Annotated in this window: 50 protein-coding genes and 2 pseudogenes (1 of these 52 running past the window's edge); 48 read left to right on the top strand and 4 right to left on the bottom strand. The window is 42.0% G+C overall.

What is annotated here, in order from left to right:
* The 37 genes and pseudogenes from BVE84_RS05610 to BVE84_RS05435 form a co-directional block, all read left to right on the top strand.
* Positions 1–1,076 carry the 3' portion of a DEAD/DEAH box helicase gene (locus BVE84_RS05610; RefSeq protein WP_076996084.1) on the top strand. Its footprint begins 508 nt before the window's first position, so only the last 1,076 of its 1,584 coding nucleotides appear in the window; the start codon falls outside the window, past its left edge; it ends in the stop codon at positions 1,074–1,076.
* 8 nt (positions 1,077–1,084) lie between these two features.
* Positions 1,085–3,370, top strand: coding sequence for an AAA family ATPase (locus BVE84_RS05605; RefSeq protein WP_076996083.1), 2,286 nt, complete (start codon positions 1,085–1,087; stop codon positions 3,368–3,370).
* 318 nt (positions 3,371–3,688) lie between these two features.
* The gene (locus tag BVE84_RS05600) at positions 3,689–3,922 is read left to right on the top strand and encodes a hypothetical protein (protein WP_076996082.1); all 234 of its coding nucleotides are present in this window, start codon (positions 3,689–3,691) and stop codon (positions 3,920–3,922) included.
* The gene (locus tag BVE84_RS05595) at positions 3,912–4,313 is read left to right on the top strand and encodes a RusA family crossover junction endodeoxyribonuclease (protein WP_076996081.1); all 402 of its coding nucleotides are present in this window, start codon (positions 3,912–3,914) and stop codon (positions 4,311–4,313) included. Before BVE84_RS05600 ends, BVE84_RS05595 begins: the two co-directional genes overlap by 11 nt.
* Positions 4,310–4,528, top strand: a complete 219-nt coding sequence (locus tag BVE84_RS05590; RefSeq protein WP_076996080.1) for a hypothetical protein — start codon at positions 4,310–4,312, stop codon at positions 4,526–4,528. Before BVE84_RS05595 ends, BVE84_RS05590 begins: the two co-directional genes overlap by 4 nt.
* Positions 4,515–4,746 (top strand): annotated as a pseudogene (locus BVE84_RS05585) (DUF3310 domain-containing protein). Before BVE84_RS05590 ends, BVE84_RS05585 begins: the two are co-directional and overlap by 14 nt.
* A complete protein-coding gene (locus tag BVE84_RS05580) occupies positions 4,743–5,657 on the top strand; it encodes an N-6 DNA methylase (RefSeq protein WP_076996079.1) in 915 nt (304 codons plus the stop codon). Before BVE84_RS05585 ends, BVE84_RS05580 begins: the two are co-directional and overlap by 4 nt.
* 31 nt (positions 5,658–5,688) lie before the next feature.
* Positions 5,689–5,907, top strand: a complete 219-nt coding sequence (locus tag BVE84_RS05575) for a hypothetical protein (protein WP_076996078.1) — start codon at positions 5,689–5,691, stop codon at positions 5,905–5,907.
* 2 nt (positions 5,908–5,909) lie between these two features.
* Positions 5,910–6,359 carry a hypothetical protein gene (locus tag BVE84_RS05570; RefSeq protein ID WP_076996077.1) on the top strand — a complete coding sequence of 150 codons (450 nt, stop codon included), beginning with the start codon at positions 5,910–5,912 and terminating at the stop codon, positions 6,357–6,359.
* Positions 6,360–6,365: 6 nt separating this feature from the next.
* Positions 6,366–6,812, top strand: a pseudogene (locus BVE84_RS05565) (class I SAM-dependent methyltransferase); the annotation flags it as partial.
* 237 nt (positions 6,813–7,049) lie between these two features.
* Positions 7,050–7,844, top strand: a complete 795-nt coding sequence (locus BVE84_RS05560; RefSeq protein ID WP_076996076.1) for a prohibitin family protein — start codon at positions 7,050–7,052, stop codon at positions 7,842–7,844.
* Between the two features lie 81 nt (positions 7,845–7,925).
* A complete protein-coding gene (locus tag BVE84_RS05555; RefSeq protein WP_076996075.1) occupies positions 7,926–8,348 on the top strand; it encodes an ArpU family phage packaging/lysis transcriptional regulator in 423 nt (140 codons plus the stop codon).
* A 183-nt stretch (positions 8,349–8,531) separates the two neighbouring features.
* Complete coding sequence (locus tag BVE84_RS05550; RefSeq protein WP_228062196.1) at positions 8,532–9,125, top strand: terminase small subunit; 594 nt, start codon at positions 8,532–8,534, stop codon at positions 9,123–9,125.
* Complete coding sequence (locus BVE84_RS05545) at positions 9,115–10,362, top strand: PBSX family phage terminase large subunit (protein ID WP_076996074.1); 1,248 nt, start codon at positions 9,115–9,117, stop codon at positions 10,360–10,362. The genes BVE84_RS05550 and BVE84_RS05545 overlap by 11 nt, the downstream gene beginning before the upstream one ends.
* Positions 10,363–10,374: 12 nt before the next feature.
* Positions 10,375–11,880, top strand: coding sequence for a phage portal protein (locus BVE84_RS05540; protein WP_076996073.1), 1,506 nt, complete (start codon positions 10,375–10,377; stop codon positions 11,878–11,880).
* The gene (locus tag BVE84_RS05535) at positions 11,870–13,303 is read left to right on the top strand and encodes a minor capsid protein (RefSeq protein WP_076996072.1); all 1,434 of its coding nucleotides are present in this window, start codon (positions 11,870–11,872) and stop codon (positions 13,301–13,303) included. The genes BVE84_RS05540 and BVE84_RS05535 overlap by 11 nt, the downstream gene beginning before the upstream one ends.
* A 91-nt stretch (positions 13,304–13,394) precedes the next feature.
* Positions 13,395–13,640, top strand: a complete 246-nt coding sequence (locus tag BVE84_RS05530) for a hypothetical protein (RefSeq protein ID WP_076996071.1) — start codon at positions 13,395–13,397, stop codon at positions 13,638–13,640.
* A gap of 149 nt (positions 13,641–13,789) precedes the next feature.
* Entirely contained in the window at positions 13,790–14,362 is a 573-nt protein-coding gene (locus BVE84_RS05525; protein WP_076996070.1) for a DUF4355 domain-containing protein, read from the top strand.
* 10 nt (positions 14,363–14,372) lie between these two features.
* Positions 14,373–14,738: a hypothetical protein gene (locus BVE84_RS05520; RefSeq protein WP_076996069.1), complete on the top strand. Its 366-nt coding sequence runs from the start codon at positions 14,373–14,375 to the stop codon at positions 14,736–14,738.
* Between the two features lie 3 nt (positions 14,739–14,741).
* Complete coding sequence (locus tag BVE84_RS05515) at positions 14,742–15,791, top strand: major capsid protein (protein ID WP_076996068.1); 1,050 nt, start codon at positions 14,742–14,744, stop codon at positions 15,789–15,791.
* Positions 15,792–15,801: 10 nt separating this feature from the next.
* A complete protein-coding gene (locus BVE84_RS05510) occupies positions 15,802–16,038 on the top strand; it encodes a HeH/LEM domain-containing protein (RefSeq protein ID WP_076996067.1) in 237 nt (78 codons plus the stop codon).
* 10 nt (positions 16,039–16,048) lie between these two features.
* A complete protein-coding gene (locus BVE84_RS05505) occupies positions 16,049–16,402 on the top strand; it encodes a phage head-tail connector protein (RefSeq protein ID WP_076996066.1) in 354 nt (117 codons plus the stop codon).
* Positions 16,399–16,707 carry a hypothetical protein gene (locus BVE84_RS05500; RefSeq protein ID WP_076996065.1) on the top strand — a complete coding sequence of 103 codons (309 nt, stop codon included), beginning with the start codon at positions 16,399–16,401 and terminating at the stop codon, positions 16,705–16,707. Before BVE84_RS05505 ends, BVE84_RS05500 begins: the two co-directional genes overlap by 4 nt.
* Complete coding sequence (locus tag BVE84_RS05495; protein WP_076996064.1) at positions 16,700–17,053, top strand: HK97-gp10 family putative phage morphogenesis protein; 354 nt, start codon at positions 16,700–16,702, stop codon at positions 17,051–17,053. The genes BVE84_RS05500 and BVE84_RS05495 overlap by 8 nt, the downstream gene beginning before the upstream one ends.
* The gene (locus BVE84_RS05490; protein WP_076996063.1) at positions 17,043–17,432 is read left to right on the top strand and encodes a gp17 family tail completion protein; all 390 of its coding nucleotides are present in this window, start codon (positions 17,043–17,045) and stop codon (positions 17,430–17,432) included. The genes BVE84_RS05495 and BVE84_RS05490 overlap by 11 nt, the downstream gene beginning before the upstream one ends.
* Positions 17,433–17,446: 14 nt before the next feature.
* Complete coding sequence (locus tag BVE84_RS05485; protein ID WP_076996062.1) at positions 17,447–17,929, top strand: phage major tail protein, TP901-1 family; 483 nt, start codon at positions 17,447–17,449, stop codon at positions 17,927–17,929.
* Between the two features lie 49 nt (positions 17,930–17,978).
* Positions 17,979–18,338 carry a tail assembly chaperone gene (locus BVE84_RS05480; protein ID WP_076996061.1) on the top strand — a complete coding sequence of 120 codons (360 nt, stop codon included), beginning with the start codon at positions 17,979–17,981 and terminating at the stop codon, positions 18,336–18,338.
* A gap of 140 nt (positions 18,339–18,478) precedes the next feature.
* Entirely contained in the window at positions 18,479–18,712 is a 234-nt protein-coding gene (locus BVE84_RS05475) for a hypothetical protein (protein ID WP_228062195.1), read from the top strand.
* Positions 18,712–22,527 carry a phage tail family protein gene (locus tag BVE84_RS05470; RefSeq protein WP_076996060.1) on the top strand — a complete coding sequence of 1,272 codons (3,816 nt, stop codon included), beginning with the start codon at positions 18,712–18,714 and terminating at the stop codon, positions 22,525–22,527. The genes BVE84_RS05475 and BVE84_RS05470 overlap by 1 nt, the downstream gene beginning before the upstream one ends.
* A complete protein-coding gene (locus BVE84_RS05465; protein WP_076996059.1) occupies positions 22,520–24,055 on the top strand; it encodes a distal tail protein Dit in 1,536 nt (511 codons plus the stop codon). The genes BVE84_RS05470 and BVE84_RS05465 overlap by 8 nt, the downstream gene beginning before the upstream one ends.
* Before the next feature lie 3 nt (positions 24,056–24,058).
* Positions 24,059–26,269, top strand: coding sequence for a phage tail spike protein (locus tag BVE84_RS05460; RefSeq protein WP_076996058.1), 2,211 nt, complete (start codon positions 24,059–24,061; stop codon positions 26,267–26,269).
* Positions 26,270–26,284: 15 nt separating this feature from the next.
* On the top strand, positions 26,285–28,276 hold the full coding sequence (locus tag BVE84_RS05455; protein WP_076996057.1) for a DUF859 domain-containing protein: 1,992 nt from the start codon (positions 26,285–26,287) through the stop codon (positions 28,274–28,276).
* Positions 28,277–28,339: 63 nt separating this feature from the next.
* Positions 28,340–28,606, top strand: a complete 267-nt coding sequence (locus BVE84_RS05450) for a hypothetical protein (protein WP_076996056.1) — start codon at positions 28,340–28,342, stop codon at positions 28,604–28,606.
* Between the two features lie 8 nt (positions 28,607–28,614).
* Positions 28,615–29,073, top strand: a complete 459-nt coding sequence (locus BVE84_RS05445) for a phage holin family protein (RefSeq protein WP_076996055.1) — start codon at positions 28,615–28,617, stop codon at positions 29,071–29,073.
* Between the two features lie 3 nt (positions 29,074–29,076).
* On the top strand, positions 29,077–29,199 hold the full coding sequence (locus BVE84_RS11250) for a hypothetical protein (protein ID WP_256765657.1): 123 nt from the start codon (positions 29,077–29,079) through the stop codon (positions 29,197–29,199).
* Positions 29,183–29,911 carry a PlySs2 family phage lysin gene (locus BVE84_RS05440; RefSeq protein WP_076996054.1) on the top strand — a complete coding sequence of 243 codons (729 nt, stop codon included), beginning with the start codon at positions 29,183–29,185 and terminating at the stop codon, positions 29,909–29,911. Before BVE84_RS11250 ends, BVE84_RS05440 begins: the two co-directional genes overlap by 17 nt.
* A 127-nt stretch (positions 29,912–30,038) precedes the next feature.
* The gene (locus BVE84_RS05435; RefSeq protein ID WP_076996053.1) at positions 30,039–31,241 is read left to right on the top strand and encodes a hypothetical protein; all 1,203 of its coding nucleotides are present in this window, start codon (positions 30,039–30,041) and stop codon (positions 31,239–31,241) included.
* A gap of 522 nt (positions 31,242–31,763) precedes the next feature.
* Here BVE84_RS05435 and metF read toward each other — a convergent pair.
* Both metF and metE read right to left on the bottom strand, forming a co-directional pair.
* Positions 31,764–32,624 carry a methylenetetrahydrofolate reductase [NAD(P)H] gene (gene metF / locus BVE84_RS05425; protein ID WP_076996051.1) on the bottom strand — a complete coding sequence of 287 codons (861 nt, stop codon included), beginning with the start codon at positions 32,622–32,624 and terminating at the stop codon, positions 31,764–31,766.
* A 303-nt stretch (positions 32,625–32,927) separates the two neighbouring features.
* A complete protein-coding gene (gene metE, locus BVE84_RS05420) occupies positions 32,928–35,180 on the bottom strand; it encodes a 5-methyltetrahydropteroyltriglutamate--homocysteine S-methyltransferase (protein ID WP_076996050.1) in 2,253 nt (750 codons plus the stop codon).
* A gap of 557 nt (positions 35,181–35,737) precedes the next feature.
* Here metE and BVE84_RS05415 point away from each other — a divergent pair.
* Entirely contained in the window at positions 35,738–36,427 is a 690-nt protein-coding gene (locus BVE84_RS05415; protein WP_076996049.1) for a gamma-glutamyl-gamma-aminobutyrate hydrolase family protein, read from the top strand.
* Positions 36,428–37,175: 748 nt separating this feature from the next.
* Here BVE84_RS05415 and BVE84_RS05410 read toward each other — a convergent pair.
* Positions 37,176–38,492, bottom strand: a complete 1,317-nt coding sequence (locus BVE84_RS05410) for an FAD-containing oxidoreductase (protein ID WP_076996048.1) — start codon at positions 38,490–38,492, stop codon at positions 37,176–37,178.
* A 640-nt stretch (positions 38,493–39,132) separates the two neighbouring features.
* On the opposite strand from BVE84_RS05410, the gene BVE84_RS05405 reads away from it, so the two are divergent.
* On the top strand, positions 39,133–42,201 hold the full coding sequence (locus BVE84_RS05405; protein ID WP_076996047.1) for an Ig-like domain-containing protein: 3,069 nt from the start codon (positions 39,133–39,135) through the stop codon (positions 42,199–42,201).
* 446 nt (positions 42,202–42,647) lie between these two features.
* On the opposite strand, the gene BVE84_RS05400 is transcribed toward BVE84_RS05405, so the two are convergent.
* Positions 42,648–43,478: an AraC family transcriptional regulator gene (locus tag BVE84_RS05400; protein ID WP_076996046.1), complete on the bottom strand. Its 831-nt coding sequence runs from the start codon at positions 43,476–43,478 to the stop codon at positions 42,648–42,650.
* 94 nt (positions 43,479–43,572) lie between these two features.
* On the opposite strand from BVE84_RS05400, the gene BVE84_RS05395 reads away from it, so the two are divergent.
* From BVE84_RS05395 to BVE84_RS05345, 9 genes are all read left to right on the top strand, one after another.
* Entirely contained in the window at positions 43,573–45,756 is a 2,184-nt protein-coding gene (locus tag BVE84_RS05395) for an alpha-galactosidase (RefSeq protein ID WP_076996045.1), read from the top strand.
* A gap of 14 nt (positions 45,757–45,770) precedes the next feature.
* On the top strand, positions 45,771–47,006 hold the full coding sequence (locus BVE84_RS05390) for an extracellular solute-binding protein (RefSeq protein ID WP_076996044.1): 1,236 nt from the start codon (positions 45,771–45,773) through the stop codon (positions 47,004–47,006).
* Between the two features lie 245 nt (positions 47,007–47,251).
* Positions 47,252–48,124, top strand: coding sequence for a carbohydrate ABC transporter permease (locus tag BVE84_RS05385; RefSeq protein ID WP_076996043.1), 873 nt, complete (start codon positions 47,252–47,254; stop codon positions 48,122–48,124).
* A gap of 11 nt (positions 48,125–48,135) precedes the next feature.
* Positions 48,136–48,966 carry a carbohydrate ABC transporter permease gene (locus tag BVE84_RS05380; protein ID WP_076996042.1) on the top strand — a complete coding sequence of 277 codons (831 nt, stop codon included), beginning with the start codon at positions 48,136–48,138 and terminating at the stop codon, positions 48,964–48,966.
* A gap of 972 nt (positions 48,967–49,938) precedes the next feature.
* Complete coding sequence (gene gtfA / locus BVE84_RS05375) at positions 49,939–51,387, top strand: sucrose phosphorylase (protein WP_076996041.1); 1,449 nt, start codon at positions 49,939–49,941, stop codon at positions 51,385–51,387.
* 599 nt (positions 51,388–51,986) lie between these two features.
* A complete protein-coding gene (locus BVE84_RS05365) occupies positions 51,987–52,835 on the top strand; it encodes a MetQ/NlpA family ABC transporter substrate-binding protein (RefSeq protein ID WP_076996039.1) in 849 nt (282 codons plus the stop codon).
* 493 nt (positions 52,836–53,328) lie between these two features.
* Positions 53,329–54,696, top strand: coding sequence for a M20/M25/M40 family metallo-hydrolase (locus BVE84_RS05355; protein WP_076996037.1), 1,368 nt, complete (start codon positions 53,329–53,331; stop codon positions 54,694–54,696).
* Complete coding sequence (locus BVE84_RS05350; protein ID WP_076996036.1) at positions 54,689–55,753, top strand: methionine ABC transporter ATP-binding protein; 1,065 nt, start codon at positions 54,689–54,691, stop codon at positions 55,751–55,753. Before BVE84_RS05355 ends, BVE84_RS05350 begins: the two co-directional genes overlap by 8 nt.
* 1 nt (position 55,754) lies before the next feature.
* The gene (locus BVE84_RS05345; protein ID WP_076996035.1) at positions 55,755–56,456 is read left to right on the top strand and encodes a methionine ABC transporter permease; all 702 of its coding nucleotides are present in this window, start codon (positions 55,755–55,757) and stop codon (positions 56,454–56,456) included.
* The last annotated feature ends 1,215 nt before the right edge of the window (positions 56,457–57,671 follow it).

The following is a 57,671-nucleotide window of genomic DNA, read 5'->3' as shown; positions in this document are numbered from 1 at the left end:
ATTCCTTGGTGCAGGCTATCAAGTCTGGCTATTTGTCCAAGATTTCAGCAGTAACAATCCCTTTGACCTTAGACTTGTCAAGTATATCTATGCAGTCGGGCGATTTTAAGGCGAGTGATTTAGGCACTGCACTAGATCCGTATCTTGAACAGATTGCTGATGAAATGGTCAAACAATGTGCAGACCGTAAAACGGTAGTATTTTTGCCCTTGGTTAAGACGTCACAAAAATTCAGAGATATTCTAAATGCTAAAGGATTCAAAGCAGCAGAAGTCAACGGAGAATCCAAAGACCGTGCCGAGGTTTTGGAAGACTTTGACAAAGACAAGTACAATGTCCTTTGCAATTCCATGCTTTTAACAGAAGGCTGGGATTGCCCGTCAGTTGATTGTGTGGTGGTACTTAGACCCACTAAGGTACGAGCTTTGTATAGCCAGATGGTGGGTCGTGGTACCCGCTTATTCCCAGGGAAAGAAAATCTGTTATTGCTAGACTTCTTATGGCATACAGAACGTCATGAACTGTGCCGGCCTGCTCATCTTATCGCAGGAACGGAAGAAGTAGCACAAAAGATGGTTGAGAATATGGAAGAGGAAGCCGGCTCTTTGTTTGATATTGAGGAATTGGAAGTTAAGTCAGCAGAAGATGTTGTTTCTCAACGTGAGGAGGCACTGGCTAAGCAACTGGAGGAAATGCGGAAACGCAAACGGAAATTAGTTGATCCATTGCAATTTGAAATGTCTATCCATGCCGAAGATTTAGTAGACTATGTGCCAGACTTTGGTTGGGAAATGTCCCCGGTATCAGATAAGCAAAAACAGGCTCTCGAGAAATTTGGTATCTTTACAGATGAAATAGGGAATGCTGGGAAGGCTGCAAAGCTACTGGATAGATTGGCTAAGCGTCGTGATGAAGGTTTAACTACACCAAAACAGATTAGATTGTTAGAGCGCTATGGTTTCCGCAATGTCGGTATTTGGCAATTTGACCAAGCGAGGTCAATGATTGACAGGATTGCAGCTGCAGGCTGGAGATGCCCTGCTGGTATCAGTCCACGAGAATATCAACCAGAATAGGAGAATAGATGACAGAACGAGAATTTGACCTCATCCCATTGCTTGATTACATTAATCCGACCACTCTGTCATATCAAGACTGGATTAATGTAGGGATGGCTCTTAAGCAGGAGGGTTATACAGCAATGGATTGGGATATGTGGTCTCAGAAAGACCCTAGTAGATACAAGCGCGGGGAATGTTTTAAGAAGTGGGATACATTTCAAGGTGGCAGTCTTGGAGCAGTGACTGGTGCTACCATCACTCAAATGGCTAAGGATAGTGGCTGGGTGTCCGAATACACAGGTAGTGGAGAATTTCGTGAGCTTGATTGGAACGATACTATTGATAAGGACTATCGAATCATTGACAAACATTGGGTAGAGTCTAAGGATATCTGTGAACCAAGCAATGATAAGTGGTCGCCAGTTGCTGAAATCATCACTTATCTACAGACTATTTTTGAAAGTACAGATAAGGTCGGATATGTGACAGAAACCTATACTATTCCTGGCAAGGAAGGGGAGACTATCTACAAACCAACACAAGGAGCGTATGCCCGGACGGCAGGAGAACTGATTGAGTTACTTCAAAAATGCAATGGAGACATCGGTGCAGTATTTGGAGATTACAAGGAAGAGGCTGGAGCTTGGATTCGTTTCAATCCACTGGACGGCAAAGGTGTTAAGAATGACAACGTGACTGACTTCCGCTATGCTCTGGTCGAATCCGACAGCATGGAACTAGGCAAGCAATACGCTTTATTTAAAGAACTAGAATTGCCGATTGCTGCTTTGGTCCACAGCGGGAAGAAATCCTTGCATGCTATCGTCAAGGTAGATGCCAGAGATTACCAAGAATACCGTAAGCGTGTGGACTACATCTACCAAATCTGCAAGAAGAACGGACTTGATATTGATACTCAAAATCGCAATCCTAGCCGATTATCACGGATGCCAGGTATTATGCGAAATGGTAAAAAGCAGTTTCTGATTGACACCAACATTGGTAAGGCCAACTATGAAGAGTGGTATCAATGGATTGAGGATTTGAATGATGATTTGCCAGATCCGGAAGGCTTATCAGAATCATGGAATGATATGCCAGACTTAGCTCCCGAGTTAATCAGTGGTTTACTTCGTCAAGGTCACAAGTTACTCATGGCTGGACCGTCCAAGGCTGGCAAATCCTTTGCTTTGATTGAGTTAGCAATCGCAATCGCAGAAGGAATCAAATGGCTTGCTTGGCAATGTGAGCAGGGACGTGTGCTATATGTCAATCTTGAGTTGGATAGACCGTCGGCCTTACATCGTTTTAAGGATGTCTATACTGCCATGGGTGTGCCAGCTAACAATATCCAAAACATTGATATCTGGAACTTGCGTGGTAAGACCGTTCCAATGGACAAGTTAGCTCCCAAGCTCATCCGTAGGGCCTTGAAAAAGGACTACATTGCAGTGATTATTGACCCAATTTATAAGGTATTGACCGGTGACGAAAACAGCGCTGACCAAATGGCTCACTTTACCAATCAATTCGATAAGGTAGCGACAGAGCTTGGTTGTAGTGTAATTTACTGTCACCACCATTCAAAAGGAGCACAGGGTGGTAAGAAGTCCATGGACCGTGCAAGTGGTTCTGGAGTATTTGCCCGTGACCCGGACGCTTTGATTGACCTAGTAGAACTTGAACTTAACGATGACTTGATTAAGATGCGGTCTGACAAAGCGAGCTGTGCTATTTATCAAAAAGCCTTGCAGGAGCGCGCCCTGAACTACTACCAACAATATGTCAGCTTAGATGATTTGGAAAGTAGGACACAGATGCGTAACCACTTTGAGAAGGCTATCAAGGATGTATTGATTCGTAAGATCTATACAGACGAAATTGACAAAGTCGTGCATGCGGTAAAAATTTCAACTGCTTGGCGTGTAGAAGGAACGTTACGGGAGTTTGCCAAATTTAAACCGGTTGATATGTGGTTTAGCTATCCAGTGCATATAGTAGATGAGTCGGGGGTGCTGGCAGATATTCAACTTGAAGAGACTAACTCCAAAAATTCTCCGTGGAAGAAGAATTTTGAAAAGAAAAAGGATAAACCTAAGAAGTCAAAAGATGAATTGCTAGAGACTGCTATACAAATATTAAAAGCTAATGCTGACGGTGATCAACCTGTCACTATAGCAGATGTTGCGGAATACTATTCTAAATCTGAAAAAACAATCCGCAGGTGGATAGACAACCATGAAAAATTTGAAATAGATAACGGCATAATCGTCGAGGGACAAAAAGACAAAAGGGACATTCTCGAATAGGTCAAAAAGGGTCAAAATCGATTAAATGTCCTTGGATGTCTATGGACAAAAGGGTCAAAAAATCGAAAATGTCAAAATGACCCTAAAGAGACAAAAGGACGGACAAATTCGATAAATAATCGAAAATGTCCGAGAGACAAACTGAGGGACAGAAATTATACCTTTTAGGTAATAATTTTAGAGAAATGTCCCTAGAGGTCCAGAAGAACAGGTACAGGTACAAGGGGGCTATGCATCCGCCCCTTGTAACCCTGTAACCCTGTCCTTCACTCTGGACTTAAAGCGAAAAATTAAAAAATATGGAGAGTTCAAATAAATATGGTTAGAAAAAAGAAAAAGTATTCTGTCAATTTAGATGCAGGGAAAAATATGCCACCGCTCTATCACACATTGCCTGGTCAAGAATTTGATTATAAAAAATCAGAAGTTCTTAATTGGATTGGTCAACAGTCTGAAATGCTAAATTTTGTCAGAGAGCAATTAAAATCAGCAGGATACATCACCTATGATCCCGAAACTAGAAAGTGGACCGGGGTGGATTATGACAATTAGATTTTTCCTGCCAATGAAAAAAATACCTACCGTGACACACCAACAGAAACAGGTTCGAGTGATCAATGGTAAACCGCAATTTTATGAGCCTGAAAAGTTGGCAGATGCCAGAGCTAAGTACGAGGAGCTGCTGGCAAAGCACGTTCCTCCAGACAAGTTTCAAGGTCCGATTCGCTTGACAGTCAAGTGGCTATTTCCTCGGACGAAAAATTCTAAGCATGGCCAGTACAAGACGACGAAACCAGATACGGACAATCTGCAGAAGTTGCTAAAGGATTGCATGACCAAAGTTGGATTTTGGGAGGATGATGCACAAGTGGCCAGCGAGATTGTGGAAAAATTTTGGTCGGATATTGTTGGAATATACATTCGAGTTGAGGTGCTGGAATGAATTATATTGAATTTTTTGAAAAAGAAGTTCCTGCATGGATGCGAGCTAGCAATCAAAAGATGCAAGAGGTAGGCTTTGCGACAGATGCTTATTGGAAATGGTGTGTGCAGTCAATGGCAGAAATTAGTAAGAAGTACAATGATGACAGACTGGTCTTGAACCAATTTGGCATGATATTTGAATGGTTGGAGGAAAAAGCAAATGGCACAATTTGACACTATCACAAAACCGAAACACTACCAAGGTAAACATGGCCTTGAAGCTATGGCAGTTGTCGATAATTTTATCGGCAACTTAGCAGGGAAAGCAGCTTACTGCTGGGGCAATGTTATTAAGTATCTGCTACGCTTTCAAATGAAAAATGGAGGCGAGGACTTGAAAAAAGGCCCGTCAGCACTTGGATTGGTTGATAGAGGAGATGGAGAATAATTGAGTTTCAAAGAATTTAACAATCGTCAAATAGCCAATAAGCATGCTGAATATATTACAAGTCCTGTCTTGCGTCAGTATCTAGCGGATAAGGTTAGGCAATATTGTGGTGAGAATGTTTCAATTTTTGACGGTGCGGCTGGGTCGGGCCAGTTGGAGCAATTCATCCAGCCAAAAGAGTTTCATGCTGTGGAAATTCAGACACTCGCATGTGAAGCACTTAAAGAGAATTATCCGAACGCAGTCGTATATAATCAGAGTTTCTTTCTCTATGACGAGAATCCAGAGGTTGATGTGACTGCGATGAATCCGCCATATTCAATTAAGTTTAAGGATTTGCCGGAGGAAGACAGACAGGCTATTCAATCTGATTTCCCTTGGAAAAAATCGGGTGTAGTTGATGATATTTTCTTGCTTAAGTCACTCAAGTATACCAAACGATATGCATTCTATATCATGTTCCCTGGCATTGCCTACCGAGGCGCAGAAAAGAAAATGCGGGAATTGGTTGGCAATCGGTTACTGGAGCTAAACACTGTGAGAAATGGATTTGAAGACACGCAGATTGAAGTGCTTTTCCTTGTAATTGACAAGCAAAAGACCACTTCTGATATTCATAGCGAAATCTACGATGCCAAATTGAAAAAGATTGTTTACACAACAAGTAGTCAACTAACAGTTGACTACCACTGGCATGCACCTAGAGAACCTGTCGAAAAAGAGGAAATCGATATTGATGCAGTGAATCAGGAGTTAGATGAGTTAATGTTAGTACGACTTAGAAATCACTTAGAATCGCAGCTGTTGGTTATTCACTATTTTGGAGCGGAAATTGACTATCTAAGTTTTATCTCTCAAGCGTACGATATTTTAAATCAATATGAAATTTATTACAATTTTGGAGTTGTTCAATGAAAAAGGTAGATAATAAATTAGGAGGAGGAACATGAGTAGAAAATTTAGAGAAGCTATAGCAAACGGCTACATATTTGGTTGCTTTATAGGTTTAATTATCAGCGTGATGTTTTTAGCACACAGTGTCACTATTCAACAAGATAGAATTGAAGAATTAGAATTTAAAGTGAAGTATCAGCAACAGCGCAACGAAGTCATCACGCAGCAGCTACAAGAGATGAACAGGTATGTGCAGTATCCGGGAGGTTAAATATGGCAAATTGGGCAGAAGGAACTATTAAATTAAGAGGTAGAGCAGAAAATATTGCATCAGCGTTGGAATACATGTTTTCTGAGGACAAAAGTGTAACTGTTGAGAAAAAATATGATGGTGAATTGTTGTTATTCAAAAGTGCTGATTCTTGCTTTTACATCAAGGGTACAAGACGCGCACTCATAATTCATGATACTATTGAAATTTGGTTGGATGATGATTTCTTAATCGTTGAGTTGGACAATTTCAAGCAAGCGTGGTCTGCAATATCTGCTAATTATCAAGAGATTTCTAGTAAGTTTGATGTTGATATTAAAATCTTTACATTCGAGATGGGCATGGAATTTACACAAGAGATAGAAATCCATAAGGGTGTGGTTGTTAAGGATATTGTACAAACATATGATAATTATAGCTGGGAAGTACCGTTCGCTTCTTTAGGAGGTTAAGAATAAATGAAAATATTAGATGCTTGTTGTGGTAGTCGTATGTTTTGGTTTGATAAGGAAAACGAACATGTGACTTTCATGGACATTAGGAAAGAAAAAATTGAAATACACGGAAAAAAGGTCAACGTTGATCCTGATGTCATCGGAGACTTTCGAGACATGCCATTCGATGATGGAAGTTTCCATTTAGTAGTGTTTGACCCGCCGCATTTGAAATGGGCAGGTCCTAATTCGGTCATGAAAGCACAGTATGGACAGCTTGATAAAGTTACCTGGAAAGAGGGCTTGGTAAAAGGTTTTGCAGAGTGTATGCGTGTATTGAAGCCGAATGGAACACTAATCTTTAAATGGTCAGACTGTCAGATAAACGTTAGGGAAATTTTAAACGCAATACCATTCAAGCCACTATTTGGCCAGCAAAGAGGTACAACGCATTGGATGGCGTTTGCGAAAATAGGTAAGGAGGAATATAGGTTATCCGGGAGGGTGAAGATGAACAGACGACAACGTAAAAAGAAAATACTAAAGGGATTGAACAAAGAGGAGAGATACCGTAGGACACATTGTCCAGTATGCGATGATAAAATCGGAGTGTTTGAGCAGTATTTCAATAGCTACGGTTTTTGTAGTGAGTATTGTGGGTACGAATATTACGGAATTTCCAGATTGTAAAGAAAGAGGAATAGAAGAATGAACAACGCAACAAAAACAGGAATTATCTTAGCTAGTGTAGTATTACTTGGCGGGTTATTTAGACTCACGGCAGTTTCAAAAATCCCGGCAAATACAGTAGGGGTCAAATATAGTGCAGTATCTGGCGTTCAAGATGAAACGCTTGGTAGTGGCTATCATATCTATATGCCATTTCTTGACAAAATTTACAAGCTATCTACAGAAGTTCAGACCACAAAAATTGAGAAAGTCACTACGCAGACGAACGATGCGCAGTATCTTGACTCAACTATTGATGTTAAATGGCGAGTATCCGAAAAGAATGCGATGAAAGTATTTCGTGATTTTCGAAATGTAGAGGTATTGGCCGAAAAAGGAATTGAGCCGGCGGTGCAACGTGCTATGGAAGAGATTTCGGTGAATTATAACATCGTTGAGTTGCTAGGGTCAAAACGAAATCAAGTTTACACTGAATTTGAAGAGGCCTTGAAGCAACGTTTGGACTCGTACGGTGTTGAATTGGTGGCTGTAACAATCATTGATACAGATGCAGGGGACGACATCGAAAAAGCTATCAAGAATGAAGCTGTTAAACAGAAAGAAGTTGATACTGCTAAGCAGGAACAGGAGCGCGCAAAGATTGAAGCTGAAACAAAACAGATTCAAGCTCAAGCAGAAGCTGATGCAAATAAGAAACTATCTGAATCAATTACGGATAACTTAATCCGTATGAAAGAAGCGGAAGCTCGTATGAAGCACGGCTGGGTTGAAGTGCAGACCTCTGGTGATGTGATTACAGACACCGGAAAATAGCTAACAAAAAAGCCAGCACTGCTCGTACTGACTGTGAATAATAACTGATGAATATATTATATCATAGAAAGGTATGAGCAGATGACTTTTTTTCCAGAAATCGATGAAAAACAGACAATTAGAAATGTTAAGAGAAAGCTAAGAGAATATCCACGCTGGCGCAGAATTGCAGGCGATGTTGACGGTCAAAAAGTCACTGCGACGTACTCTTTTGAGCCGAGGCGGTCACATGGTTCGCCAAGCAAGCCAGTAGAGCGTCTGGCTATCAATCGAGTGGATGCAGAGTCAGAACTTGAAGCTATTGAGTATGCAATCAACAATCTACTCAATCCAACGCACAGACGTATACTGTACGAGAAGTATCTCTACGCAGGCAAGCGATATGATTTTGAAATCTACAACGACCTGTATTTGTCTGAGGCTAGTTTCTATATCGAGCTAAATGATGCACTGCTATCGTTTGCGGAACAGTACAGAAATGGATGTTTGTTGGTTCAAAATTAGAGTTTTTAAAAGTTTTTGTCAAGAAATCAAAAGTTTTTGCATAGATTATTCGTTTTCGTCGGTGTTAGAATAGTATCATCAAGAAATAAGGGTAAGGCAGTAAGCCCTGCCTGTTATGGAGAGTTACTCAAGAGGCTAAAGAGGGCAGGTTCGAGTCCTGCTGTTCCCGTTGGAAGATTTTAATTGGTAGTTAAAGTCGGAAATTTAGTCACACACCCGTGTGGCTTTTTTGGGTTGGAGGTGGTGGTCATTGATAGACATCAACAAATTGTAGACGAGCTGACAGATGATGCAATTAAGCTGATGTCTGATTGGCCGTCATCGAGAGAGAAGCAAAGGCAGTTCGTTTTGGCTTATGTAGCCAGCGGCTTTAAAAATGCTACAGAAGCAGCTAGACAAGTGGGGTATTCGGATAGAACCGCTAAAGTGACATCTAGTCAACTCCTAACAAAACCTAACTTTTTTCACGTCCAGGAAGTCATCAAAATATTAAAGGAAAACTTTGATAAACGTAGCGCGGAGTTGTCTATCGCCTCAGCTATAGAAATAAAGCAGTTTCACACGGCTGTCATGCGTGGAGAGGTCAATGACACGGATTTAATCATGACAGGCGACGGAATGCAAGAAGTTATCGAAATACCTGCACGCTTGAAAGAGCGTCAGAAATCAGCAGACAGTTTGGCTAAAATGTTGTCCGAAGGTGAAGCTACTGCTCGTACAGAAACTGCATTAGATAACTATTTCAAAGAATTGGAGGATGCACTGAATGGGGATTGATAGGTTGTATCATGATAAGCAAATCAGCATTTTAAAGCGTGCATTACGTGAAGATTGGTACATGATGATTAACCACGGTGCTGTTCGTGCTGGTAAGACGCAACTTGACAATGATTTGTTTCTGCTGGAACTTCGCAGAGCGAAAGAGAATGCAAAGCATGATGACGTGGATACTCCAATGTATATTCTCGGTGCAACAAGCGCTGGAACTTTGCAGACGAATATTCTACGGGAGTTATCTGATAAATATGGCATTGATTTCAAGTTTGACAAGCATGGTAATTTTATGCTGTTTGGTGTCTATGTCGTAACGACCTTTACTGGGTCTATCGCAGGACTTCGCTCCATTCGTGGTATGACTTCTTACGGTGCTTATATCAATGAGGCGACATTGGCCAATAAGGAGGTTTTTGACGAAATCCGGAAACGTTGTTCAGGTTATGGTGCACGTATCATTTGCGATACCAACCCAGACCATCCGAATCATTGGTTGAAGAAAGATTACATTGACAAAGCAGACGGTAAAAGTATCATTGCCAATCATTTCACGATGTTCGACAATACTTTTCTTAATCAGCGTTATATCGAGAATCAGATTGCTACTACTCCGAGCGGGATGTTTACTGAACGGGGTATCTACGGCCGTTGGGTCAGCGGCGAGGGAGCAGTCTATCGTGATTTCAAGGAAGAGATGTATGTATCAAGTAGCGACGTTCCAATGGACGAAATCACGACGTATTACGCTGGCGTTGACTGGGGATATGAGCACCATGGTGTTATTGTAGTTTGTGGGCAGACCGCAGATGGTCAGGTCTATCTCTTGGAAGAACATTCGGCACAGTACCAAGAAATTGATTACTGGGTAGAGATTGCTAAGGACATCAAATCACGTTATGGGAATATCTATTTTTATGCTGATTCTGCCCGTCCTGAACATGTTGCCCGTTTTAGGCGTGAAAAAATCAAGTGTTTCAATGGGCAAAAGGCTCGTTTGAGCGGCGTTGAACAAGTGGCTATGTTGATGAAACAGGGTCGCTTTTTTGTTGTATCAGATAAGGTCAATAAGTTCAAAGATGAGATTTATCAGTATGTTTGGAACGAGAAAACTGGTGAACCTGAGAAACAAAATGATGATGTGTTAGATAGTTTGCGATATGCAATCTACTCTCACTATATTCAGAACAACAAACCAAAAGGCAACCAGTTCGATGTGTTACGAGCTGGTTTTGGTTTATAGGAAAGGAGAAATATGAGCTATATTGAAACTTTTAGCGACAGTACAGGCAAAAGCAAGCAGCTTGAGTTCCGCTTTCACCGCGAAGCTCGTTTGCGCTATCGTGTAGAGAAGTTAGAAGACCTTGAGGCTGACCACTACTCATTGCTACGTGGCTATATTGAGCATCACGAGACAATCCAGAGACCACGCATTCAAGAGCTATACGATTATGCAGAGGGTAATAATCACGAAGTTAGCAAGGTTGGCAGACGCAGGGAAGAAGATATGGCAGATTCCAGAGCTGTTCATAATTTTGGTAAGGCCATTGCTAGCTTTAAGCAAGGCTACCTGGTCGGAAACCCTATTCGTGTTGATTACGAGGAAGATGAGACAACAAATGAAGCCTTGAAAGAACTGTCCAAACTGAATGACTTCCACCAACTCAACAGGGGGCTTGTGCTTGATTTGTCGAAGGTCGGCAGGGCTTACGACTTGGTATATCGTGCTAAGGATGACACTACACGGGCGGTCAAGTTAGACCCGCTAGGAACTTTTGTTATTTTTGACATGACTCTGGAGAATCATAGTATAGCTGGTGTGCGTTATTATCAAAAGTCGCAGTTTGATGAAAATAAAAAAATAATCGAACTCTATACGAGCGATAAAATCGTGACGTTTGAATATGATGGCGAGTTGAAAGAGATTGATAGCAAACCTCATGCGTTCGGCTTAGTGCCCATCACAGAATATTTAAATACAGGAAACGGTATGGGCGACTATGAGACGGAGCTATCTTTGATTGACCTTTACGATAGCGCTCAATCTGATACAGCTAACTATATGAAGGACTTGTCAGATGCTATCTTGGCAGTCTTTGGGCGCATCTCATTTCCCGACTATGTCGATACAGTTGAAAAACAAATTGCATTCATGGGGAAGATGCGAAAAGCTCGCATGATGAATCTTGAACCTCCGACTGATAACGAAGGAAAAGAAGGCAATATTGGTGCTAAGTATCTATACAAGCAATATGATGTCAACGGAACAGAGGCGTATAAAAAACGTGTGGTAAACGATATTCATAAATTTACTAACACACCCGACATGACAGACGAGAGTTTTGCCGGTGTACAGTCTGGCGAGGCAATGAAGTGGAAGGTGTTTGGTCTTGACCAGGAGCGCGTAGACATGCAAGCACTTTTTGAACGATCGCTCAAACGTAGATACAGATTGATTGCAACAGTGTCAACAATCCTCAAAGAAATAAAAGACTTTGACGTGGCTAAACTGAAAATAACGTTTACTCCTAACCTACCTAAATCCTTGCAAGAGAAGATAGAGGCCTTCCAAGCTCTTGGTGGAGAAGTGTCAAAAGAGACCGCTATGCAGATTACAGATATTGTGGAAGATCCAAAAGCTGAACTTAAGAAGCTATCCGAAGAAGAACAAGGTGCTAGTCGCATGTCTCGCATCATTGCGATGAATGAGCGCCTGAGTGATAGCGACTTAGTGAAGGAAGTGATTGCTGATGGCGAGTGATTACTGGCGAAAACGTATCGAAGCCGAACAGAGGGCTAAAATCGAGCGTGATGCGACTTTAGCGGACGAGATGAAACGATTATATGCTTATCATTTTGATGCCCTTGAAAAGGAAATCAGAGCCTTTACAGACAGATACGGCGAGAAGAACAATATATCGTTAACAGAGGTCAAGAAACGTGTTTCGGAAATGGATGTTAAGGCTTTTGAAGAAAAGGCGAAGAAGTATGTTGCTGAGAAGGATTTTTCAGCCAAGGCTAATTCGGAACTAGCTCTCTACAATCTCAAGATGAAAGTCAACCGTTTGGAATTGTTACAGTATCAAATGGATCTGGAATTAGTTGCCTTAACGGAGGGAGAGCATCGACTGACCAGTCGTTTTCTAAACGCTGAATATGTCAAAGAACTTAAATTCCAAGCTGGATTATTAGGTAAATCAGTACCAAGCCCTAATCGATTGAAACAATTAGCCGAGACTACGATTAATGCTAACTTTTACGGCGCGAATTGGTCAGATAATATCTGGAAGCGCCAGACTGAATTGCGTTCTGTGACGGCAGAATTAACAGAGGAATACTTACTACGTGGCAAGAATCCTACTGCGCTTGTTTCCAGGCTTCGTAGAGAGTTTGATGTGACAAGTTATGAGGCTAGACGGCTGGCTATCACAGAGGGGGCTAGGGTGGCTACAGAAGCACAAAGACAGTCGTACATCGACAATGATTACGCTGAATATGAATATATTGCCGAGCCTAGCGCTTGTGACTTGTGCAAACCGTTAGATGGTAAAATTTTCAAAGTGAAAGACATGCAATCGGGTAAAAATGCTGCACCCATGCATCCACATTGCCGTTGTTCTACTGCTGCTCATTATTCAGAAAACGATGAGTATGAACGGTTGATACAGGAGTCGTGGAACTCACGCTATCCACATATGGCCAATATTACAAATAAGCTAATTGATGGTAAAAATCACTTGCCAGACATTGATATTAGCAATCAGGTCACAAAGGACGGAAAGACCTATGTGGTGGACGGTCACAATGTTGTATCTGACCACTCAAATTATGAGCATAGGGTGGCAAGTTGGTTCTCTAGTAAGACGGGAATGCACGTTGACATCTTACCGAGGGTTAATAATCCTGAGAATGTAAATACCCCTGATTATTTGATGGCGGGTGTCCCTTTTGATTTGAAAGGTTTTTCTGGCTCTGGAAAATATGTCATTGACAATAACTCTAGAAAAGCAAAAGTACAAGCGCCTAATATCATATTTGATGCAACAAAAAGCCCTCTAAGTGATGAGGACTTGTTGAGACAGTTAGATGATGTGTACCGTTCGGGACGACGTGGCTTAGAAATCGCAGTCCTCAAAAGAGGTAGTGAGGTCGTTGCTATTGTTCAACCCATACAAAAAAACTGAGGAAACCGCGCTCCAATGGGTGCTCGACCTCCTCAGTTTTGATTAAATTATACATCAAAACAGCTAATTTTGCAAGAAAAAGGAGAAGATTATGAACAAACGTATCAAAAAGAAACGCTGGCTTGAAATCAAACTCGCAGAATGTCTGGCTCGTGAGCTTTTGCTTATGTCCGCAGTGGCAGAACAAAATGACAAGATTTCTGAACAAGCGAAGGAAATCACTGAACTACGTTCCGTTATAGAACGCAATGCGCAGGCTACTAACTCAAGATTTAATTACCTTGAGAAAAAAGTGGCTGATAAGGTTTCTAAAAATTCTTGGTTTAGTCGCAAGTAAGGAGGTGGTCACTCATCTTGACTGGTAGGAAAGACTACTTTATACCGTGTGAAAATCCATACGGTTTTTATTTGCCCAAAACATGCTTAAGGCCTTAAACTGTGCAAGATTTTACAGTCCGACAGGACTCAAAACAAGGAGGTGCCTGTATGGCAGATTTAGTCGAAAACGGTGTAGTCGAAGAAGTATCTCAAGAGGAAGTCGACACTCAAGAAGAGGTGAAAACGGAAGCTACAGCAGAAAAGACATATACACAAGCGGAAGTGACTGAAATGATTAAACAGAATGTGAGTCGTGCAGTTGCTAAAGCTCACAAAGACGCTGAGAAGAAATTCAAGGCAGAACAAGATGAAGCTGATAAGTTAGCGAAGATGAATGAGAAGGAAAAAGCCGACTATGAACACGATAAACTTCTCGCTGAGTTGCAATCGTTGAAGGATGAAAAGACTCTTAATGAGATGAAGAATATCGCTCGTGGCATGCTTTTGGACTCGAATATCACGCTTTCTGATGAGCTTTTAGGTCGATTGGTTACACTAGATGCCGAGGAGACAAAACAAGCTGTGACGGGCTTTATTTCAGCGTTTAACGTAGCAGTATCTGAGGAAGTCAAGAAGACCATTCGACAAGACACTCCAGGAGTAGGTTCTGAGGTGTCAAAACAAACCAATTATGGAGCTAGGCTTGCTAAAAACAAGAACACTAGCGAAAAATTAGTATAAGGAGGCCAATATGGCAGAAAAAACACTTTTTGGGGTCGCTGAAATCTTGCACAACATGACCTATGAGGCGATTTCCGTGACGATTGACAAAGAAACTACGGGCGCAGTGACTGAAAACGGTCGAAAAATCCTAAAAGCCGGTACTCTCTTGGCTGGTGATGGTGCATCTGTATTTGATGACCGTAGCAAGAAGGCGAAAGCGAATGCAACTGCACCAGATGGAGTCCTTCTCTATGATGCAGATGTAACAGATGGTGATGCAGTAGCTTCCTTGGTTTACCGTGGCACATTGCGTGCTGATAAAGTAAACGGCGGAACTGTATCAGACGCAATCAAAGGGAAACTCCCTCATATCCAATTTGTGAAAGGAGCTTAATAGATGGCTTTAATTTATGACGTTGTAACTGCCCCTAATTTGGCAGGTTATTGGAATACCTCTAAAGCCAATGTAGAGGCAACTCTGGGAGAGCGTGCCTTTCCAGCTAAGAAACAGCTTGGCTTGAAACTTGCTTTTATTAAAGGCTCAGCTGGACTTCCGGTTGTTCTTCGTGCATCTGCATTTGATACTGAAGCAACACTCCGTGAGCGTATGAACGTAACTCTTAACGAAGAAGAAATGCCTTACTTCAAAGAAGGGATTGTTGTAAAAGAGTCAGATCGTCAGCAACTCAATCTGATTGGGCAGACTGGCAATCAGGCATTGATTGATACAATTATCGAAGGTATCTTTGATGATGAAGCTCGTTTGTTGAGTGGCGCTCATGCTCGCTTGCAGGCAATGCGCTTCCAAGTGTTGGCAACTGGTAAAATCGGTATCATTTCCAACGGCGTAGCTCGTGACATTGATTATGGTGTGGCTGATACCAATAAAGGAGTTGTATCGACTGCTTGGTCAGATTCTGCAACTGCGACACCTCTTGCGGACATCTCCAAAGCTGTAGATGCGCTAGCTGCAACTGGTGGCAAGGCCGAGGTGATGATTCTTAATTCCAAGACATTCGCAGAAATTAAGGTTGCTAAATCAACCCTTTTGGCAATCAAGCCAACTGCCCCAGACCGTGCTGGTGTGACAAACCGTGAATTGAAGGATTATCTTGAATCAGAGTACGGTCTTGCAGTTGCAGTCGAAAACGGGACGTACAAAGATGATGACGGCGTGACTAAGAAATTCTATCCAGATGGACATGTAACACTTGCTCCAAACGGCGCACTCGGCAAGACTGTGTTTGGTACAACTCCAGAAGAATCAGACTTGCTTGGGGGTAACTCAGATTCTGCAAAAGTTGCTATTGTCGATACTGGTATTGCAGTAACAACAATTAAGCATGCTGATCCAGTTAATGTTGAGACTAAGGTTTCTATGATTGCCTTGCCATCATTTGAACGCTTGGACGAAGTATACATGCTTTCAACTGTGCCAGAAGCCTAGGAGGCGGACTATGGGAAATGTAATCAAGACTTTCCGAGACAAAGAGACTAAAGAGGTCTACTACATTGGACAAATCTATAATGGGGGCAGGACAGAAGAACTGACTGCCCTTGGTTTTTTGTCCGATAAAAAATCAGACGATTTTAGCAATTTGAAATTGGATGAACTTAAGGCGAAATTGGACGAACTCGGCATTGAGTATAATCCTAAAGCTAAGAAGCTGGAATTACTGGAATTGTTGAAATAGGGGGTATCGTATGTCTAAACTGGACGAGTATGCTGTACTTGAAAGCGTAAAAATAGACTTGGATATCAATGATAACTTGCAAGATGAATTACTTTTGTTACTGATTCGCAAGGCTACAGATCACTTTAAATTGGCTTACTCAGTTGAATCGATTGAGGATATTTTCTCGTTCGTTATCGAAGATTGCACCATTAAACGTTTCAATCGCCGGGGGTCAGAAGGAACGAAGGCGGAATCGATTGAGGGGCATTCGGTCACTTACGATGACACTGCGTCAGAGTTTGAACCATACGACGACTTGATACGCTCCAAATTAAGCCTTTTAGAGACTAAAGAGCGCAAAGGGGGTATTTATATCCTATGAGGTACAATCAGCGTGTACGGCTCTGTAGAGACGAAAAAAAGCACTACGATAGCGACTTGGGACGAATGGTTTCGGAGAAAAAGATTGTTGCTGAAATCCCCTGTTTTATATCGCCTGTGCGAGTTGAATTGTTGAATGCGTTTGGAAGCAAATTGAATCAGTCTAGCTTGGTTGTGCATGTCAGAGAGTATAGGGAAAAGGTCGACTCGCTCGAATTAGAAGGTCGGCCTTTTACTATTGTCAAAACACCGATTCACAGGAACGGTAGGACGATTTTTTATGTAAGTGAGGCGCTAAATGGCTAAGTTGGAGATCCGAGGCGATGAACCATTGATTAGAGCTTTACAGACCGCCGCAAACAATAAAGCACACAAGGCTATTGTTAAGAATTTTGGCGGAAAACTGCAGAAAACAGCTAAGAGAAAAGCAATATTTACTAAAGGATATTCTACTGGAGCAACCAAGGGAGACATTAACCTTGAAATTACTGACGGCGGTTTTACTGCCAAGGTAGAAGCTGGAACCGAGTACTCGGGCTACCTCGAAAAAGGTACTCGGAAAATGGAAGCACAGCCATTCATGAAGCCAGCTCTTGATGAAATTGAACCACAATTCATAGCGGAATTAAGGAGGGCCAGCATTGTTAAGTAAACAACCTGATCAACAGCTTCATGATGAATTGATTAAGCGGTCAAACGAACTGGGGCTTACTGCCTATCCATTTTTGCCACCAGACGGCACGCCCTATCCTTTCATGGTGGTTGCTTATACTCAGATTGTTCCTCAACCGACTAAATCCTACTTAGTGGGTACGGTATCAGCTCAAGTTGATGTCTGGGGCAAGGCAGATGATAGGAAGCTGGTTTCTGACTGGATTGGCGAGCTCATGAGGGAGTTTTCCACAATTAGGCAGATTGACAGCACAAGGTGGTCAATGGATTTAACCAGCCCAACCGAAATCATCAAAGATAACTCTACTCAAGAACTGCTCTACCATGGCATTCTTGACTTAAAATTCAAATTTCATTAGGAGGAAATAGCAAAATGGCAAATTATGGTAAAGATAAAATTTTGATGTTCCGCAAATTAGGGGACAAAAAGGCGGCTGCAAAGCTGGCTCTACAGACAGAACATTCTTGGAATTACGAGCGTTCCAATGATGTTAAGAAGACCAAAGACGGTGCGGTTACATCTGACGGCGGTCTTGAAGTAACCTTGTCAATTGAAGCAGTAGCTAACCGTGACGAGTTGAACAAAATGCTCAAGCAATCCGTTGAACAAGGTTTCAAGCTGGAAGTTTGGGAAATTGACCTTGCAGGTACAAAACAAGGTGCTAAATACCCGGCATTGTATGCCCAAGGATCGCTTTCAAGCTGGGAAGTACCGTCTAACGTGGAAGATTTGGAAACAATCTCTACTGAGATGACAATTGATGGTAAGCCAGTTGAGGGCTATGCTACTTTGACAGCCGAACAAGAAGCAGCTATCCGATATGCATTTGCGGATACTACTGCAATCACAGGCTAATAGGGGATAGGTTCCCCTATTTTTATTACAAAAAAGGAGTAACAAATAGATGAAACAGATTGAAATTAACGGCAAAAAATATGACTTGTATTTTGGAATTGACTTTATTCGTGAAATGGACAAACGCTATGAAGTTTCTGGAAATGGAGTCAAGTTCGGAATGGGTATTCAGTCATCTGTTATCTACTTACAGGACTTCAACCCAGTTGTCATCGTAGATATTATCTTATCAGCAACTCATACACTGAAATCAATCCCAAGCGTTGCAGACATTGAAACATGGATTGAGGAGCAGGGGGACAATCTTGAGAAGGTTTTTGATGATTTTTTATCTGCCTTAAAGAATGCACCAATGACCAAGCTAAAAGTCACAAAAATGTTGGAAGCAATAGAGAAACAAGCCAAGTAAAAACAACGGTAGCCAGTGACTCTCAGGAAATCTATGAGGATATGTTGGCTACTATTTTTGGTTTGTTCGGTATCTCAGATTATGCTCAGGCTGGAAGAATGACACTTGTTGAGTACAGGTTGAGGAAACGTGGACACATAATGAAGCGGTTAGAAAGGGAGCGAGAAATCTACCTGCAAGCCTACTTGAACCGCATTGTCAAAGCAACCGATAAAAAAGGTAAGGAATATGTCTATAAGGAGTTCGAGGATTTCTATGACGAAATGAAGCGTAAGAATGCAGTTCTTGGGGATAACTTTGCTCCCCCGGTCAATAGCAATCTAATTGCCCTTGCCAAACGTATGCAAAACTACAACGAGAAAGGAGGATACTGATGTCAAGTTACACGATAGAAGTCATACTGAAAGCTAGTACGTCGCAATTTACAGCTGGCATGCGTCAAGCCATGGAGTCGGTGGAGAACTTCAAGAGTGCAACAACTTCACTCAACTCTATCGGAGATGCCTTTATGGGTGTAGGTAGTGCCTTAACTGCTGGAATTACTGCACCAGTAGCGGCAGGGGTTACTGCAATCATCAAGTCCTATGCGGACCTTGAACAAGCTGTCGGTGGTGTTGAAACTTTGTTCAAAGAGTCAGCAGCCTCAGTGATTGCTAACTCTGAAACTGCCTACACAAGGGCGGGTGTTTCTGGTGTGAAATACATGGAGCAGGTAACATCATTCTCGGCGACTCTTTTGCAAGGATTGGGTGGCGATACTGCAAAGGCTGCTGCTTATGGTGATAAGGCTATTGTCCAAATGGCAGATAACGCAAACAAGATGGGTACTGCCATAGGCGATATTCAAAACGCTTATCAAGGATTTGCCAAAGACAACTATACCATGCTGGACAACTTGAAACTTGGTTACGGTGGTACACAGTCAGAAATGGCACGTTTGGTCAATGAGTCTGGGGTATTAAATGGGGCATTTGAAGCAACAGCTGAGAATGTCAAAGATATTCCATTCCATACCTTGATTGAGGCCATAGGGATCACACAGGACAGGCTGGGAATTACTGGAACAACTGCCAAGGAAGCAAGTGAAACCGTGTCAGGGTCATTCCAGGCGATGGTTGCTGCCGGGCAGAACCTTGTAGCAGGTTTTGGTGCTGCTGACGCAGATGTCAAGACTTTGATGGAGAACTTGAAATCGACTGTTGAGATATTTGTCCAGAATATTAAGCGAGTATTGAAGAACATTTGGGATAATCTCCCGATGGCTGAGTGGCAGAAGTGGGTTCTGGCTATTGCAGTAGGATCTGGACCGGTATTGCTGGCAATTGGTGGAATTATCAAAGCTGTCAGCGGTATTGGCAGTGTCTTCAAGACAGTTGGAGCAGTCATGTCCAATCCTTTTGGTTTGGCAGTTGTTGCTATTGCGGCACTTGTGGCAGGCTTTATCTATGCTTACAATCATTCTGAGAGATTCAGAAACATGGTCAATTCAGCTGTTGAGTCTGTCAAGAACAAATTTAATGAACTGAAGACCATGGCGCAACCAGCTATTGATAGTATTGTGAACAGTCTGAAAAAATTAAATGTTGGAGCATTCGGACCGCTCATTGGCGGTGTCGGTGTTGCTATCTTGGCTTTGAAGAAGTTGAAAGGTTTTGAGTTCTCAAAACTATTCAAGTTCCCAGCTCTTCCAAATCCATTCGCTAAACTGACTGGACTTGCTAAGTCGACAGGTTCAGCGGTCAAAGGAGTCTTTTCTGGTCTTGGGAAGTCTATTTCAGCAGTTTTCAAGGGGATTGGCTCAGGGATTGCAACAGCTTTCCGTGGTATTGCTTCCTCAATCTCCATGTTAAATCCTGTTGGTGTGGCTTCATTTGCTTTAGGTATTGCAGCGGTCACCGCCGCCTTGATAGCCTTGAGTGCTGTTCAGGGTATGGTACTTCCATTTTTACAAGGCTTGTCTGATATTTTAGTTAATCTTGTTGGAGGCGTTCTCCAAGCCTTTGCAACTACGCTCATCACACTTCAACCAGTTATGCTCACTATTGCAACAGCCTTGTCAATGCTGTCACCTCTAATTGTGGCAGTAGGTCAGGCATTTGCTGCAGCTGCTCCATTCGTGACGGCACTTGGTGAGGTTGTGACTAACATTGTTTCGATAATTGCTGCAGCGTTACCGTCAATAATCACAGCAGTTTCTGGCTTAGTGACAGCTATTGCTGGAGGAGTTACCCAAATAATCACAGCAATCACTCCAATTGTTCAAATTATTTCTGATACATTTGTCCAAGTTGTCACAGTGATTACTAATGCTATTGTTTCGATTGTTGAAGCCTTAGCACCATTTATTCCGAATATTACTTCAATGTTTGAAACGATTGTCACGGTGATTACTAATGCTATTGTTTCGATTGTTGAAGCCTTAGCACCATTTATTCCGGATATTACTTCAATGTTTGAAACGATTGTCACGGTCGTCAGCCAAGCTATTGTCCAAATCGTGCAAGCTCTAGCTCCATTCATTCCAGAATTGACTGCGATGGTTCAAGCTGTTGCTCCAGTTCTTGAAGGGATTGTGAGTGCCTTTGATAATCTGATTAGTCAAATCAGCCCAATTATCGATTCAATCACCAATCTTTTTAAGACACTCGGCGAGCAAATCAGTAATATCCTTGATAGTGCTAAGGGTGTTATCGAGGGATTTGGTTCGTCTGTTCGTAATATCCTTGACGGAATTGCGGGTATTTTCGAAAGTATGGGAAATGCGGCCAAAAACTCAGGTCAAGGTGTTAAGTTGATGGCTCAAGGTATCAAAATGCTAGTTGATCTAAAACTAGGGGACTTAGTCGGAACCTTGGCGGCGGTTGCTACTGGTTTGACAGCTATTGCAAATTCGGGAATTGCATCAGCAGGACCAGGATTGCAACAAGCAGGAACTGGACTTAGACTAATTGCAACATCAGCACAAGTGGCAAGTGTGGCAATGCAAGCCTTACCTGCTGCCTTTAGTTCCCTGAGCTCAAGCGTTGGAACTTTACCAAGTGCAATGACCACAGCTGCCTCTGCTATGATGTCTTTTGCAAGTGCAGTCGTGACCTCTTTTGCAGGCTTGGCAGAGTCAACTGCTAGTATCTCTGCTTTGCAAGGTCGATTAACGGCACTGTCAGCCTCAATGATGATGGCACAAGCTGGAGCTGCTGCAATGTCAGCAGGGTTTTCAGCAGTATCTGCTGTTATCGGTGTCCTTGGTGACATACTTGGAACAGTACCAGCTGGATTTACAGCTATTACCACATCAGCAATGATGGCACGGACATCAATCATGCAACTAGCTACATCAGCTCCTATGGTTGCCTCAGGCTTCGCCAGCATTTCAAGTGCTGCAACATCAGCAATGACTCAGCTTAATTCTGCTGTACGTTCTGCCATGACACAAGCCGTGTCTACCATGCGTTCAAGCATGACACAGATGGTATCTGTTGTAAGGCAGTCAGCTAGTCAGATGACGCAAGCTGGCCAACAGGCAGGGCGTGGAGTATCTAACGGCGTGACAAACGGTATCCGTTCAGGTATAGGCTCAGCTACGGCTGCAATGTCTGCCATGGTAAACGCAATCCGTTCAACAGCAATGGCTGGAGCTGGAGCCATGCAAGGTGTAGGGGCTATGATTGGCCAAGGATTGGCTCAAGGTATGTATTCAGCACTTGGAGCAGTTACAGAGGCAGCTAATGCCTTAGTAGCGCAAGCCGAGAGGGCGGCACGAGCAAAGGCACAAATTCACTCGCCAGCGAGGCTATTCCGTGATCGGGTAGGTGTCTTCATTGGTCAAGGTGTGGCAGTTGGTATTGATAAGAGTCAGAAATTTGTTGACAGAGCGATGGCATCAATGTTTGATGGTATCGATGACTTCAATACTCAGGTTGGCGATTTAATGGCTGGTAATCTTGCTTATAGCTTTGACGTTGGGCGGCATTCTAGGTCTGTGGAGGTTACCTACCGCAGACAAGATGACGAACAGATGGGAGTTATTAGAGAAGCGCTAGCCACTATCAAGGATCTTGTTAGTCGTGATACGGTTCTTGAAATCGATAGCCGTGAGTTTGCCCGTGCGACAGGCCAATCACTTTCTGAGTATCAAAACGAGCAGCGACAACTACAAGATATGTTAAGGGGGGATAAAATAATTGTCTAGGTTTTCATACAAGGGCGTTGATTTATCGCCCTTTTTAACTATTTTAAGGATTGAGCGGACTGTCGGTAATGAAAGGCAGATACAGACCAACAATGCTCCCAAAATCGGCGTCAATCTCCAAGATGTCATGTTCGGAGCTAAGATCATTAAGGTTAAGGTCAGTCTGGCAACAAGGGCAATAACTCCAGAATTTGTTGATACGGTAGCTTACCCTACTATCGCTACTGAAAACATCAACAAGTTGCGGGAGCAAGTGTCAGGACTGTTGCATACGGACAGCGAGCAGAGATTAGAGCTTCCAGATGAACCTGATAGGTACTATATGGCTATCCCGAAAGGTGATATAAACCTAGAGGGAATTGCGGACTGGTACGATGAAACGACCATTGAGTTTTTTGTACCTGACGGGGTTGCGCACAGCACCACCTACCGCAAGTTCGACAACGGTGCGGTGTCGTCTGATAAGGTTACTTTTGATATAGTCAATAATGGCAACGTGCCGGCTTTTCCTATCGTTACAGTTAAGCATCATGCAGAAAATGGTTACATTGGCGTGGTGAATACGAGTGGAGCTTTGGAAATCGGAGATCGTGAAGAAGCTGATAAAGAAGTTGTCAGACAGTCAGAGTTACTCTTTGATTATCGAGATAGTAAAATTACAACTGGCTTAAGTGCGGCAACGCCGAACATTGCTATCCTAAACGATACATCACAGAATCTTAGGGGTGCTGTGAGAAGCGTAGACTGGCAAGGCCGCAAGCATTTGTTCCTACAAAGTCCCGGAGGAACTGCTGGAAACAATGCAGGGAGTTTGACGTGGGATATACCAGCTGACAGCTCAGGAGCTACTGGCTCTCTGAATGATTACATCTGGTGGAGGCAAGTCTTTTGGCTTGGTGCCGCTAACCAATACGGTTTTATTAAGTTAACCGTCTCTGATGAACAGGGACGGTTTTTGTACGGTGTAGAAACCTATAAAAGAGCCTATGGACTGGGCTGTGAGTATAATTTCTTTGTCGCTAATGGTAAGGGTGGATTTCATACTATCAAGCAGTGGACTTTTTTAGGAACACATGAAAATCATCATAACCCATTCAATGAACCGAGAGGCTGGTCAGATATAAAGCGGAATGATGATACAATAACCGTTTATTGGTGGGGTTCTTATAATACCTTCACTATTCCTGAAATCAAGGGTAGGAAGTCGGCTAAAGTCCATGTGGCATTTGGCGCTATAGGAAACAAGCCTTTGGTTACTCGTATGTATCTTGATGGTCTGATGTATCGTAAGGACTTTGTGGCTGTTACCAAAGATATTCCTAATCGTTATCCAATCGGGTCTAGCGTGGTGTTAAATAGCGAAAATGACACGGTGACTGTGGACGGTTTGGAGCGGATTGTAGATATTGTCCACGGCTCTACATTTCTTACTATCCCACCCGGGAAATCCACTCTTGAAGTATTTTCTTCTAGCTGGGTCAGGACAAAACCGACCGTCAAGATAGAATTTGAAGAGAGGTACTTATAGCGTATGTTATTGACCATCCATGATGCAAACTTGAGAAAGGTTGCTTTTATTGATAACGAGAAGCAGGCTACGTTGAACTATTTCAATGATACCTGGACCAGATACCTTGAAACAGGTTCAAGCACTTTTGATTTTACGGTATTTAAAAAGGCCATTATCTCAGATACAGGGCAAAAGAGAGCTTACAACTATCTGAATGAAAAAGCCTTTGTATCATTCCAGTACAAGGGGAAGACCTATCTACATATCATCCGAAAAGTGGAGGAGAATGAACAAGTTATCAAGTGTTACGGGATTAATCTCAACCTAGAGCTAATCAATGAGTATGCCAACCCGTATAAGTCACCAAGAGCAATGACCTTTAAAGAATATTGTGACGCTATGGGCTTGCTTAGCTTTACATTCTTAAAAATTGGCGTTAATGAGATTTCTACTAAGAAGATTTCAGCTGAATGGGAGGGGACAGATACTAAGCTGAACCGCTTACTTAGCCTAGCTAAGAAGTTCGGTGCAGAGATAGAATTTGACATCCACCTTAACGCTGATAGCTCCATCAAGTCCTTTGTGGTTAACGTCTATCATGAAAACGACGATACCCATCAGGGAGTAGGGCGAGTTAGTCCAACAATCCTCAAGTACGGTAAAAACTTGAAGACATTGACCAGAACTGTAGATAAAACCAACATCTACAACATGATTAGACCAACTGGACGAGATGACCAAGGAAACACGGTCACTATCTCGGGTTTGGGTGCATGGTTAGTCAAGAACGAAAAGGGAGAACGGGAATTTTATCAATCAGGGGAGGGGCTATACGCTCCTCTTTCAATGCAAATGTACCCAGCCGCCTTTACAAGTAGCACAATGGGGGACCAGTGGATTAGAAAGGATATGACAGTAGAAAGTTCCAATCCTGAGGTTATTCGCTCAACGGCTTATCGAGAGTTGAAGAAGAACTGCTATCCCGCTGTAACCTATGAGGCTGAGGGCTTTGCGGATTTGGATATAGGGGACACCGTGCAAGTCTACGATGATGGCTTTAGCCCTACGCTCTTGCTTGAAATGCGGGTGTCTGAGCAAGCCATTAGCTTTACCAATCCTAGCCAAAACAAGACGACTTTTTCAAATGCTAAAGCTCTTGAAAATCGTTTATCGAACGGTATCCAAGCTCGATTGGATCAAATGATAGAAGAGGCGAAGCCCTACACTATCCGAGTCTCCACAGATAATGGGACGGTGTTCAAGAATGGTCAAGGGCAGTCTGTCGTTACCGCAACATTGATGAAAGGCAACAAGGTAATGGATAGTGGCTGGCGTTGGGCAGTAAATGGAGATTTTAGAACAACAAGTCCGACTTACGTCGTGAAAGCCTCTGAATTTAGCCAAAAGCTAGTGTTAGAGGTATCTGCATGGGTCAATAACAAGGAAGTTGCGACAGATGAAATCACATTTGCAAACGTATCTGATGGTGAGCGTGGGCAATCTGGCCAAGATGCTCATGTTCATATTGCTTGGGCTGATAATGAGACAGGAACAGAGGGTTTTACACTCACTAACTCCACGGAAAAGTCGTATATGGGTATATATACAGATTTTGATGCAGTACATAGCACAGACCCGACAAGGTATAAATGGGTAAAAACAAAAGGCGCAAAAGGCGCATTAGATAATGAGCAATTAGCAAATATTCACGCTAAGATTGAGGCAAAATCAGATGCTAATCTAACTCAAGAGCAGATGAATATGCTGAATGAGCGTCTACAACTGATGGAAGTTGAAGCAAAAGCAAAAGCAACGATGGAAAATTTCAGTGAGTTAGAAAAGCGTTTTTTAGCTTTTGTAACATCAAATGCAGAAAGCGTGGCTAAGTCAGAAGAAGATTTGATAGCTATTGCAGAGCGTATTGATAAGATGGTACTAGATTTCGGTAGTATGAAAGAGATGAAAACCTTTATTGATACATATATGAGTAGCTCTGAGGAGGGAATGGCTATTGGTAAAAATGATGGTAGTTCTGTCATCAAAGTTAGTAATGACCGCATATCGATGTTCTCATCTGGTAAGGAAGTTATGTACGTTAGTCAAGGAGTGATTCACATTGACAATGGTATTTTTACCGCTTCTGTCCAGATTGGGCGATTTAGAACAGAAGAATATTACTACAATCCGGATATAAATGTTATTCGATATGTTGGTAATTTGGGCATAGTTTAGGAAAGGAGAGAAAAAATGGCTGAATTTTGGTCAAATAACGACAGAGGGTATCGCATTAGGTTATGGATTGACCAAGTGTCACAAAACTTTGCTAGTAACAGTAGTCAAGTTAGGGTGAGATTGTCTCTCTTGAACACAACGACTACTTTTTCAAGCTATAGTTGCTCTGCTTATGTTGATTTGAATGGCCAGCGGTTGAATTGGTCTGGCAGTCCATCTGTTTTATCTTACAATCAGACTGTCTGGCTGATAGACCAAGTTGTCACGATTGGACACAACGCAGATGGTACAAAGACGTTTGGTCTGTCTGCTAGCTTTAGTGGTAGTGGAGGATGGTCTCCTGGTACACTTTCAATCGGCAGTCATTCATTCATGTTGACGACAATTCCACGTTCTAGTTTCATAAGTGTCGGTGCTGGTGTTATTGGTAGTGCAGTTACCATCAACATCACCCGTCAAAGTTCCAGTTTTAAGCATACTATCCGCTATCATTGGGGCAATAAACAGGGGACGATAGCTAGTAATGTAGATACCTCTGCGACTTGGACAATTCCAAATGATTTTGCCAACGATATTCCAAACTCGACAAGTGGAACAGGGACAATCTACGTTGACACTTATTCGGGATTGACTAAAATAGGTACACAGTCAACGACGCTAACTGCTAGCGTGCCAGCAAGTATGAAACCTACATTTTCGGGAGTTACTTTCACAGATACAAATAGTGTTGTTAGAAATTTATTGGGTGGAAATAACTTTTTACAAATTATTTCAAATATCCAAACTACGTTTAACGGGGCTAGTGGTTCGTATGGTTCGAGAATTACTGGTTATTATGCAGAAATAGTCAATAAGAAAATGTCCATTTCTTCGAATGGTGGTGTGTTTGGCTCTATGAATTTCAATGGGTCAGCAACAATTCGTGCCAGTGTTACAGATAGTAGAGGAAGGCAGTCAGCAACTAAAGATATTACAATCAATGTTATTGAATACTTTCCTCCTGTGCTAAGTTTTACAGCAAATAGGACTAGGGAAAATCCTAGTATTGTTCAAATTATTAGAAATGCAAAAGTAGCTCCTTTAATGTTAGGAGGTTCTCAAAAGAATACGATGTCGTTATCATTTAAAGTTGCAATGACAAGGACGCAGAATTATGTTTCTGATACTGGGGCTAACGGATACTATAAAAGTACCCATGCACTAACTAACTCAGCAGCAAATATGGCAAATGCTTATGCGCCAAACAAATCTTTTGAAATAATTGGTATACTCGAGGATAAGTTTACAAGTACGACCTTTTCTGCGACTATTACAACAGAGAGTGTGGTGATGGGATATGATAAAGATGGTCGTGTCGGTATTGGAAAAATTCCCGAATTAGGTATACCTGGTTCTCTTGATGTTTCTGGGGAAATTTATGCAGATGGTAATCCTATTCAGTTGCATCAGATGACGTCAAAGGATGGGCGAGCGATTGTGACTAAAGCTAGTCCAGACAATATTTCATCAAATGGAATGTACTATCTAAGCGGTAGCCCAGACAGACCAACAGGAGTAAACGGATATTTGTTAGTTGAGGTTTTGGTGAATGACTGGGTTAAACAGACATATACTAGAGCGACCGATGGACTGACTTTGATAAGAGTGAAGAATGATGGCTCTTGGAAGCCTTGGCAATACGTTCTGACCTCTACAACTCCTGCCCCTACGAACCTTATCAATACTGGATGGATATATGCAAGTTATTCAGGTAGTTACTACAAACGAACTGGTGATATGTTAGCAGTTAAGTATTCCTTTAGTGGTAATGGCGGGAATATGAATATAGGTATTATTCCTTCTAGTATTTGGATACCACCACAAGATTATATGCTTGTTATTCCGCAGTGGTCATTGGATGGGTCAGCGAATACACACATCCAATTTAATGCTGGACAGGGCGTGATTAACGCGATTACGACCGCCAAGGGGGCAGTGTATCGTGGACAGATTTTAATTATGATTTAACGTAAAAAATCCCATATAATCTGGTAGATAATGAGTATATGACATAAGAAGGAGGTAGATATTATGTTGAAAGTCACAAAGACACGCCAAACAACGGCAGAATTTCATGTTATCGATGGTAAGGAGCGAAAACTTGTTAAAACCACGGTAATCAACACAGGCGCTGATGCAGTCTCAACTGTATTTGAAACGTTGCATGAGCCAGAGCTTTATGCTAAGAACCGAAGAGAAATGCGTAAACATGAGCAAGAGTTACGAGAGTTACGCTATAAAATTGAGGATGAGATTTTAGCTGAACTTGAGGCAGAGTCAATATCAGCATCAGACTAGGGGGATATATGTTGCAGGATTTACTTTTTAGGGATTTATTGATTCATTTGCGGGGACTAATGACTAGCCCCTATATCCATTTTTTCTTTTGGCTCATGCTTTTAGATATCGTTACGGGGTATATCAAAGCATTCAAGATGAAACGATTTGATAGCAAGACAGGGACGTTAGGATTGTTACGACATGCGTTGGTTTTCGTGGTTATTTTAATAGTAGCTATGTACGCCCGTGCGTTGGGGGTACGCACCATTGGTATCGCCTGGTGTATGTTCTTTATTTTCAACTATCTTGGTTCTGTTATTGAAAATTGGGAGGCGATAGGTATTGGTTTCCCTGATTTCTTACGACCATACATTAACCAAATGAAAAAAGAAAATACAAAAATTGTACAGACACTGATTGATAGTCGTACAAAATTACCAGATTCAGCTATCCAGTCTGACGATAAATATGAGCAAAGGAGGTAGAGCATGAAAGCGATGAAGCGAATACTTGTAATGATGATTCTATTACCTGCGGGCTATATCGCTTTTGTGCTTAGCCCGTTTTTAGAAATAATCGAGGAGGAAAAAAACAATGACAACAGTAAATGAAGCCTTAAATAATGTCAGAGCCTTAGTTGGTTCTGGTCAGTCTATCGGAAATGGTGAATGTTACGCTCTTGCCAGCTACTATGAGCGAATGATTAGTCCAGACGCGACAGTCGGATTAGGTGCTGGTATTGGTTGGGTTAGTGGTGCCGTAGGAGACACAATCGCAGCTCACAATATTGGTACATCTTATAATTGGTCGGCTAATGGCTGGAGTGTCTCTACTAGTGGGCCATTTAAGGCTGGACAAATTGTCACATTGAGAGGAGGTACTTATGGTCACGTAGTCATCATTGAGGCAGTCAATGGAGACCAACTTGTAGTAATCGAGCAGAATTACGGTGGCAAACGTTATCCAGTACGCAACTACTATAGTGCGTCAGCGTATGCCCGCGATGTTGCTCATTACATCACGCCTCCAGGTGCAGTGTCAAATCCAACACCAGCAGCAAGTGGAGCTAAGAAATACACGGAGCATGGCACAATGACTGTCACAGTAGATGCTATCAATGTTCGACGTGCGCCGAATACATCAGGTCAAGTAGTGGCTCAGTACACTAAAGGACAATCTTTCGAGTATGATACAGTTATCATTGATGTAAATGGATTTGTTTGGGTATCGTATATCGGCGGTAGCGGAAAGCGCAACTATGTCGCTACAGGTGCGACAAAAAATGGAGAACGTTTCGGTTCTGCTTGGGGAACTTTTAAATAATAACACAGCTGCACCCGCTCAGAGAAATCTGGGCGGGATTTTTTTGTTTTTATTGAATATATCGCTTGCATAAAGTTTGTACTTATATTATTCTGATTACAGATGATATACGAAATGGAGGAAGTATATGACAGCAGAAATCGCTATATTAAACAAACATGGTGTAGCTCTAGCAGCAGATAGTGCAGTTACTATTACTAATGGTAATGCTTCTAAAACATATAATGCAGCTAATAAGCTATTCTCTTTTGGTAGTGCTCATGATATAGGTTTCATGATTTATGGAGATGCTGATTACATGGGAATTCCTTGGGAGATAATTTTTAAAGAGTATAGGAGAGTAAATAAGCAAACCGTTTTTAAAACGATTGAGGATTGTGCGAATCAATTTATTGATTTTGTAAAACAACCCAAATTCAATAATCCTGAAATTGCTAAAGAACAGATACAGGCAATGATGTATCGAGCTTTAGTGACCCTTACGGAATATGCTGGTGAAGATATTAATGCTATTCAAGCACAAAGCGACAATCACGAGATTGATGACGGACAGATTGTAGATATTATAAAAGAAAAAATTGAATCAATGCGCAGAGAATGTATTGATAGGCGCTTTTTTAAATGCGATATCGAACCTGAAACTTTTTTGGGAGACTTCCAAGGCTTTTGCATTGACATACTGACTAAACATTTTAAGTTGCCATTTGAAGAATTTTTAAATGACTTTTTGACATTTATGTATGAGTTGGTTATATATAGAAATATGTTTGAAAGTATATCCGGAATTGTAATTTGTGGATATGGCGAGGATGAATTATTCCCTTCGTTAGTTTCTTATGAACTTAGTTTTTCGTATAATGAAAGGTTGAAATTAATAAAAAAAGAAGAAGTAGAGATATCTTCAGTTGGATGCACGGCTTCTATTATCCCTTTTGCACAATCTGATATGATTTTAACTATCCTAAAGGGAATGGATCCAGCTATGGAACTAGCGGTTAGCGACAAAATTAGAGAAAGTTCGTTGACCTCAGAAGAGAAAGATAGTATAATTAACTCAATAGCCGATACCCAAAAAGAAAATTTTATCGACCCTATACTAAATATAGTAGGTATGTTGTCCATTGACGAGTTGGCTAATATGGCGGCTACACTAGTTAATTTAACGTCATTCAAGCGTCACTACACCGATTCCCTTGAAACGGTGGGCGGACCGGTAGATGTTCTGGTTGTGACTAGAGGAGACGGTCCTATATGGATAAACAGAAAAGAGTATTTTGATATCAATAAAAATATTGATTATCAATTAAGAAAGAAGAGGTGTAGATTATGATGATGTATGCAAATACTTTTTTTACGATAGAACGTGATGTGAACAAAAGTGAAAAAAAGCCCGCTTTACAGAAGTCTCAACCTGCGACTACTATAAAAGACACTTACACAAGTATAACAAGGGATGACGTAGAATTAGAAATTTTAAACTTTGATAAACTTATTGTGAACACGGTGAGATAACAAATAGGTTGGTTACACTGTACCCAATCCTAAAATTTTTCATAATCTCCTGCACCAGCTGTAACGCTGGTGTTTTTTGCGTTATATTTGCTGATGTTTTAGAGGAGCTTTTTGGGGTGTTGATGGCTATTAACTTTTCGCCCAAAATTCACCCAAAAAAATTATAAAATGAGATAAAATAACATAAAAAGAAAGACGATAAACGCAGTAAAATCAGTTTATCGTCTTATTATGGTTTAGTCTAAAAACACTTGTATTGTTCTTTGGTAATCATATTCCTATTGTAACGCAAAACGTCCTCTCTATCAAGAAAATAGAGAGGACGAGGGAATAGGAGGGGCTAGACAGCTGAGTGCTTGAATAAGGAATAGGTAGCATGGTGGATGTAGTTAGCGACCTGTGGGTTATTCATTGTGTAGAGGTGGATTCCTGCCACATCTTGGGTTACTAAGTCGACAATTTGGTCAACAGCATAGGCTAGACCTGCAGCTCGCAAGGATTCGGGATCATGTTCGTACTTATCTAAGATGGCTCGGAATTTTCGTGGCAAGCGGATATTCTCACAGGTATTCAGTAAGCGCAGTGCTTGATTGCGGTTGATAATGGGCATAATCCCTGCCAGTATCGGAACCTCGATACCAGCTAGCAGGCATTTTTCCTGAAAATCATAAAAGACTTCATTATCGAAAAAAAGCTGAGTGACGAGGCTTGAACACCCCGCATCTACCTTGGTTTTGAGATGCTTGATGTCGGAGACCTGATTGGGCGAATCAGGGTGGCTTTCAGGATAACACGCGCCGATAATATCAAAATGCGGCGCCTCATCTTTTATAAAGGAAATAAGGTCTGTCGCATAGTGGAAGTCTTCTCGAGGAGTGATATTCGGAATTCTGTCACCACGTAACGCCAAGATGTTGTGAACCCCAATCTGGTCGAGGGCTACTAGGATATTTGTCACCTCTTCCTTGGTCAGATAAATGGCAGGCAGGTGGGCAATGGAGGGAATCCCCAAGTCATTGTGGATATAATCTGCCAGACGAACCGTAGTATCTTCAAGGTTGTATTTATTATTGCTCGCAGTCACGCTGATGAAGTGAGGAGCTAAGTCTTGCATGTGACGGAGCGCCGATAGAATTTTCTCATTGCCTGCAGCGGGATTGGGTGGAAATATTTCAAATGAAAGACTAGGGGTATGTGCCATTGCTTCCTCCTTCTAAGTAATACTCTTAAAAATCAACAGGATACCTTGTCAATCTCCTATTTTTCAGTCGCTTTTTACACGCCCTTTGTATCTTATGTAACTGAGTTCAGCCTAAAACCTCGGAAAAAAGATAGGCATCTGTTTTGGCTTTAGCCGACTACAGCTGAGCATCCCTTTGGGATAGAAATAGTCATTTCTCTGCCTAACCTCACTTTTTCATTTCTAGGTTCGGGCTACTGTGGTCCCTTTCTTATTTCTAGGTGACCGTTGCAACAGTTCTCTGAACTGTTGCAATCCACTGGATTATTGTAGTCCTCTACGAGCAGTTTTGGCAGCCTCTACCAGCCGTACCAAACTCTCACGTGTTTCTTTTATCCCTCGGGTTTTGAGTCCGCAATCTGGGTTGATCCAGACCTTATGGCTTGGAACTTTAGCAAGGATGGTTTCAATCGTACGGTCTATCTCACCGTTAGCTGGGACACGCGGCGAATGAATGTCATAGACGCCAGGTCCGACCTGTGTTTGGAAATTCTGCGCTTTTAATTCGTCTAAAATCACAAGATTGGACCTGCTGGCCTCAAAGGAGATGACATCTGCGTCCATACTATCGATAGCGGGGATAATATCAGTAAATTCACTATAACACATGTGGGTGTGGATTTGTGTGTCAGGTGCGACAGTTGAATGAACCAAACGGAAGGCAGGAATGGCCCAATCCAGATAGTCCTCATACCAGTCACTTTTGCGAAGAGGGAGTTTCTCCCGCAGGGCAGCTTCGTCAATTTGGATAATCTTGATACCAGCGGCCTCCAAATCAAGAACCTCTTCCTTGATTGCAAGGGCAATCTGTAAGGTTGATTCCTTTATCGATAGATCTTCGCGAGGGAAAGACCAGTTGAGAATCGTCACAGGCCCTGTCAGCATCCCCTTAACGGGTTTTTCTGTTTGACTTTGGGCGTAGCTGGACCATTTGACGGTAATTGGTTGTAGTCGATAGATATCGCTCCAAATGATCGGTGGTTTTACTCCTCGCATACCGTAGGATTGAACCCAGCCATTCTTGCTAAAGAGGTAGCCAGATAGGTTTTGACCGAAGTATTCAACCATATCATTACGTTCAAACTCACCGTGGACAAGGACATCAAAGCCGACTTCTTCCTGCCAGCCAATCCAATCATCAATCTGTTGAGCGAGAAAGTTATCATAATCTTGAGCAGAGATTTCTCCCTTACGAAAGGCTAGACGGGTCGCTCTGACTTCTGCGGTTTGCGGGAAAGAACCGATGGTTGTTGTCGGTAGTGCAGGTAGGTTTAATTGTTTGGCCTGTATCACTTCGCGTTCTGCGAAGGCTGGTAGGCGGGTGGAGTCTGCCTCTGTCAATCCTGCAATACGACGGGCTAGATCGGTGTTTTTTTCAACTCGTTCTAGTTCAAATAAGGCCTTGTTTTTAGCTAAAATATCAGGAGCTCCCTTTGTCACAATCGTATCCAAATCCCGAAGTTCTGCTAATTTTTCTACAGCGAAAGCGAAGTGTTGCAGGATAGTTGCTTCAAATTCTTCATTTTCCGTGCTAAATGGTACATGTAATAGTGAGCAGGAGGTCGTTAGTACGACAGTCTTAGCAGGGATTTTTTCTAAAATGGCCAGGCTCTGTTCGTAGTTATTGCGCCAGATATTTTTTCCGTTGACAATACCAGCATAGAGGATTTTATCTGAAGGGAAACCTGTTGAGACGAGTTCAAGCGTCTTTTTCCCTTCGATAAAATCAAGCCCCAAGGCATCGATGGGCAAGTTAATTAAGTCTGTGTAGACATCGCGCACGTCCCCAAAATAAGTCTGCACAAGGATCGCCAGGCCCTTCTTATCAGCTAAGAGTCTTTCGTAAATGTTTAGGAAAAGGGCTTTTTCCTGAGCAGATAGATCCTTGACCAAGATCGGTTCCTCTAGCTGGAGACTCTCTGCTCCAAGGTCGGCGAGTTTTTCAAAGACTGTTTGATAGGCCGCGATAATGCTTTCTAGAAAATCAGCAGGACTGGTGCCTTCTTCATAGTCTGCCAGTTGTAAGAAAGTGAAGGGGCCGACAAGAGTCGGGCGAGTGTGGAATCCCAATGCTTGCGCTTCTGCAAATTCATCAAAAATTTTGTTAGAAGCTAGCCTTACCTGTGTGTCTTTTTCAAACTTTGGGACGATGTAGTGGTAGTTGGTATTAAACCACTTTTTCATAGGAAGGGCTCTTACATCACCTTTTTCTCCTTGATAACCTCGAGCTAGTGCAAAGTAGCGTTCTAAATCGGTCAAATCCAGTTCATGGACTGCTTTTGGCACGACATTGAGCAAGAAGGCAGTATCTAAGACAGTGTCGTAATGGGAGAAGTCATTGCTGGGAAGCTCTGTAATGCCTGCTGTTTTGAGTAAGTTCCAATGCTTCCTGCGGAGCTGTTTAGCTGCCTCGAGTAAGGCGGTCTCACTAATTTCTCCCCTAAAGTATGCCTCAGTTGAAAATTTTAATTCACGAAATTCACCCAAGCGTGGGAAACCAATAACGGTTGTTGCCATAAATATGCCTCCAAAACTTATTCTTGACACTATCCTAACAGAAAATATTTTATTTGCATAATTGAAAATGATTAGGGATTGGTATAGTTTAAAACTATATGATAATTACTGGGAGTCTGTGAAATAGAACGAGTGAAACTCGTGTCAAACGCTCTTTGTATCTTGTAATTGAGTTCAGCCTAAAACCTCGGAAAAAAGATAGGCTTTCTTGTGTTCATCGAACACTGCGGTAGCCTCCTATTTTTCATTCGGTTTTTTGACGGCTTCACATCTTAATGTAATTGAGTTCGGACTAAGGTCTGTGTGAAAAAGATAATTCTTCCTAGCTTCAAAGGTATACTATACCTTTGAAGGCGGGAAATAGGAGTTTGCCTCAGCAAACTCTCAGCTACCCTCTGCGTCAGAATCCCTTTAGTGGATAGGCAGCTGTTTCAGCTTTAGCTGATTACAGCTGAGGACTGATAAATATTTTAAAAGAGCTGATAAAAGATTCATATTAGACATGGAAAGTAGGGAGTGATATGATGGAATAAAATGGACGGAAGTGAGGTGGTATGATGAGGAAGGTGATTGTAGGGATTACAGGAAATGAAAAGGAGATGCCACCCCTGTCTGGTTTGACTTATGTAGCGGTAGCGAGGGATTTGGCAGAAGGTGTCAAAGTAGCAGGTGGCTTGCCGATTGTGATTCCGATTGGGCTACCAGACTTAGCCAAGGATTATGTGACGATGATTGACAAACTAATCCTTTCAGGAGGTCAGCATGTGAGTCCACATTTTTATGGAGAAGCACAAGCGATAGACGGTAATGATTATTTGCTAGCACGCGACGAGTTTGAACTTGCTTTGATTGAAGAAGCCTTAAAACAAGGAAAGCCTATTTTTGCCGTGTGTAGGGGCATGCAACTCTTAAACGTAGCCTTGGGTGGTAGCTTACAGCAGGACGTTGGAAACCATTGGCAGGATACCGTAAAAGGAACGTCACATGGTTTGCGTATTCGTCCCAATAGCCGAGTCAGTCAGCTTTTTCATAAGGGAAGTCTCATCAATTCTTTTCATAAGCAAAGCATCAAGACCTTGGCGCCAGCTTTGCAGGTGACGGCTCGTGATCCGCGTGATGGTACTATCGAAGCCGTGGAAGGACGAGACGGACTTCCTATTTTAGGTGTGCAGTGGCACCCAGAATTTTTATGTGGGGATTGTGAAAACAATCGGCAGCTATTTTGCTATATTGTTCATCAACTATGACGGGCTTGTAGATGGAAAAGAACAGAATTAGTGGTTGGTCGGCAGGATTGTAGACTCCATTTATTCTAAAATTGCTGTATGAGATTGGATGCTAGCTCAGTTTCTAGCTAGAATATGCGACCTTCTAGCAGAAAAGATGCTAGAAGATAGCCAAACACTAGAAGGTAGTTAATGTGTACCACTTACCGGAAAATTGGAAAGCATTCAGCTCCTAGAAACCTTGTGAAAACGGCATTTGCTAGGAGCTGAATATGTTGATGATTTCGGAAAAAACTAGCATTCCTTACCGAAGCCCATACTCTGTAAACAGCAACAACTGAATAGACAACAACATAGAAGGTAGTAGAGACTGGGACAATCGCTTTTCAGGTCTTCCTATCTTGGCTTAGTCCGAAGCTCGAAATGACAAAGTGAGTGAAGGAAATTTTGTCAATGAGTCTAGCAATCAATCAGTTGATAACATGAAAAAATGAATGATAAGAAGCAGTGTATCCTGCTGGCTCTCATCATTCATTTTTTTGATTTTTAAAGAGTATAAAACGACTTCCCGGCCTAGTAGTATCCCAGACAGTCGCTATATGATTGTCTAAAACGGAATGGTTGAGATTGAGGCTCAAACATGAGGGCTGAAAATCGGAAACAGGGGCTTGCCTTCGTCCGCACTATTTAAGGGAAAGAGCAACAGATAGATAGTGTCTAACAGGCTGCTATCCTAGACTTTTAGACAAGCAATTTTTGTCATAAGTGATTATATATCAAAGACATCGTTTAGGTTTTCAGCCAGGGTTGGATGGGTGAACAGTTGGTGTTGGAAGTAGGTATAGGGGATATGGTTATCCATAGCAACAGTGATGATATTGATGATTTCTTGCGAACCATCGGAAAAAATAGTTGCACCAAGAATCTCTTTGGTATCTGTATTGACGACTACCTTAAAGGCTCCGCGTAACTGATTGTTCACGTGTCCTCGTGGCATCTGTGCGACAGGGATTTCTTTTACGCTGTAGGGGAGCTTAGCCTCTTTTGCCTGCGCTTCTGTCATTCCGATTTGAGAAAGAGGAGGGGTGATGAATAGGGTGTTAGGGATTTGTTTTCGATGTTCGAGTGTATAATCCCCTGCTCCGGTTATGTAATGATAGACGATACGAGCATCATCCAGAGAAACATAGGTAAACTGTGGTCCCCCGTTCACATCACCGACGGCAAATACACCTGGAACGCTTGTTTCGCAATGTTTATTGACCTTAATAGCTCCGCGATCGGATAGTTGAATGTCTGTGTTTTCCAACTGCAACGGTGCGATATTGGGTTTTCGTCCAGTTGCATAGAGTAAGGCGTCAAACGAATAGGTCTCCCCCTCGGTGACAACAAGCACTTTTTGGCCCTGGTTCTTAATCTCAGTTGTTCGCACATTCTGCAGGAGTGTGATACCATCTTCGCTTAGATACTGTTTGGCTAACTGAGCGATTGAAGGCTCCACTCGTGGTAGGAATACATCAGATGCGTCAAGGACAGTAACTTTACTGCCCAATGTATTATAGAGTCCAGCAAACTCTAAACCGATGTTTCCCCCGCCTAGTATCCCTAATGTTTCTGGTAATTCACTTAACTGTTGGATTCCGGTTGAATCATAAACATACTTGCTGGTTGCTAGACCGGGAATCGGGAGGATAGTAGAAGTCGCTCCTGTATTGATAATAATGGTTTCTGCGGTGATTTCTTGCCTATCATTTCCTGCGACCATTTCAAGGACCTTATTGGAAACAAAGTGTGCTTCAGCATCGAAAATATCAACGCCTTTGTCCTGCAGGGTCACATAGTTTTTTTTATTCAAGCGCTGCACAACAGCTTCTTTTTGTGCCAATACCTGGTCAAAACTAAGATTGTGTTCTGCAGCCACGAGTAGGGTTTTGGTGGGGATACAGCCGATATTGATACAAGTCCCCCCGTACATGGATTGACTACGTTCAATCAGAGCAGTTTTTTTCCCTATACTAGCGAATTTGGCAGCCAGTGTTTTTCCTGCCTTACCAAATCCAATAACAACAATGTCGTAATGTAACATGGATAGTCCTCCGTTTTTAGATTACTTGCATTATATCACTTATGGTTTTAAAATACAGATTTTTGCTACGGTAGTTGTTATTTGGCAAAGTATCTCAACCTACTTAGGGGAGACCTGCTGGCTAGCTGATGATGAGGGGTCTATCTTGAACGACTGTAGTATACCTAATACTCTTTAAAAATCAAAAGGATACGTTGTCACCTTGTCTCGGTGAACGCTAGTTCTACCTTCGCCTTCGTTTCCTAGTCTACTTTTGATTTTTATTGAGTATAAAAAGAATTTTGAAAAGCAGAAGGAGAATTAGACTTATTTCCTTCCGGCTGCTATTATATTTTTTACTGGAATAACTTGTGCAAAGAGGTGGGGTGTGATAAAATAGAGGGGAGTCTGTATTCACAACAGAAAGGTACTTATACTCCATAAAAATCAACAGGAGACTCGCTTTTACCAAGGCAAGTTGACGAAGTATCCATTTGATTTTTAAAGAGCATTACAATCAAACGAAGGCGAATGTGGCTGTTTGAAACAGCTCTTTTGTATCGCTAAGCAGCGAGTAGGGATAGATTGCTGTTGTAAAAAAGGGTATCGATCTAGTTGAATAGGGGTTCTAAAATGTATTCATAATTATAGGGAGAAAGATATGTTTCTAAAAAGAAAGCAGATTTTTTCGATACGGAAGTTTTCTGTAGGTGTTTGTTCGGTCCTCCTCACCAGCATTTTCTTGAGTCCTGTGTCTCCAATCGGGCAAGTAGTGTTTGGTAATGAGACAGTAGTACATGCCGCTGAAGCGACCGAACTCGCTATCGCAGAGTCACGTGTAGAGATTGGTTTAGAGAATATTACAGCAACAGTGACTGCGACATCTGGAGCGACTTTTACGGTAACAGTAGGCGATACAGTTTATCCCTTGTCAGAAACTCCAAAAGGTGATGGCACTTCGACGTATACCTTAGGACAACCGATTGCTCGGATGGCAGTCCTTCCAGCAGTAGAGTTGAACTACCGCTTTAACGACAAAGAAGGTAGTGCCGTCTTTGATAACTATGTAGATTTACAAGCAAAACTCGCAAGTATCCCTCAAAAGCGGATTATAAAGACGAACTCTGATCCATTAACAGCTGAAGAAATCACTCAAATCAAGCAGAATATTGCAAGTATGTATAACGAGGCAGGCTATCCTCTCTCTGATCCAGAAGCAGCGATCGTGGTAGATGCGGCAAATGATAGAGTAACGGTGAAAAGTAGCTTTGAGACTGATACTTTTTGGAATCTTCTCAAAGAGTATACCGGTTTCTATAAGTTAAGTAGGCTTGTTCAGTATCAGAGTGACGTTCTTCAAAAGAGAACGGTTAAACTTTCAAATGTCCGGATAGGTGGTGCTTTCTCTGCTCCAAAAGGAGGAAAAGCAACCCTTACTTATGGGGATCAAGTTTTACCGATGCAGTTTTTCTTCGGTAATTATACGCTGGCTGAGCGTAAGATTGATAAACTGATTAGGGATACAACTGTTACTTTCAACCTGACAAATCAAGATGGGACGACTGAAACGAGGGTGATCGATGTCACAGATGGTGACGCGAGTCGCGTGCCGATGCATGTCCAAGCAGAGGACTTTTTCGCGGCAAATCCAATCAAGAAACTGAGTGTAGCAGATAAGACAGCTAGCTTGACAAAAGATCAGGAAGCAGCCATTATTGCAACTATTCAAGAAGCAGTAAATGCTTCTCCATTTAAGGACGAAGTAACACAAATCTATACTGTTGGGAATGAGTTTATTCTCCGCTTTAAGAATCAAACTCTGTCTGATGGTACCATCGTATCTTATGAATACTATATCCCTACCTCTGATTTAACCCAAGTGACTGCCCGAGTGACAGGGAAGGTTAAGATTTGGGATAATGCTGATGCCCGTCAATTCAACACAGGCTTGCTGACAGGATCCCAAGGCTCTACTCCGAACGGACAAACGGTGTTACGAGGCTATACAAGTGTACCAGTTCGCTTATTAGATGCGTCAGGAAATGTACTTCAAGAGGTCAACTCGGGCGTTGGTGGTAGGCTAGGAGATTTCTCATTTGATGAAGTTGAAGACGGCAGCTATTATATTGAAATTGGTCATACAAACGCTATCGGTGTTCCACATGAAGTCTTGGATCTCCCAGCCTTACAAGAATTTGGGGTACCGTTCCAAAATGCTAATCGATCAAAAGCTATCACTGTTGCAAATGGTCAAGTAACTGTCCAAGATCAAGTAGAAGTTGACGAGTATGGAAACCCACAGACAGATGAAGCCGGGAATACAAGACCAGTTAGCACCGTACTATTTGCGGTTGTTCGCCAGCCGTATGCCCTAAGACTGCACACCGATGCGGGAGCTTTTGTATTGAATGCTGCTGATGGAAGCCCCTTAAACTTTGGTGAAACCCTGACATTATTTGAAGGTGGTTTGCATTATTTTGAGCAAGAGGGAAATAAATTTGCAAGTTTACACGGTGTACTTTTCAATGATAAGCCAAATGATGTGATGAACACCTTGCCAGACCCTGTGTTGAGCGATGCAGATAAGGCTTATGGTTACGAATTTGTCGGCTGGCGTATCGATGATGCCATGAAGGAAAACTATCCTAAATTGGACAATCAATTATTTACGACTGAGCAAGCCCTAAACATTGTTGCAAAAGGAGATATTGACTTGCGGGCAACTTTTGCTGTGCCAGAGCATACAGTGACATTTGCAACAGATATTGACAAAGGCTTGATTCATGATGGGGCTAGCGTATCGGTAACGGTTGAAGGGAATACCACCAAAATAGGTGCTATTGCTAATAACACCTTACCAGAACCGGTTGCAAAACCTGGTTATGAATTTGTCGGCTGGTTTGTTGACCCAACAACAAATGTCGTGGACAAGAATACTATTTTGAACACCGTGATAAATAGAGACCTTGTCTACTATGCCAAATACCGTCCAGTCGCACAAGAAGTGACCCCAGAACCAATCATCAATCCAGTTGTCGAAGGTAGCACGACCGTAACAGGTGTAGGGGTTGCTGGAGCAAAGGTAACCGTAACCTTCCCAGACGGCAGTAAGACAGAGGTTGTGGTTGGAAAAGACAATACTTGGTCAGTCACCTCCCCAACTCCACTGACAGTAGGTCAGGTCCTTTCTGCTAAACAGGTAGCAGAAGGAAAAGACCCAAGCTCTTCAGTTGAAGCGACGGTTGTTCCTAAGACGGTAGAGGTATCGGCAAATCCAATCATCCACGCTATGTTTGTGGGGAATGTAGGAGTGACTGGTAAAGGGGTTCCTGGTGCGACGATTATTGTAACCTTCAAAGATAGCACTCAAGTCACAACAACGGTGGGAGCTGATGGGACATGGACTGTCCAGGTGCCACCTACAGCGACACTCGAAAAAGGAGACAATGTTTCTGTTACACAGACAGAACCTGGTAAGAAGGTAAGCTCCGCTGTTGATGGGACAGTTCTCGCCCCAGGAGGCAGGGATGACAATGGCGGTAAGAACGGCAACGGTACCTCTGGAGGTACTGGTTCTACTGGTGTCCGATCAACAACGGTTCTTCCTAAGACGGGAGCGACAGCTTCCAATCTTGCACTTGCAGGATTCGTGGCTCTTAGTAGTCTACTTGGATATGGGGTATTCAGTAAAAAACGCTCAAAGAGTGAAGAAGAAACCTTCCATCAATAGACTTTCTCCCTTTTGATAAGGGGGATAGATAGCAAAAAAGCTAGTATTGGCAAGAACAATACTAGCTTTTTTGGAAGGATGAGGCTGAGACAAAAAGAAGTTGAATTTTAAAATTCCTTATTTTAAGTTTTAATAAACTGGTAATTAACCATCAAAAACGAACAAAATCAAATTCATTTGACTAATAAGGGTACATTCGTTCGGTTTTCCTATTTGAAGCTGGACTTTTGTCCCAAACTCCTACCGTCGTCTTCGATTATAAGGAAATTAGTGGCGCTAATCTTATTTCCCAGACTCTAGTCTCCTGTTGATTTTTAAAGAGTATAAAAACGAAAGAATGAGGTCAGTCAGGTATCCATCACACACTGTAGAAGATTCTATAGTTGCTTTTTGTTGGGCATCAATTTCCACTTCATACGCTTCTCGCCAAGGATAAGAAATAGTTTTTATTGATGCTGCCGGCGATATTCACTAGGGCTGATATGAAAGTAGTGCTTGAAGGCAGCGCTAAAAGCTAATGGGTCTATGTAGCCTACAGAGAGAGCGATTTCTGTGATAGTGAGTTCGGGGTGGAGTAGGAGTTCGCAACTCCGTTCCATTTTGATTTGGAGAATATAGTCCTTGATAGCGTAGCCGGTTTCTTTTTTAAAAATTTTATAGAGGTAGCTTCGATTTAAGGATAACCTCTCGGCTATATCAGCAACCTTGAGAGGTGTGTTATAGAAATTATGAATCATTTTTATGGCCTGTTGGACATAGTTGTGGGTCAAATGATTGGCTTCATAGAGTTGTTCATTAGGGAATTCATCAATCAGTTGAGCTAGCAAGGTTTGGAGCTGTCCGACAAGGCTTAATTCAGTGATGATATTAAGTTTGTGGATAGGTAGCTTGGTAATAGTTTGCATGGTCTGTAAAATAGGGGAGTGAAGGGTTGAATGTAGAAAATAGCAATCGAGTAATGTTGTTTGTTGTAGAATAGCGTGGGCACGTGTACCACTGAATCCAACCCAGATATAGGACCAAGGTTCCTCCTCGTCTGCTTGATAGAAGGTGACTTCGTTTTTGGGGAGAATAAATAAATCACCTGCCTGCAAGGTAGTCGTTATGCCCTTGATGGTAAAGGTTCCTTTGCCAGATACAATGAAGTGCAAGACGTAATTATCTCGAATAGATGGACCAAACGAATAGTTTTTATCGCACTGCTCTGCCCCGTAGTGATCCACGTTCAAATCAACATTGTAGCCCTCAAGTTCATAGTATGTGTTCAGTATATTCATTTTTCACCTCTTAGGAAACATTATACCATGTCTTAGTGACATAATTCTATTTTTGAAAACGCTTTTATGTAGTATACTTTTTCTTGTAAGAAAGATGGGAGAGAAAAAAGTGATTACATTTGATACAGAAAATGGCTTGTTTCACTTACAGACACGGGAATCGTCCTATGTGATGCAAGTTCTGAATAACCAACAGTTAGTACATCGTTACTTCGGGAAAAAAATCAGTCATTTCAGTACGAGCAACAAAATTACATATCTAGATCGTGCTTTTGCTCCTAGTCCCATTTCAGGGAATCGAACCTTTTCATTAGATGTCCTGCCTTTGGAGTATAGTAGCAATGGTCTAGGTGATTTTCGGACGGCCAGTGTGGAGCTTAGAAATAGTTTTGGGGTCGGGTTGGATTTGAAATATAGAACCCATCGGATTTATAAGGGGAAACCGACCTTAGAGGGATTGCCGAGTAGCTTTGGTACAGATGATGAGGTGGAAACGCTCGAACTCGAACTCTACGATCAACTGACAGAGATTACAGTTACCTTACTCTATAGTGTGTTTGAAGAGGCTAATGTTCTAGCTCGGTCAGCTAAAATTACGACTGGAGCGCATCCAACTAAGATTGAGCGGTGTCTTTCTTTTACTCTTGATATGCCGAGGAAAGATTTTGTTGTCCACAGTCTCATGGGGCGCTATGGATATGAAAAGGAGTGGACCCGTACTCCTTTGACGAGCGGTCGCTATGAAATTGGCAGTGTTCGTGGAGGATCTGGCCATTCGCAGACACCCTTTATCGCTTTGGCAGATGAGTCCATTACAGAAGATAGTGGTGAAATCTATACAGCCCATCTAGTATATAGTGGGAACTTCAAGGCTTTTGCAGAGACTAGCCCCCTTCACCATACTCGTTGGGGAATTGGCGTAAACGACACAGCCTTTAGCTGGCAACTAGATGCCTATCAGACATTTCAAACTCCAGAAGCCTTACTATCCTATACTGATCAAGGATTAACCGCCATGACTCATACGAGCCATGCGTTTCTTAAACATCACCTGATCAAAAGTCCTTTTGTAGATAAGGTGAGACCAATTCTCATCAATAATTGGGAAGCAACCTATTTTGATTTTACAGAAGAAAAGATTTTAGAGTTAGCACAACTAGCTAGCCAAACAGGCATGGAACTATTTGTTCTTGATGATGGTTGGTTTGGCCATCGAGATGACGATGAATCTTCTCTAGGGGATTGGTTTGTTAACCGCCAGAAATTACCTAGTGGTCTCAAGGGGTTAGCTCAATCTATCAATGACTTGGGGCTGGAATTTGGTCTTTGGTTTGAACCAGAAATGATTTCGATGGATAGTGAGCTTTACCGAGAGCATCCAGATTGGGCTATTCAGATGGCTGGACGAGAACCAATCTACAGCAGAGAGCAATTAGTATTAGATTTGTCGCAAGAACAGGTCTGTGACTATGTGATTGATTCAGTAACAAGCGTTTTGGAGTCTGCCAATATTACCTATGTTAAGTGGGATATGAACCGGAATATTACCAATATGCCAGAGAGGTTGGCAAATGGAGAACGTTATGAATTTCATCATCGCTATATGCTAGGATTGTACCGTATCTTAGACACCTTGACGACCCGTTTTCCACATATCCTCTTTGAAAGTTGTTCAGGTGGCGGAGGTCGCAATGACCTGGGGATGATGTACTACATGCCACAGGCCTGGGCTAGCGATAATACAGATGCGATTGGTCGTCTGTCCATTCAAGAAGGAACAGCCTTGATTTACCCGATTAGTTCAATCGGAGCCCATGTGTCGGCGATTCCGAATCATCAGGTAGGGCGTGAGACACCGCTTGAAACTCGGGGAAATGTCGCTATGATGGGGGGAGCCTTTGGCTATGAGTTGGATTTAACAAGGCTGGATGCAGAAGAAATTCAGGGCATTAGCCATCAGATAGCAACCTATAAAGATATTCGCAAAACGATTCAAACGGGCCATTTTTACCGTTTGTCTAAAACCGACAATACTCAAGCAGTCATGTTTGTCAATGAGGATTCTAGTCAAGCTGTCTTTACCTTTATCAAAATCTTGGCTCAGCCAGAAGCTCCCTTGATTCAGGTCCGCTTAAAAGGGTTAGATCCCGATGCGCAATACCACTGTCCACGTTTAGATGAAACCTTCTACGGAGATGAGCTTATGAATGTTGGACTGACGATGCCACATGTGCAAAAAGATTACTTTAGTGTACAATATATTTTTAATAAACAATAGGAGGGATTTATTGTATGAAAATGAAAAGATTTCTAAAAGGTGCGACTATTGGTGCCCTTGCTGGCTTCCTAGTTGCTTGTAGCAGTGCAGGTAGAGGTGACCAGGTTGAAATTGAATATTTCTCACAAAAACCTGAGATGCAAAAAGTGTTACAAGAGATTATTGATGATTTTGAAAAAGAAAATACAAATATCAAGGTCAAATTCACCAATGTACCGGATGCTGGAACGGTTTTGAAAACACGGATGGCCAATAATGAAGCACCAGATGTTATCAATATCTACCCTCAAAATGCTGATTTCAAGGCATACGCAGCCGATGGTCGTTTCCTAGAAGTTGATAAGGAAGCAGGGTTGGATCATTTGAAAAAAGGGGCGCTGACTCCCTATGAAGTAGACGGTAAAAACTATAGCTTACCCCTCACTGCCAATGCTTATGGAATTTACTACAATAAGGATAAATTCAAGGAGTTGGGACTAGAAGTTCCAAAAACCTATGCTGAGTTTGAGGCTCTAGTTGCCAAAATAAAATCAGACGGAAAAGCAGCGCCGTTTGCCCTTTCTCTAAATGATGCCTGGTCCTTGAATGGCTATCATCAACTAGCCTGGGTAACGGTCGCCGGTGGATTTGATGAGGCAGAAGATTTACTCATCCGTACCCCAAAAGGTGGCGTTACAGATGATGACAAGGCCAAAGCTGTTGTAAAGCGTCTGGCTCTCTTGACAGATAATGGTCAAAAAGGGTTTGCAGGAGCGCTTTATGCAGATGCGATTGCAGCATTTGCAGCGGGAGATGCCCTCATGCTTCCTCAAGGGACTTGGGCAGCAACAGCAGTGAATCAGCAGGAGCCAGAATTTGAATACGGTATATTTGCTTTTCCAGGCGATAAGGAAGGCAGTGAATTTACCATCGGTGCAGCAGATCTTGCCTTATCTGTGAGTGCTACTTCAAAACATCCAGAAGAGTCGAAAAAGTTCCTTGAATACCTTTCTCGTCCAGAAGTTCTTCAAAAATACTATGATGTAGACGGTTCGCCTGTTTCTGTTGAAGGTGTAAAAACAGAAGGCAAGTTCGTGGAGACAGAGGGCGTCACCCAGTATGCCTTTACAGACAAACATGTCGTTTGGCTCCAAAGCGAATGGCAATCAGAAGATGAATTTTGGAATATTACTGTTGAAACAGTGAAAAAACCAGATTCAGCTGAATTGGTTAAAGACCTAAATGCTTTCTTTGATCCAATGAAAAAATAAGATACGAGGGTGTTTGACACGAGTTTCACTCGTTCTATTTCCAACCTTGAGGCTGGACTTTTTTCCCAGCCTCAACTACCTTCGTTTCCTAGTCTACCGTTGATTTTTATTGAGTATTAGGTGGATGATTTATAGACCATAGTTCAATTTTTGGTCTTTTAAAGCTGGTTTTTCATAAACCAGCTTTAAAAGACGAGAGATAGCTTCTTTCGAGCTTTAGAATGAATTATTAAGGAGAACAGATAATGAATCAAAAAGGATTTCTTGCGAAGTATTGGGGCTACTTATTTGTTGCAGTTCCGATTATCCTACAGCTCATCTTTTTCTTCTATCCCTTACTGACAGGTATTTTTTACAGTCTGACCGACTGGAATGGGATTTCTAGGAACTATCAAGTAATTGGTTTTGACAATTATAGTGATATTTTGAGCAACCCTGATTTCTATACTAGCTTGACTTTTACCATCATTTTTACCATTGGGCTGGTTCTGGGAGAAATTATTTTGGGAATTTGGCTGGCAAGCCTGCTGAATCGAAAGATTAAGGCCGTTGGTTTTTTCAGAACGTGGTACTTTTTCCCAGCTGTTCTTTCCACTGTAACACTCAGTTTGATTTTTGTTCAATTATTTAACTACGGTTTTACTCAAATTGGTGACTGGCTCCATCTTGACTGGCTTCAAGAAAATCTCTTAATCCAGGAAAATACAGTGATTCCAGCAGTTCTTTTTGTAGCTTTATGGCAGGGACTTGCCATGCCAGTCATTATTTTTTTATCCGGACTTCAGAGTATCCCAGAAGAGGTCAAAGAAGCAGCAGCCATTGATGGTGCTAATCGTAGCCAACAGTTTTTTCATATAGAACTACCGTATTTGCTGCCCTCTATCAGCATGGTATTTATCTTAGCGATGAAATCAGGTCTGACAGCTTTTGACCTCATCTTTGCTCTAACGAGTGGAGGTCCGGATGGAAAAACTGAGTCGCTTGGACTCTTGGTTTACAATTATGCCTTTGTACATAATAAATTTTCAAATGCCAACGCACTGGCAGTTATTCTCTTTCTCTTCATCATTGTGATTTCATTGGTTCAGATGAAGATTTCCAAAAAGTTTGAAGTATAAGGTGGTCTATTATGAAGAAAGCAAAACAAAAAAATTGGTGGGTCTATCTGATTCTTTGTACAGGGATTCTTTTCATGTTTATTCCCCTATTGGCTACAGTTATCAGCTCTTTTAAGCCAACGAAGGAGATTACGAGCAATTTCTTTGGTTTGCCCCAACAATTTACCCTTGATAACTATGCTAGGCTCTTTGATGATGGCATAGTACAATACTTTGGTAACTCCGCTATGATTACGCTTGTTGCAGTTGTGTTGATGATTTTGGTCATTCCAATGGCAGCCTTTTCTGTCGCCCGTCACATGAATCGCAAAACTGCTTTTAACATGATTTATTTCTTTTTGATTATCGGGATTTTCGTCCCTTTTCAAGTGATTATGTTGCCGATGACCAAGCTGATGTCAAGCCTTGGATTGAATAATATTATCGGTCTCATTATCCTCTACCTCACTTACGCAGTTCCCCAAGCCCTCTTTTTATATGTTGGCTATATCAAAACCATCGTTCCAGAAGAGATGGATGAAGCAGCAGCGATTGACGGATGTGACAAATTTACGATGTATTGGAAAATTATCTTTCCCTTGATGAAACCAATGCACGCAACAGTCCTCATCATCAATGCACTCTGGGTATGGAATGACTTTCTTTTACCGCTCCTAGTTCTCAATCGGGATCAGCGCATGTGGACCCTGCCCTTATTCCAATACAACTATAAAGGAATGTATTTTAGTGATTATGGTCCCTCCTTTGCCTCTTATGTAGTGGGCATCATCCCGATTCTAATCGTCTATCTCATCTTCCAAAAACATATCATATCAGGCATGACAAGTGGCTCAGTAAAATAAGATACAAGGGCGTTAAAAAAGCGAATGAAAAATAGGAAATACGACGACGAAGCCCTTGCTTCTAGGAGTATTTATCCCCTAAAGGGATTCTCATCTGTAATTGACTAAAGTCAAAACAGCTGCCTATCCCCTAAAGGGATTCTCAGCTGTAATTGGCTAAAGCCAAAACAGCTGCCTATCTTTTTTCCGAGCTTTTAGCCCGCGTTCAGTTACATCAAGATACAAGGGCGTTAAAAAAGCGAATGAAAAATAGGAACTTGGGGCAGGTAATCCCTACAACCGCTAACCTCGCTCTTTCGTTTTTAGGCTCGGGTAGCAAATTCCCTCACTTTTTAATTTCTAAGTTCGGGCTAAAATAATCCACTGGATTATTTTACTTCCCTGACTATTGCTATCCCCAAAGGGATTCTTATCTGTAATCGGCTAAAGCCGAAACAGCTGCCTATCCCCTAAAGGGATTCTCATCTGTAATCGGCTAAAGCCGAAACAGCTGCCTATCTTTTTTCCGAGCTTTTAGCCCGCGTTCAGTTACATCAAGATATAAGGGCGTTAAAAAAGCGAATGAAAAATAGGAAATTGGGGCAGGTAACCCTACAACCGCTAACCTCGCTCTTTCGTTTTTAGGCTCGGTAACAAATTCCCTCACTTTTTAATTTCTAAGTTCGGGCTAAAATAATCCACTGGATTATTTTACTTCCCTGACTATTGCTATCCCCAAAGGGATTCTCAGCTGTAATTGACTAAAGTCAAAACAGCTGCCTATCCCCTAAAGGGATTCTCATCTGTAATCGGCTAAAGCCGAAACAGCTGCCTATCTTTTTTCCGAGCTTTTAGCCCGCATTCAGTTACACCAAGATACAAGGGCGTTTGACACGAGCAAGCTCGTAACAACGACAGCAAAAATAGGAGATTGATGCAAGGTCTAGAGACCTTGGAAACCCGTCATTTTCTAACGATGATAAGGAGAAAGTTATGAAAATTAAAAACCAAGCCATGTTGATTACCTATTCAGATAGTTTAGGGAAAAATCTCAAAGATTTAAAAAAAGTTCTGGAAGGACCGCTCAAGGATACAGTCGCAGGCATTCATATTCTGCCTTTCTTTCCATCATCTGGAGATCGTGGCTTTGCACCGATGGATTATACTAAAGTAGATTCAGCTTTTGGAGATTGGGAGGATATTGAAGCGCTTGGTAACGATTACTACCTAATGTTTGATTTTATGATTAACCATATTTCAGCTAAATCACCCTATTTTCTGGACTTTTTAGAGAAAAAGGATGCTTCTCAATATGCTGATTTATTTATTCGTTACAAGAATTTCTGGCCAAACGGTGAACCAAGTCAAAAAGACATTGACTTGATTTATAAGCGAAAGCCACGAGCGCCTTATCGTATGGCGCAATTTGCAGATGGTAGTGAGGAAAAGGTCTGGTGTACCTTTGACGAACAGCAAGTGGATCTTGATGTGACGACAGAAACGACACGGCAGTTTATCAAAGAAAATTTGGAAAATCTTGCCAAACATGGTGCTTCGATTATCCGTCTAGATGCTTTTGCCTATGCGAATAAGAAGATTGGGACCAACTGTTTCTTTGTTGAACCGGATATTTGGGAAATGCTCCATTTTCCTCGGAAGCTCTTAGCCCCTCAGGGAATTGAGATTCTGCCAGAGATTCATGAGCATTATACGATTCAGCAAAAAATTGCAGAGCAGGACTACTATGTTTATGATTTTGCCTTGCCAATGCTGGTTCTTCATGCTCTTTATTCTGGAAATGTCAATCGTTTAGTCCACTGGATGAATAGTTGTCCCCGTAAGCAATTCACAACCCTCGACACCCATGATGGAATAGGGGTAGTAGATGTCAAGGATTTGCTGACGGATGAGGAGATAGAGGAAACGCGTGAAGCCCTCTATGCCCAAGGTGCGAATGTCAAGAAGATTTATAGCACCGAAGCCTATAATAACTTGGACATCTACCAAATTAACTGTACTTATTACTCAGCCTTGGGAAATAACGATCAAGCCTATCTGTTAGCCCGTAGCTTACAATGCTTTGCACCAGGTATTCCACAGATTTACTATGTAGGTCTCTTGGCAGGGGAAAATGACATTGAATTGTTAGAGGCTTCTAAGGAAGGGCGCAACATCAACCGGCACTATTATGATATGGAAGAAATTGAACGAGAAGTCAAACGTCCAGTGGTTCAATCACTCTTTAACCTGTTGAAATTCCGCAATACCAGCCCCGCCTTTGATGGTGCATTTACCGTTCAGATGTTGGATGCCCATACCCTTCATATCGTTTGGAATAATCAAGATGCGGATGTCTCCGCCACGTTGATAGCGAATCTGAAGGAGAAAACCTTTGAGATTTTTGAGATGGTGGAAGGCAAAAGTGTCCAGATCTTTCTATAGCCCTGTATTTCAGAATAAGGAGGTAGACTACTTTCTTATTCTTAGACTGAAGAAAAAGTCTATTTTCTTCAAAACGATTATTTTATTATGATACTTTACTTAGGTAGCACGGACGGCAGCAACTCCCTACGGGATTTCATGCCTAGATTTTGAGCCTAAGTCTCAAAATCTCCGAACACCAGAAACATAACGTTTCTGGTGTTTTTTGCTACGGCGTAAAGTAGCGGTTATGAGCTCGCTTCGCTCGCCTTTTCACGAAGAGATAAGAGCACTGATACTATCCTTCGATATTGACATTGACAAATTTTCTCAGAGATACTTTGTCTACAACCTGAGAATAAGGAGGTAGACTACTTCCTTATTCTTTTCGCTTATTCCAACATCAATAAGATACTTGGTCAGAGCATCTGGGGGCTTCCTTTTGCAGTCTCTTTTTGGAGGATACACAGAATGTGGGGAAAATAAGGTATAGCCTAAGGCTATAGACTTTACAAAAAAGAGATAGAAAATTTTTAAGTGCCACATAAGATTTATATATTGGTCAAACGATTACTCCTGTGATAAGCTATGTATAGTTCATGATGAAGGAGAAATATAATATGAAATTGAAAACATTCGTTGGTTTAGCAACGGTAGCTCTTACCTCAGTCCTAGCCTTAGCAGCATGTGGATCTGGTTCAAAAGAGGCGACAGACAATGTTCTTCGTGTTGGTGTGATGAGTTTGAGCGACTCAGAAGAAGCACGTTGGGATAAAATTCAAGACCTCCTAGGAGACAAGGTGAAATTAGAGTTTACCCAATTTACAGACTACTCACAACCCAATAAGGCAGTTGCCGAGGGAGAAGTAGACATCAATGCCTTTCAGCACTATAACTTTTTGGAGAATTGGAATAAGGAGAATGGGGAAGACTTGGTAGCTATTGCAGATACCTATATCGCTCCAATTCGTCTTTACTCTGGTACAGAAAGTGGTAAAAATAAATACAAGTCAGTTGATGAGATTCCAGATGGGTCTGAAATTGCAGTACCAAATGATCCGACAAATGAAAGTCGTGCCCTTTACCTCCTCCAATCAGCAGGTTTGATTAAGTTGGATGTATCTGGTACAGAATTAGCAACGGTTGTTAACATTAAAGAAAATCCTAAAAAGTTAAAAATAACAGAATTGGATGCTAGTCAGACAGCCAGCTCACTTTCATCTGTTGCGGCAGCGGTTGTCAATAATACCTTTGTACTTGAAGCTGGTCTGGATTATAAAAATACCCTTTACAAAGAGCAAAAAGATGAAAATTCTCACCAATGGTACAACTTGATTGCAGCTAAGAGCGATTGGGAAAAATCTTCAAAAGCAGATGCGATTAAAGAATTGGTGAAGGCTTACCATACAGATGAAGTGAAAAAAGTTGTAGAAGAATCTTCTGACGGCATGGATGAGCCAGTTTGGTAAAAATATAAAATGCTGTGGTGGTGTTCCCCATAGCATTTTACATTCACAGCCCTTTGAAATTGTCACTCATACTCTTCAAAAATCAAATTCAAACCACGTCAGCTTCGCCTTGCCGTACGGCAGTACAGCCTTCGGCTAGCTTCCTAGTTTGCTTTTTGATTTTTATCGAGTATCACTTATCCTGTGAACGATTGGGAGGATGTTAGCCTCAGCCTTTCACCATTCTTAATGGAGAGAGGGGCTATTGTGGCTTTTCTCTGAGGGAGAAGGAGAGACTCGTTGGAGTGTCTCTGCAGGTGATGATGGAGTTGGGCTTCTGTGATGAAAAAGGTAGCGAAGAACAGCAGTCATGGTATAATAGGAAAGGATACAGTTGTTCAAGTTTCATTTATGATGGGCTTGTCTCGTCTTATCGAGTGCTACATCAAAACTGAAAGACGAGATTGTAGGAAGCTGTTGATATGGCAGTAAGGATGATTCGGGAGGAAAGATAATGTCAAGACAGGTAGAACAAATTAAAAAATTTGAAGAAGATACCATTACACAAGCCTATTTTGAAAAACTGAAGGTGTTGATTTCAAAGAAATCGATTTTTGCGCAACAGATTGGACTATTGGATGTAGCAATTTATTTGAAAGACATGTTTGAAGAAGCAGGGGCCGAGGTTATTTTGGACGATAGCTATGCGGCGCCCTTTGTCATGGCAACCTTTAGCAGCCCTGTCCCAGATGCCAAGACCTTAATTTTTTATAACCATTATGATACGGTACCTGCTGATGAAGATCAGCCTTGGACGGCTAAGCCTTTTGAAGTCAGTGTACGGGACGGCTATATCTACGGTAGAGGAGTAGATGATGATAAGGGACACATTACAGCCCGTCTATCTGCTGTTCAAAAGTATTTGGAAAATCACCCGTTTTTACCTGTCAATATCGTTTTTATCATGGAAGGGGCGGAAGAGTCAGCATCGGTTGATTTGGATAAATACCTAAAAAAATACCAGTCCCATTTGGCTGCTGCTGATTTATTAGTATGGGAGCAGGGGTCTCGAAATAGTTTAGGGCAGTTAGAGATTGCAGGAGGAAACAAAGGGATCGTAACCTTTGATGTTTTCGTTAAGAGTGCAGATTTGGACATCCATTCATCTTACGGTGGAGTGATTGACTCGGCTAGCTGGTATCTCATGGCTGCGCTACAATCATTGCGGGATGGTAATGGTCGTATCTTGGTCGATGGTATCTATGAGCAAGTAGAGGAACCTAACGAACGTGAGATAGCCTTGGTTGAAGAATTTGCCCTAGCAAGTAGCCAGTCGCTGACAGATGTGTATGGACTCACTCTGCCAACCCTAGTAACAGAAAGAAGTGCCTTTTTAAAACGCCTCTTTTTTGAACCTTCCATTACGATCGAGGGATTTTCTACGGGCTATTTAGGTCAGGGGGTGAAAACGATTCTCCCTGCTCAGGCGAGTGCCAAAATGGAAGTGCGGTTGGTGCCAGGCTTAGACCCCTATGATGTACTAGACAAGATTCGCAAGCATTTGGCTAGACATGGTTTTGATAAGGTAGAGGTGACGTTTACCCTTGGAGAAAAGAGCTATCGTAGTGACATGTCTGCACCCGCGATTGTCAATGTGATCGAGCTTGCAAAACGCTTGACTCCAGAGGGTGTGGCGGTACTTCCGACCTCACCTGGGACAGGGCCGATGCACACAGTCTTTCAAGCTCTAGGAGTTCCTATCGCAGGATTTGGGCTTGGAAATGCCAACAGTCGAGATCATGCAGGAGATGAAAATATTAGCATTGCAGACTATTATAGCCATATCGAATTAGTAGAGGAGTTAATTGCCAGTTATGAGTAAGGAGATTATTACACTAGATCATATTGATGTGACCTTTCATCAGAAGAAACGCACTATCGAGGCAGTGAAAGATGTCACCATCCATATTGAGCAGGGAGATATTTATGGGATTGTCGGTTATTCGGGTGCTGGGAAGTCAACCTTAGTTCGGGTGATCAATCTCTTGCAAGTACCTACTGCGGGTCGTATTTGTATCAATGATGATGTTATTTTTGAGGGGAGCAAGGTGACCCTAAACGCTAGTCAATTACGGAGCAAGCGCCGTGAAATCGGGATGATTTTCCAGCATTTCAATCTAATGGCTCAGATGACAGCTGCTGAAAATGTTGCCTTTGCCTTGAAGCACTCCGGTTTATCAAAAGAAGAAAAGAAGGCCAAAGTAGCAAAACTCTTGGATTTGGTCGGTCTAGCAGATCGGGCGGAGAACTACCCTGCCCAGCTATCTGGTGGTCAAAAACAACGCGTGGCGATTGCCCGTGCCCTTGCCAACGATCCGAAGATTTTGATTTCTGACGAATCGACATCTGCCCTTGATCCTAAAACGACCAAGCAAATCTTGGGCCTCTTACAAGAACTCAATGAAAAGTTGGGCTTGACTATTGTCATGATTACCCATGAGATGCAGATTGTCAAAGATATTTGTAATCGTGTGGCAGTTATGCAGGATGGAAGATTGATTGAGGAAGGTTCTGTCCTGGATATTTTCACACATCCAAAAGAGGCGCTGACACAGGACTTTATCAAGACAGCAACAGGAATTGATGAGGCCTTGGTTAAGATTTACCAACAAGATATTGTGAAGCATCTACCAGACGATAGCCTATTAGTTCAGTTTAAATATGCAGGTTCTGCGACGGATACTGCCATTATCAATGATTTGTATAAGATTTATCAAGTGTCGGCTAACATCTTATATGGGAATATTGAGATTTTGGATCATACACCTGTTGGAGAGATGATCTTGATTTTATCAGGTCATCAGGAGCAACTTCGTGAAGCCTTGGCAGCTGTTACTACGGCAAATGTAGAGGTGACGGTTTTGAAAGGAGATGACTAGGATGAATGAATTACTTTCGTGGATTCAGGCCACTTACCCGCACATATACAAGATGGGATGGAGCGGTCAGACAGGCTGGGGAACGGCGATTTATAGTACCTTCTATATGACCTTTGTTTCTTTTGGTATCGGTGGTGCCATGGGGCTTGTCTCAGGTCTATTTCTCGTCTTGACAGGTCCGCGTGGAATTGCAGAAAATCGTGTGATTTTTTGGATATTGGATAAGGTTGCGTCTATTTTACGGGGCATTCCCTTTATCATCTTGCTTTCTGCTATCTCACCTGTTACAAGAGCCATTGTCAAGACATCGATTGGGATGAATGCCGCCCTTGTGCCCCTCTCTCTTTCTGTTTATCCCTTCTTTGCGCGTCAGGTTCAAGTAGTTCTTTCTGAATTGGATGGAGGAGTGATTGAAGCAGCCCAAGCCTCTGGTGCAACCTTTGGTGATTTGATTATGGTTTATTTCCGTGAAGGCTTGCCAGACTTAATTCGGGTGACGACCCTCACACTGATTTCTCTCGTCGGTTATACAGCTATGGCTGGGGCTATCGGGGCAGGTGGTTTGGGGCAAGTGGCACTTTCCTACGGCTATTTACGCTCGAATGACGATGTCACTTTCCTAGCGACCCTCCTTATCTTAATCTTTATCTTTGTCATCCAATTTGTGGGCGATTGGATAACCCGAAAAATTAGTCATAAATAAGATACAAAGCCCGTTAAGAACTCAAAGCGAAAATGGGATTGAAACAGTTTGGGAAACTGTTTCAACGGTCACCTAGAAACAAGAAAGTGACCACAGAAGCCTGAGCTAGGAAATAGGAAATCTGACGAAGAAACGTTTGAACACCTAATTAACTTCGCTCTTTCGTTTTTAGGATCAGTAACAAATTCCCTCACTTTTTAATTTCTAAGTTCGGGCTAAAATAATCCACTGGATTATTTTACTTCCCTGACTATCTTCGCTTCTTAGTTTCTAGGCTCAGGTAGAAATAGTCACTCCCCTGACTATTTCTATATCCCAAAGGGATTCTCATCTGTAATCAGCTAAAGCTGAAACAGCTGCCTATCCCCCGAAGGGATTCTCATCTGTAATTGGCTAAAGCCAAAACAGCTGCCTATCTTTTTTCCGAGGTTTTAGGCTGAACTCAATTCCACAAGATGTGAGGACGTTAAAAGGTCTAAGCGAAAATAGGAAATACGACGAGTGAAAAGCTCCAGAGGAGGTTTTCAGCCCATTCATTAAAGGCAGTAAATAGGAGTATTTATCTTTTTGTCAGCGAGTTGTAGCCCGAGTTCAATTCACCAAGACTCTTAACAAGGTATCCTTTTGCTTTTTAAAGGGTATTAGATGTTGCAGCTCTTAGCTTGTCAGAGTAAGATATAGCTGAAATTACAGCTATTATAGGTGTGACAGGTACTTATAATCCTGATGAAGTGATAGGTTAGAACCCTTATTATCAGCAAGGAGAGGAGCTGAGAAGTTTCCGCTTGCGATTATGTTTTAATGGACAGTAGCAGAATTTTTTGCTATACTATTAGGCAAGAAAGAAGGTCACTTGGATACAGCCTATAGCGAGTTTGGGAGGGTGGAAGCCAGACGGAAGGAGAAGTGATTGGCGCTTTCTCAATCGTTTTTAAGAACAAAATGAAGGAATAAATTAGGGTGGAACCGCGTTCTCAACGCCCCTATGTCTACGGACAAGGGAAAGAGGATGTGGTTCTTTTCTATTGAATCAATACAAACGGCGATTTCATTGCCTAGTCAGGGGTTGATGTTTATAGAGCATAACATTTTATAGTTAGTAAGTTTTAAAATAGTAATCCAACGATTCATTTATAGATTCGAATTGTGGTAATAATTCTATGATTGCTTTCTTTAAGTTTGCCCAAGCAGTTTCAATTGGATTTAATTCCGGTG

It is taken from the genome of Streptococcus azizii, from assembly GCF_001984715.1.
Taxonomy (GTDB): domain Bacteria; phylum Bacillota; class Bacilli; order Lactobacillales; family Streptococcaceae; genus Streptococcus; species Streptococcus azizii.
This window is presented reverse-complemented; position numbering and strand designations above follow the sequence as displayed.

What these genes read in the sequence shown, in the direction of transcription:
- BVE84_RS05605 (WP_076996083.1), top strand. Translation starts at nt 1,085, where the DNA reads ATGACAGAACGAGAATTTGACCTCATCCCATTGCTTGATTACATTAAT.
- BVE84_RS05600 (WP_076996082.1), top strand. Translation starts at nt 3,689, where the DNA reads ATGGTTAGAAAAAAGAAAAAGTATTCTGTCAATTTAGATGCAGGGAAA.
- BVE84_RS05595 (WP_076996081.1), top strand. Translation starts at nt 3,912, where the DNA reads ATGACAATTAGATTTTTCCTGCCAATGAAAAAAATACCTACCGTGACA.
- BVE84_RS05590 (WP_076996080.1), top strand. Translation starts at nt 4,310, where the DNA reads ATGAATTATATTGAATTTTTTGAAAAAGAAGTTCCTGCATGGATGCGA.
- BVE84_RS05575 (WP_076996078.1), top strand. Translation starts at nt 5,689, where the DNA reads ATGAGTAGAAAATTTAGAGAAGCTATAGCAAACGGCTACATATTTGGT.
- BVE84_RS05570 (WP_076996077.1), top strand. Translation starts at nt 5,910, where the DNA reads ATGGCAAATTGGGCAGAAGGAACTATTAAATTAAGAGGTAGAGCAGAA.
- BVE84_RS05560 (WP_076996076.1), top strand. Translation starts at nt 7,050, where the DNA reads ATGAACAACGCAACAAAAACAGGAATTATCTTAGCTAGTGTAGTATTA.
- BVE84_RS05555 (WP_076996075.1), top strand. Translation starts at nt 7,926, where the DNA reads ATGACTTTTTTTCCAGAAATCGATGAAAAACAGACAATTAGAAATGTT.
- BVE84_RS05545 (WP_076996074.1), top strand. Translation starts at nt 9,115, where the DNA reads ATGGGGATTGATAGGTTGTATCATGATAAGCAAATCAGCATTTTAAAG.
- BVE84_RS05540 (WP_076996073.1), top strand. Translation starts at nt 10,375, where the DNA reads ATGAGCTATATTGAAACTTTTAGCGACAGTACAGGCAAAAGCAAGCAG.
- BVE84_RS05535 (WP_076996072.1), top strand. Translation starts at nt 11,870, where the DNA reads ATGGCGAGTGATTACTGGCGAAAACGTATCGAAGCCGAACAGAGGGCT.
- BVE84_RS05530 (WP_076996071.1), top strand. Translation starts at nt 13,395, where the DNA reads ATGAACAAACGTATCAAAAAGAAACGCTGGCTTGAAATCAAACTCGCA.
- BVE84_RS05525 (WP_076996070.1), top strand. Translation starts at nt 13,790, where the DNA reads ATGGCAGATTTAGTCGAAAACGGTGTAGTCGAAGAAGTATCTCAAGAG.
- BVE84_RS05520 (WP_076996069.1), top strand. Translation starts at nt 14,373, where the DNA reads ATGGCAGAAAAAACACTTTTTGGGGTCGCTGAAATCTTGCACAACATG.
- BVE84_RS05515 (WP_076996068.1), top strand. Translation starts at nt 14,742, where the DNA reads ATGGCTTTAATTTATGACGTTGTAACTGCCCCTAATTTGGCAGGTTAT.
- BVE84_RS05510 (WP_076996067.1), top strand. Translation starts at nt 15,802, where the DNA reads ATGGGAAATGTAATCAAGACTTTCCGAGACAAAGAGACTAAAGAGGTC.
- BVE84_RS05505 (WP_076996066.1), top strand. Translation starts at nt 16,049, where the DNA reads ATGTCTAAACTGGACGAGTATGCTGTACTTGAAAGCGTAAAAATAGAC.
- BVE84_RS05500 (WP_076996065.1), top strand. Translation starts at nt 16,399, where the DNA reads ATGAGGTACAATCAGCGTGTACGGCTCTGTAGAGACGAAAAAAAGCAC.
- BVE84_RS05495 (WP_076996064.1), top strand. Translation starts at nt 16,700, where the DNA reads ATGGCTAAGTTGGAGATCCGAGGCGATGAACCATTGATTAGAGCTTTA.
- BVE84_RS05485 (WP_076996062.1), top strand. Translation starts at nt 17,447, where the DNA reads ATGGCAAATTATGGTAAAGATAAAATTTTGATGTTCCGCAAATTAGGG.
- BVE84_RS05480 (WP_076996061.1), top strand. Translation starts at nt 17,979, where the DNA reads ATGAAACAGATTGAAATTAACGGCAAAAAATATGACTTGTATTTTGGA.
- BVE84_RS05475 (WP_228062195.1), top strand. Translation starts at nt 18,479, where the DNA reads ATGAAGCGGTTAGAAAGGGAGCGAGAAATCTACCTGCAAGCCTACTTG.
- BVE84_RS05470 (WP_076996060.1), top strand. Translation starts at nt 18,712, where the DNA reads ATGTCAAGTTACACGATAGAAGTCATACTGAAAGCTAGTACGTCGCAA.
- BVE84_RS05460 (WP_076996058.1), top strand. Translation starts at nt 24,059, where the DNA reads ATGTTATTGACCATCCATGATGCAAACTTGAGAAAGGTTGCTTTTATT.
- BVE84_RS05455 (WP_076996057.1), top strand. Translation starts at nt 26,285, where the DNA reads ATGGCTGAATTTTGGTCAAATAACGACAGAGGGTATCGCATTAGGTTA.
- BVE84_RS05450 (WP_076996056.1), top strand. Translation starts at nt 28,340, where the DNA reads ATGTTGAAAGTCACAAAGACACGCCAAACAACGGCAGAATTTCATGTT.
- BVE84_RS05445 (WP_076996055.1), top strand. Translation starts at nt 28,615, where the DNA reads ATGTTGCAGGATTTACTTTTTAGGGATTTATTGATTCATTTGCGGGGA.
- BVE84_RS11250 (WP_256765657.1), top strand. Translation starts at nt 29,077, where the DNA reads ATGAAAGCGATGAAGCGAATACTTGTAATGATGATTCTATTACCTGCG.
- BVE84_RS05440 (WP_076996054.1), top strand. Translation starts at nt 29,183, where the DNA reads ATGACAACAGTAAATGAAGCCTTAAATAATGTCAGAGCCTTAGTTGGT.
- BVE84_RS05435 (WP_076996053.1), top strand. Translation starts at nt 30,039, where the DNA reads ATGACAGCAGAAATCGCTATATTAAACAAACATGGTGTAGCTCTAGCA.
- metF (WP_076996051.1), bottom strand. Translation starts at nt 32,624, where the DNA reads ATGGCACATACCCCTAGTCTTTCATTTGAAATATTTCCACCCAATCCC.
- metE (WP_076996050.1), bottom strand. Translation starts at nt 35,180, where the DNA reads ATGGCAACAACCGTTATTGGTTTCCCACGCTTGGGTGAATTTCGTGAA.
- BVE84_RS05415 (WP_076996049.1), top strand. Translation starts at nt 35,738, where the DNA reads ATGAGGAAGGTGATTGTAGGGATTACAGGAAATGAAAAGGAGATGCCA.
- BVE84_RS05410 (WP_076996048.1), bottom strand. Translation starts at nt 38,492, where the DNA reads ATGTTACATTACGACATTGTTGTTATTGGATTTGGTAAGGCAGGAAAA.
- BVE84_RS05405 (WP_076996047.1), top strand. Translation starts at nt 39,133, where the DNA reads ATGTTTCTAAAAAGAAAGCAGATTTTTTCGATACGGAAGTTTTCTGTA.
- BVE84_RS05400 (WP_076996046.1), bottom strand. Translation starts at nt 43,478, where the DNA reads ATGAATATACTGAACACATACTATGAACTTGAGGGCTACAATGTTGAT.
- BVE84_RS05395 (WP_076996045.1), top strand. Translation starts at nt 43,573, where the DNA reads ATGGGAGAGAAAAAAGTGATTACATTTGATACAGAAAATGGCTTGTTT.
- BVE84_RS05390 (WP_076996044.1), top strand. Translation starts at nt 45,771, where the DNA reads ATGAAAATGAAAAGATTTCTAAAAGGTGCGACTATTGGTGCCCTTGCT.
- BVE84_RS05385 (WP_076996043.1), top strand. Translation starts at nt 47,252, where the DNA reads ATGAATCAAAAAGGATTTCTTGCGAAGTATTGGGGCTACTTATTTGTT.
- BVE84_RS05380 (WP_076996042.1), top strand. Translation starts at nt 48,136, where the DNA reads ATGAAGAAAGCAAAACAAAAAAATTGGTGGGTCTATCTGATTCTTTGT.
- gtfA (WP_076996041.1), top strand. Translation starts at nt 49,939, where the DNA reads ATGAAAATTAAAAACCAAGCCATGTTGATTACCTATTCAGATAGTTTA.
- BVE84_RS05365 (WP_076996039.1), top strand. Translation starts at nt 51,987, where the DNA reads ATGAAATTGAAAACATTCGTTGGTTTAGCAACGGTAGCTCTTACCTCA.
- BVE84_RS05355 (WP_076996037.1), top strand. Translation starts at nt 53,329, where the DNA reads ATGTCAAGACAGGTAGAACAAATTAAAAAATTTGAAGAAGATACCATT.
- BVE84_RS05350 (WP_076996036.1), top strand. Translation starts at nt 54,689, where the DNA reads ATGAGTAAGGAGATTATTACACTAGATCATATTGATGTGACCTTTCAT.
- BVE84_RS05345 (WP_076996035.1), top strand. Translation starts at nt 55,755, where the DNA reads ATGAATGAATTACTTTCGTGGATTCAGGCCACTTACCCGCACATATAC.